57 protein-coding genes and 2 tRNA genes (2 of these 59 running past the window's edge) are annotated in these 57,531 nt (G+C 38.8%); 43 read left to right on the top strand and 16 right to left on the bottom strand.

Annotated features, from left to right (window positions below):
• From J0A69_RS20590 to J0A69_RS20580, 3 genes are all read right to left on the bottom strand, one after another.
• On the bottom strand, positions 1 to 565 hold the 5' portion of the coding sequence (locus J0A69_RS20590; RefSeq protein ID WP_206588516.1) for a gluconate 2-dehydrogenase subunit 3 family protein. It extends 143 nt beyond the left edge of the window; 565 of the gene's 708 nt are visible here — the first part of the coding sequence; the start codon lies at positions 563 to 565; its stop codon lies beyond the left edge, outside the window.
• A 3-nt stretch (positions 566 to 568) separates the two neighbouring features.
• Positions 569 to 2,311: a GMC family oxidoreductase gene (locus tag J0A69_RS20585; protein ID WP_206588515.1), complete on the bottom strand. Its 1,743-nt coding sequence runs from the start codon at positions 2,309 to 2,311 to the stop codon at positions 569 to 571.
• A gap of 129 nt (positions 2,312 to 2,440) precedes the next feature.
• Positions 2,441 to 3,118: an arylesterase gene (locus tag J0A69_RS20580; protein WP_206588514.1), complete on the bottom strand. Its 678-nt coding sequence runs from the start codon at positions 3,116 to 3,118 to the stop codon at positions 2,441 to 2,443.
• A gap of 268 nt (positions 3,119 to 3,386) precedes the next feature.
• Here J0A69_RS20580 and J0A69_RS20575 point away from each other — a divergent pair, with 268 nt between their 5' ends.
• The 3 genes from J0A69_RS20575 to J0A69_RS20565 all read left to right on the top strand — a co-directional run bounded on the left by J0A69_RS20575 (position 3,387) and on the right by J0A69_RS20565 (position 7,457).
• Positions 3,387 to 4,064, top strand: coding sequence for an ABC transporter ATP-binding protein (locus J0A69_RS20575; RefSeq protein WP_206588513.1), 678 nt, complete (start codon positions 3,387 to 3,389; stop codon positions 4,062 to 4,064).
• Positions 4,057 to 6,579: an ABC transporter permease gene (locus tag J0A69_RS20570; RefSeq protein WP_206588512.1), complete on the top strand. Its 2,523-nt coding sequence runs from the start codon at positions 4,057 to 4,059 to the stop codon at positions 6,577 to 6,579. Before J0A69_RS20575 ends, J0A69_RS20570 begins: the two co-directional genes overlap by 8 nt.
• A 137-nt stretch (positions 6,580 to 6,716) precedes the next feature.
• The gene (locus J0A69_RS20565) at positions 6,717 to 7,457 is read left to right on the top strand and encodes a hypothetical protein (protein ID WP_206588511.1); all 741 of its coding nucleotides are present in this window, start codon (positions 6,717 to 6,719) and stop codon (positions 7,455 to 7,457) included.
• A gap of 68 nt (positions 7,458 to 7,525) precedes the next feature.
• On the opposite strand, the gene J0A69_RS20560 is transcribed toward J0A69_RS20565, so the two are convergent.
• The 3 genes from J0A69_RS20560 to J0A69_RS20550 form a co-directional block, all read right to left on the bottom strand.
• Positions 7,526 to 7,607, bottom strand: a tRNA-Leu gene (locus tag J0A69_RS20560).
• Between the two features lie 89 nt (positions 7,608 to 7,696).
• Positions 7,697 to 7,996: a putative quinol monooxygenase gene (locus J0A69_RS20555; RefSeq protein WP_206588510.1), complete on the bottom strand. Its 300-nt coding sequence runs from the start codon at positions 7,994 to 7,996 to the stop codon at positions 7,697 to 7,699.
• Between the two features lie 3 nt (positions 7,997 to 7,999).
• Positions 8,000 to 8,770, bottom strand: coding sequence for an SAM hydrolase/SAM-dependent halogenase family protein (locus J0A69_RS20550; protein WP_206588509.1), 771 nt, complete (start codon positions 8,768 to 8,770; stop codon positions 8,000 to 8,002).
• Positions 8,771 to 8,873: 103 nt separating this feature from the next.
• Here J0A69_RS20550 and J0A69_RS20545 point away from each other — a divergent pair, with 103 nt between their 5' ends.
• From J0A69_RS20545 to J0A69_RS20535, 3 genes are read left to right on the top strand one after another with little or no spacing between them, the layout of a single operon-like run.
• The gene (locus tag J0A69_RS20545; protein WP_206588573.1) at positions 8,874 to 9,863 is read left to right on the top strand and encodes a PhoH family protein; all 990 of its coding nucleotides are present in this window, start codon (positions 8,874 to 8,876) and stop codon (positions 9,861 to 9,863) included.
• A complete protein-coding gene (locus J0A69_RS20540) occupies positions 9,832 to 10,266 on the top strand; it encodes a GNAT family N-acetyltransferase (protein WP_206588508.1) in 435 nt (144 codons plus the stop codon). The genes J0A69_RS20545 and J0A69_RS20540 overlap by 32 nt, the downstream gene beginning before the upstream one ends.
• 30 nt (positions 10,267 to 10,296) lie before the next feature.
• Positions 10,297 to 10,869, top strand: coding sequence for a DUF3575 domain-containing protein (locus J0A69_RS20535; RefSeq protein WP_206588507.1), 573 nt, complete (start codon positions 10,297 to 10,299; stop codon positions 10,867 to 10,869).
• Here the strand turns inward: J0A69_RS20535 and J0A69_RS22635 are convergent.
• Positions 10,847 to 11,110: a hypothetical protein gene (locus J0A69_RS22635; RefSeq protein WP_236033060.1), complete on the bottom strand. Its 264-nt coding sequence runs from the start codon at positions 11,108 to 11,110 to the stop codon at positions 10,847 to 10,849. The two genes, J0A69_RS20535 and J0A69_RS22635, sit on opposite strands and share 23 nt — an antisense overlap.
• Between J0A69_RS22635 and J0A69_RS20530 the strand changes: the two genes are divergently transcribed.
• The 9 genes from J0A69_RS20530 (at position 10,999) to J0A69_RS20490 (ending at position 20,269) form a co-directional block, all read left to right on the top strand.
• Complete coding sequence (locus tag J0A69_RS20530) at positions 10,999 to 12,894, top strand: ComEC/Rec2 family competence protein (protein WP_317194892.1); 1,896 nt, start codon at positions 10,999 to 11,001, stop codon at positions 12,892 to 12,894. The genes J0A69_RS22635 and J0A69_RS20530 overlap by 112 nt on opposite strands.
• A gap of 62 nt (positions 12,895 to 12,956) precedes the next feature.
• The gene (locus tag J0A69_RS20525) at positions 12,957 to 13,733 is read left to right on the top strand and encodes an enoyl-CoA hydratase/isomerase family protein (RefSeq protein WP_206588505.1); all 777 of its coding nucleotides are present in this window, start codon (positions 12,957 to 12,959) and stop codon (positions 13,731 to 13,733) included.
• Complete coding sequence (locus J0A69_RS20520; protein WP_206588504.1) at positions 13,734 to 15,656, top strand: RecQ family ATP-dependent DNA helicase; 1,923 nt, start codon at positions 13,734 to 13,736, stop codon at positions 15,654 to 15,656.
• Positions 15,649 to 16,242: a hypothetical protein gene (locus J0A69_RS20515; protein ID WP_206588503.1), complete on the top strand. Its 594-nt coding sequence runs from the start codon at positions 15,649 to 15,651 to the stop codon at positions 16,240 to 16,242. The genes J0A69_RS20520 and J0A69_RS20515 overlap by 8 nt, the downstream gene beginning before the upstream one ends.
• 1 nt (position 16,243) lies before the next feature.
• Complete coding sequence (locus J0A69_RS20510; protein ID WP_206588502.1) at positions 16,244 to 16,795, top strand: NUDIX hydrolase; 552 nt, start codon at positions 16,244 to 16,246, stop codon at positions 16,793 to 16,795.
• Positions 16,795 to 17,226, top strand: a complete 432-nt coding sequence (locus J0A69_RS20505) for an acyl-CoA thioesterase (RefSeq protein WP_206588501.1) — start codon at positions 16,795 to 16,797, stop codon at positions 17,224 to 17,226. The genes J0A69_RS20510 and J0A69_RS20505 overlap by 1 nt, the downstream gene beginning before the upstream one ends.
• 87 nt (positions 17,227 to 17,313) lie before the next feature.
• Positions 17,314 to 17,982 (top strand): tetratricopeptide repeat protein, encoded by a 669-nt coding sequence (locus J0A69_RS20500; RefSeq protein ID WP_206588572.1) that lies wholly within the window; start codon positions 17,314 to 17,316, stop codon positions 17,980 to 17,982.
• 1 nt (position 17,983) lies between these two features.
• The gene (locus J0A69_RS20495) at positions 17,984 to 18,949 is read left to right on the top strand and encodes an L-threonylcarbamoyladenylate synthase (RefSeq protein WP_206588500.1); all 966 of its coding nucleotides are present in this window, start codon (positions 17,984 to 17,986) and stop codon (positions 18,947 to 18,949) included.
• Between the two features lie 120 nt (positions 18,950 to 19,069).
• Positions 19,070 to 20,269 carry a phosphoglycerate kinase gene (locus tag J0A69_RS20490; RefSeq protein WP_206588499.1) on the top strand — a complete coding sequence of 400 codons (1,200 nt, stop codon included), beginning with the start codon at positions 19,070 to 19,072 and terminating at the stop codon, positions 20,267 to 20,269.
• 53 nt (positions 20,270 to 20,322) lie between these two features.
• On the opposite strand, the gene J0A69_RS20485 is transcribed toward J0A69_RS20490, so the two are convergent.
• The gene (locus tag J0A69_RS20485; RefSeq protein ID WP_206588498.1) at positions 20,323 to 21,174 is read right to left on the bottom strand and encodes an endonuclease/exonuclease/phosphatase family protein; all 852 of its coding nucleotides are present in this window, start codon (positions 21,172 to 21,174) and stop codon (positions 20,323 to 20,325) included.
• Positions 21,175 to 21,236: 62 nt separating this feature from the next.
• Here J0A69_RS20485 and J0A69_RS20480 point away from each other — a divergent pair, with 62 nt between their 5' ends.
• Entirely contained in the window at positions 21,237 to 22,130 is an 894-nt protein-coding gene (locus tag J0A69_RS20480; RefSeq protein WP_206588497.1) for a flavin reductase family protein, read from the top strand.
• A 24-nt stretch (positions 22,131 to 22,154) separates the two neighbouring features.
• Here J0A69_RS20480 and sppA read toward each other — a convergent pair whose 3' ends face one another.
• Positions 22,155 to 23,921 carry a signal peptide peptidase SppA gene (gene sppA / locus J0A69_RS20475; RefSeq protein WP_206588496.1) on the bottom strand — a complete coding sequence of 589 codons (1,767 nt, stop codon included), beginning with the start codon at positions 23,919 to 23,921 and terminating at the stop codon, positions 22,155 to 22,157.
• Positions 23,922 to 23,955: 34 nt separating this feature from the next.
• Here sppA and folK point away from each other — a divergent pair, with 34 nt between their 5' ends.
• Complete coding sequence (gene folK, locus J0A69_RS20470; RefSeq protein WP_236033046.1) at positions 23,956 to 24,477, top strand: 2-amino-4-hydroxy-6-hydroxymethyldihydropteridine diphosphokinase; 522 nt, start codon at positions 23,956 to 23,958, stop codon at positions 24,475 to 24,477.
• A 24-nt stretch (positions 24,478 to 24,501) separates the two neighbouring features.
• Here folK and fabD read toward each other — a convergent pair whose 3' ends face one another.
• From fabD to J0A69_RS20455, 3 genes are read right to left on the bottom strand one after another with little or no spacing between them, the layout of a single operon-like run.
• Positions 24,502 to 25,377 carry an ACP S-malonyltransferase gene (gene fabD / locus J0A69_RS20465; protein ID WP_206588495.1) on the bottom strand — a complete coding sequence of 292 codons (876 nt, stop codon included), beginning with the start codon at positions 25,375 to 25,377 and terminating at the stop codon, positions 24,502 to 24,504.
• Positions 25,378 to 25,430: 53 nt separating this feature from the next.
• Complete coding sequence (locus tag J0A69_RS20460) at positions 25,431 to 25,862, bottom strand: thiol-disulfide oxidoreductase DCC family protein (RefSeq protein ID WP_317194890.1); 432 nt, start codon at positions 25,860 to 25,862, stop codon at positions 25,431 to 25,433.
• 5 nt (positions 25,863 to 25,867) lie between these two features.
• Positions 25,868 to 28,648 carry a T9SS type B sorting domain-containing protein gene (locus J0A69_RS20455; protein ID WP_206588493.1) on the bottom strand — a complete coding sequence of 927 codons (2,781 nt, stop codon included), beginning with the start codon at positions 28,646 to 28,648 and terminating at the stop codon, positions 25,868 to 25,870.
• Between the two features lie 322 nt (positions 28,649 to 28,970).
• Between J0A69_RS20455 and J0A69_RS20450 the strand changes: the two genes are divergently transcribed.
• The 9 genes from J0A69_RS20450 to J0A69_RS20410 all read left to right on the top strand — a co-directional run bounded on the left by J0A69_RS20450 (position 28,971) and on the right by J0A69_RS20410 (position 37,933).
• Entirely contained in the window at positions 28,971 to 29,654 is a 684-nt protein-coding gene (locus tag J0A69_RS20450; protein WP_206588492.1) for a succinate dehydrogenase cytochrome b subunit, read from the top strand.
• Between the two features lie 13 nt (positions 29,655 to 29,667).
• Positions 29,668 to 31,602: a fumarate reductase/succinate dehydrogenase flavoprotein subunit gene (locus J0A69_RS20445; RefSeq protein WP_206588491.1), complete on the top strand. Its 1,935-nt coding sequence runs from the start codon at positions 29,668 to 29,670 to the stop codon at positions 31,600 to 31,602.
• A 25-nt stretch (positions 31,603 to 31,627) separates the two neighbouring features.
• Positions 31,628 to 32,377 carry a succinate dehydrogenase/fumarate reductase iron-sulfur subunit gene (locus J0A69_RS20440; RefSeq protein ID WP_206588490.1) on the top strand — a complete coding sequence of 250 codons (750 nt, stop codon included), beginning with the start codon at positions 31,628 to 31,630 and terminating at the stop codon, positions 32,375 to 32,377.
• A gap of 347 nt (positions 32,378 to 32,724) precedes the next feature.
• Complete coding sequence (locus J0A69_RS20435; protein ID WP_206588489.1) at positions 32,725 to 33,522, top strand: hypothetical protein; 798 nt, start codon at positions 32,725 to 32,727, stop codon at positions 33,520 to 33,522.
• A gap of 203 nt (positions 33,523 to 33,725) precedes the next feature.
• A complete protein-coding gene (locus J0A69_RS20430) occupies positions 33,726 to 34,091 on the top strand; it encodes a hypothetical protein (protein WP_206588488.1) in 366 nt (121 codons plus the stop codon).
• A gap of 208 nt (positions 34,092 to 34,299) precedes the next feature.
• Entirely contained in the window at positions 34,300 to 35,736 is a 1,437-nt protein-coding gene (locus J0A69_RS20425; protein WP_206588487.1) for a sodium:solute symporter family protein, read from the top strand.
• Positions 35,733 to 36,173 (top strand): GNAT family N-acetyltransferase, encoded by a 441-nt coding sequence (locus J0A69_RS20420; RefSeq protein ID WP_206588486.1) that lies wholly within the window; start codon positions 35,733 to 35,735, stop codon positions 36,171 to 36,173. Before J0A69_RS20425 ends, J0A69_RS20420 begins: the two co-directional genes overlap by 4 nt.
• A 1-nt stretch (position 36,174) precedes the next feature.
• A complete protein-coding gene (locus J0A69_RS20415) occupies positions 36,175 to 37,248 on the top strand; it encodes an alanine racemase (RefSeq protein WP_206588485.1) in 1,074 nt (357 codons plus the stop codon).
• 76 nt (positions 37,249 to 37,324) lie between these two features.
• Positions 37,325 to 37,933 carry a porin family protein gene (locus J0A69_RS20410; RefSeq protein WP_206588484.1) on the top strand — a complete coding sequence of 203 codons (609 nt, stop codon included), beginning with the start codon at positions 37,325 to 37,327 and terminating at the stop codon, positions 37,931 to 37,933.
• 50 nt (positions 37,934 to 37,983) lie between these two features.
• Here J0A69_RS20410 and J0A69_RS20405 read toward each other — a convergent pair whose 3' ends face one another.
• The 3 genes from J0A69_RS20405 to J0A69_RS20395 form a co-directional block, all read right to left on the bottom strand.
• Positions 37,984 to 39,087, bottom strand: a complete 1,104-nt coding sequence (locus J0A69_RS20405; RefSeq protein ID WP_236033044.1) for an SO2930 family diheme c-type cytochrome — start codon at positions 39,085 to 39,087, stop codon at positions 37,984 to 37,986.
• 1 nt (position 39,088) lies between these two features.
• Positions 39,089 to 40,384, bottom strand: coding sequence for a parallel beta-helix domain-containing protein (locus tag J0A69_RS20400; protein ID WP_206588483.1), 1,296 nt, complete (start codon positions 40,382 to 40,384; stop codon positions 39,089 to 39,091).
• 80 nt (positions 40,385 to 40,464) lie between these two features.
• Positions 40,465 to 41,028 carry a Crp/Fnr family transcriptional regulator gene (locus tag J0A69_RS20395; RefSeq protein ID WP_206588482.1) on the bottom strand — a complete coding sequence of 188 codons (564 nt, stop codon included), beginning with the start codon at positions 41,026 to 41,028 and terminating at the stop codon, positions 40,465 to 40,467.
• 179 nt (positions 41,029 to 41,207) lie between these two features.
• Between J0A69_RS20395 and J0A69_RS20390 the strand changes: the two genes are divergently transcribed.
• Together J0A69_RS20390 and J0A69_RS20385 are read left to right on the top strand one after the other, a co-directional pair.
• The gene (locus J0A69_RS20390) at positions 41,208 to 41,759 is read left to right on the top strand and encodes a porin family protein (protein ID WP_206588481.1); all 552 of its coding nucleotides are present in this window, start codon (positions 41,208 to 41,210) and stop codon (positions 41,757 to 41,759) included.
• A 139-nt stretch (positions 41,760 to 41,898) separates the two neighbouring features.
• A complete protein-coding gene (locus tag J0A69_RS20385) occupies positions 41,899 to 42,447 on the top strand; it encodes a porin family protein (RefSeq protein ID WP_206588480.1) in 549 nt (182 codons plus the stop codon).
• A gap of 27 nt (positions 42,448 to 42,474) precedes the next feature.
• Here J0A69_RS20385 and ruvC read toward each other — a convergent pair whose 3' ends face one another.
• A complete protein-coding gene (ruvC, locus tag J0A69_RS20380) occupies positions 42,475 to 43,050 on the bottom strand; it encodes a crossover junction endodeoxyribonuclease RuvC (RefSeq protein WP_206588479.1) in 576 nt (191 codons plus the stop codon).
• Positions 43,051 to 43,071: 21 nt separating this feature from the next.
• Between ruvC and J0A69_RS20375 the strand changes: the two genes are divergently transcribed.
• From J0A69_RS20375 to J0A69_RS20305, 15 genes are all read left to right on the top strand, one after another.
• Positions 43,072 to 44,184, top strand: coding sequence for a glycosyltransferase (locus J0A69_RS20375; RefSeq protein ID WP_206588478.1), 1,113 nt, complete (start codon positions 43,072 to 43,074; stop codon positions 44,182 to 44,184).
• Between the two features lie 21 nt (positions 44,185 to 44,205).
• Positions 44,206 to 44,457: a hypothetical protein gene (locus tag J0A69_RS20370; protein ID WP_206588477.1), complete on the top strand. Its 252-nt coding sequence runs from the start codon at positions 44,206 to 44,208 to the stop codon at positions 44,455 to 44,457.
• Positions 44,458 to 44,460: 3 nt separating this feature from the next.
• Positions 44,461 to 45,672 (top strand): PP2C family protein-serine/threonine phosphatase, encoded by a 1,212-nt coding sequence (locus J0A69_RS20365; protein ID WP_206588476.1) that lies wholly within the window; start codon positions 44,461 to 44,463, stop codon positions 45,670 to 45,672.
• A 2-nt stretch (positions 45,673 to 45,674) separates the two neighbouring features.
• Positions 45,675 to 46,301, top strand: coding sequence for a polysaccharide deacetylase family protein (locus J0A69_RS20360; RefSeq protein WP_206588474.1), 627 nt, complete (start codon positions 45,675 to 45,677; stop codon positions 46,299 to 46,301).
• A complete protein-coding gene (locus J0A69_RS20355) occupies positions 46,298 to 47,407 on the top strand; it encodes a glycosyltransferase (protein ID WP_206588473.1) in 1,110 nt (369 codons plus the stop codon). The genes J0A69_RS20360 and J0A69_RS20355 overlap by 4 nt, the downstream gene beginning before the upstream one ends.
• Positions 47,404 to 48,180 (top strand): TatD family hydrolase, encoded by a 777-nt coding sequence (locus J0A69_RS20350; RefSeq protein WP_206588472.1) that lies wholly within the window; start codon positions 47,404 to 47,406, stop codon positions 48,178 to 48,180. Before J0A69_RS20355 ends, J0A69_RS20350 begins: the two co-directional genes overlap by 4 nt.
• Positions 48,177 to 49,244, top strand: coding sequence for an asparaginase (locus J0A69_RS20345; protein WP_206588471.1), 1,068 nt, complete (start codon positions 48,177 to 48,179; stop codon positions 49,242 to 49,244). Before J0A69_RS20350 ends, J0A69_RS20345 begins: the two co-directional genes overlap by 4 nt.
• 95 nt (positions 49,245 to 49,339) lie before the next feature.
• A tRNA-Ser gene (locus J0A69_RS20340) sits at positions 49,340 to 49,427 on the top strand.
• An 858-nt stretch (positions 49,428 to 50,285) separates the two neighbouring features.
• Positions 50,286 to 51,095, top strand: a complete 810-nt coding sequence (locus J0A69_RS20335; protein ID WP_206588470.1) for a MotA/TolQ/ExbB proton channel family protein — start codon at positions 50,286 to 50,288, stop codon at positions 51,093 to 51,095.
• 53 nt (positions 51,096 to 51,148) lie between these two features.
• Positions 51,149 to 51,478: a hypothetical protein gene (locus J0A69_RS20330; protein WP_206588469.1), complete on the top strand. Its 330-nt coding sequence runs from the start codon at positions 51,149 to 51,151 to the stop codon at positions 51,476 to 51,478.
• 1 nt (position 51,479) lies between these two features.
• On the top strand, positions 51,480 to 52,115 hold the full coding sequence (locus tag J0A69_RS20325; protein WP_206588468.1) for an ExbD/TolR family protein: 636 nt from the start codon (positions 51,480 to 51,482) through the stop codon (positions 52,113 to 52,115).
• Between the two features lies 1 nt (position 52,116).
• Positions 52,117 to 52,581 carry an ExbD/TolR family protein gene (locus J0A69_RS20320; protein WP_206588467.1) on the top strand — a complete coding sequence of 155 codons (465 nt, stop codon included), beginning with the start codon at positions 52,117 to 52,119 and terminating at the stop codon, positions 52,579 to 52,581.
• Positions 52,582 to 52,645: 64 nt separating this feature from the next.
• Positions 52,646 to 53,953, top strand: coding sequence for an MFS transporter (locus J0A69_RS20315; RefSeq protein WP_206588466.1), 1,308 nt, complete (start codon positions 52,646 to 52,648; stop codon positions 53,951 to 53,953).
• A 209-nt stretch (positions 53,954 to 54,162) separates the two neighbouring features.
• Positions 54,163 to 55,767 carry a vitamin K epoxide reductase family protein gene (locus tag J0A69_RS20310; protein WP_206588465.1) on the top strand — a complete coding sequence of 535 codons (1,605 nt, stop codon included), beginning with the start codon at positions 54,163 to 54,165 and terminating at the stop codon, positions 55,765 to 55,767.
• A gap of 272 nt (positions 55,768 to 56,039) precedes the next feature.
• Positions 56,040 to 57,531, top strand: partial view of a peptidase domain-containing ABC transporter gene (locus tag J0A69_RS20305; RefSeq protein ID WP_206588464.1) — the 5' portion only. The gene runs 695 nt beyond the window's last position; the window shows 1,492 of its 2,187 coding nt (coding positions 1-1,492); it begins with the start codon at positions 56,040 to 56,042; its stop codon lies beyond the right edge, outside the window.

The following is a 57,531-nucleotide window of genomic DNA, read 5'->3' as shown; positions in this document are numbered from 1 at the left end:
GTTGGTTCCCTTTATAGCCAAGATATTTCCAGCCGGCTTCTGTAGAGAAATAGCCAGAGCAAGTTAGATTTCTCAACATGTTAAACCATCTCACTCCTCCTTCATAAGCTGGATCCGCTTTATCCGGCCAAGCTACCAATTCAACGATTTCTATCACTTGGTCTTTACTCAATTCAAGAAAAGGCTTTCCGAATTTTTCATCTGCTTCATAATCTAGCCACATCAAACCACCTCGCATTGGAGTTTGATAATTCGGCATGTCTTTCATGATGAATTCCATAAAAGCCGGCACCTCTACTTCAGTAGCTGAAGGAGATTCCGAATCCTTTGGCATGATGATATCTACCAAGACATCCAATTTTTTGCGTTCATCTTCCGTAAAGAAAGTTTCAGATAGCAATTCCTGATCTCTTTGTCTTTCTTCATCAGTTCTATACCCTTTGGTGCCTCCAGCAAGAAGTGCGTTTTCTGGCAATGCCTGCTCTTCTGGGGAGCAACCCGCTAGTAATAATCCAGTCCCAACCGATCCGGTAAAGAGTAATTTTAGATTTTCTCTTCTATTCATGGCTTAGATATTTTTCTGTTTTAACTGATCCACAATGTAATCGGAAGTTCTCCAGCTTAGAGCCAAAATAGTCCAAGTTGGATTTTTATCCGCTTGGGAAACAAATGGTCCTGCATCCACTACAAACAAATTGTCGCAATCATGCGCTTGGCAATTAGAGTTCACAACAGAAGTTTTAGGGTTATTTCCCATTCGGGTTGTACCTACTTCGTGGATGATTCTACCTGGTGCATGAAGTCCATATTCAGATTCTGGTCCTGGCTTAGATCCTAAAAGAATCGCACCTGCATTGGTCAAGATCTCTTCAAAGGTATCATGCATATGCTTTGCCTGCTTCAATTCTTCATCACTCCAAGTGTAATTGAATCTTAGTACAGGAATACCATATTTATCAACCGTATTTGGATCTATTTCACAATAGTTGTCATGGCGAGGAATACTCTCTCCTCTACCTGACATACCCAAAGTGGATCCGTAGATTCTTCGAACATCTTTTTTCAATCCTTCTCCATAACCTCCGTTAGGACTTGGACTTCCAAACTCGTCTTTGAGGTATTTTCTCATGGTGTCCATGCCACCGCCAGCTCCATAAGATGGTTGGCCCATACCACCCCAATACTCGATGTGGTATCCTCTGGCAAAGTCAAGTTTTTTATTATCTCCCCACCAAGGAGTATACATGTGCATACCACCAACTCCATCTTCATTGTATCTTTCTCTATCAAATAGATCCGGTAAAATACCCATTCTATCAGCACCAGTTGAATCGTGAAGGTATCTTCCCAAAGCATCCGAATCTCCACCGATTCCATTTGGATGGGATTTGGATTTGGAATTCATCATGATTCTGGCGGATTCACAGGCTGAAGCTCCCAAAACAACTACTCTGGATTTCAGCTTGTATTCTTTCATGTCAATTTTGCTGACGAAAGAGACCCCTGTTGCTTTACCTTCATCATTGGTGGTTACTTTTCTTACCATTGAATGAGTGTAAAGATCAACTTTACCTTTCTTCATGGCTGGATGAACCAAACATGTTCCGGCAGAGAAATCAGCATAAACCTGGCAAGCTCTGTTACATTGGTTACAGAAGAAGCAAACACCACGGTCATTATTGATAGGCCTGGTCAACATGGAAAGTCGACCTGGAATCATAGGAATCCCTGCCTTATCCGCACCTTTTTTCATGAATAGCTCATGCAATCTTGGCTTTGGAGGAGGAAGGAAAAATCCATCCGGTTCATTGTAGATGCCTTCTTTTGAACCAAAGACACCGATTAATTTATCTACTCGATCGTAATAAGGCTTCAGATCATCATAGCCGATTGGCCAATCATCACCCATTCCGTCAATACTTGCTCTTTTAAAATCATTAGGACCGAATCTCAAAGAAATTCTACCCCAGTGGTTCGTTCTTCCTCCGACCATTCTAGACCTAAACCAGTCAAATCTAGTCCCGTTTTTACGGGTATATGGTTCACCTTCGATATCCCATCCACCGATAGCCGCGTCAAAATCTCCAAACGGACGGATTCTGGTTCCTGCACCTCTTCTAGGAGATTCCCATGGTGGACGAAGTTGTGTTCTGTCTTCGTCTTTCGCCGGGTCAAAATCTCCTCCAGCTTCTACTACAGCAACGGAAAGACCGGCTTCAGAAAGGACTTTGGAAGCCATGCCCCCACCTGCTCCGGAACCTACAATTATGACATCATAGGTGTCTCCGGATGATTTTATCTGAAAACTCATTTTTGAAAATTTTTAATGAAGTTTAAAAATTACCCCAATTTTTTCGAAAATGAAATCACAGGCCAAGAATGATTGAGAAATTTTTATTGAACGGTGAATTTGATGGGTTGATCTGAAATTTTACTCGGTTCAGACATCATCTTTTAAATGCTCCCAGACGTTCTCCAAAACAAGCTTATGCCCAGCTTCAGTTGGGTGAATGCCGTCGGGTAAATTGAGTTCCTGAATTCCTCCCACATTTTGTAATAAAAATGGAATCAGTTCCACGTTTTTTTCTGATGCAACGGCAGGGTAAATGGCTTGAAATTCCTGAGTATAGTCAGTTCCCATGTTTGGTGGGATCTGCATTCCGGCAAGAATGATTTTAGTTTCAGGATACTTCGTCCGAACTTTGTCAATAATGGTTTCAAGGTTCTTTTTGGTTTCACTCAATTGAATACCTCTAAGGCCATCATTTCCTCCGAGTTCTAACACAAAAATGGCTGGCTCATCTTCAAGAAACCAGTCTATTCTGCTGACTCCACCAGCAGTCGTTTCTCCGCTCAGGCCTCCATTGATAACTTTATAATCTTTGCCTAAGCTATCCAATCTGTCCTGAACCAATCCAGGAAATGCAAGGTCCTGTTCGATTCCATATCCAGCTGTCAGACTGTTTCCAAAGAATAGAATGATCTTCTTTTCTTCTGTTGGAGTCTCAGTAGTTTCACTTTCTACGATTGTCTCGGTCTTAGTTTCTGGATTTCCGCAGGCATAAAAGCAAAGTAAAAGGAAAGCAGCGGGTATAAACTTGGAGATATATTGATGCATAGGTTAAATTCTTTTCTCTTTAAAAGGAATTTCGAGTGAAATGGTTTCCTAAGGTCAGGAATACTTCAATTTATCTTGAAGCAACAACTCTTTAGAATAGATTTATTATTTTCCTGAGTTGAAACACGTTTTAATTTAAACTGCAAATTCAGAAAACCAGACTTGTTTTTCGATTTTCCCTTTTATTTTCTTCTAAAAATAACCGAATTCCAACAAAGCCTGTTCTCTAACGTAGTACTTTCATTACTTCACCCATTTATTCTTTTCCATGAGCATACTAGCTATCAATAATCTTAGCAAAACCTATCAAAGCGGTTCCAGGAAACTTACTGTCCTGGATGATGTGAATTTCAGCATCGACGCAGGCGAAACAATCTCAATAGTAGGACCATCTGGAAGCGGAAAAACCACACTTCTTGGACTTTGTGCCGGCCTGGATTCGGCTTCAACAGGCCATGTAAGTCTCAATGGTGAAAACCTACAATCTCTAACTGAAGATCAAAGAGCTTCTGTAAGAAATCAACATGTGGGATTCATTTTTCAGAACTTTCAGTTGCTGCCTACCTTGACTGCATTGGAAAATGTGATGGTTCCGCTTGAATTGAAGAAAAGAAAAGATGCAAGACAAAAGGCGCAGGAATTATTGGAAAAAGTTGGCCTAGGGAATCGATCAACACATTACCCAACACAACTTTCAGGTGGAGAACAGCAGCGGGTTTCTATTGCGAGAGCTTTTGCAAATGAACCCAAAATACTTTTTGCTGACGAGCCAACGGGCAATTTGGATACGGAAACTGGAGAGATGATCGAAAAATTGATTTTTGATCTGAACAAAGAGCAGGGCACAACACTGGTTTTGGTTACCCACGATCTAGAGCTTGCTGCGAAAACCCAGCGTATCATACATATCAAAGGAGGAAAAATACAGGAGGATGCAAATGCCTGATTTTAAATGGATTTTTAAAATGGCTTTGCGGGACTTCCGCAAAAACATTTCCCGGCTTTTACTATTTGTTTCCTCTATCGTGGTTGGAATTGCAGCTTTGGTTGCGATCAGTAGTTTCGGTGAAAACCTGACAAAAGATATAGATAGTCAGGCTAAGGAATTGCTTGGTGCTGATTTGGTATTGGAAAACAATCAGCCTCTAGGTGATCAGGCGCTTGATACTATGGCTATTATGAAGGCCAATGAAGTAAACTTTGCTTCCATGGTCGCCTATCCAAAAACTGGTGCCAGCAGATTGACTCAAGTGCGTGCTTTGGAGGGAGACTTCCCTTTTTATGGAACATTGGAAACCATTCCTGTCTCGGGCGATGCAGATTTTAGAAGCGGCGGTAAAAAAGCTTTGGTAGAAAAAACGCTTTTAGCCCAATTCAATGCAGCAGTAGGTGATGAAATAAAAGTGGGAGAGGTGGTTTTTACCGTTGTGGGTGAGCTACAGCAGGTTCCAGGCCAAACGGGAATTACCGCTACAGTAGCACCTGCTGTCTATATTCCAATGGCTTATTTGGAAGAAACTGGATTGGTTCAGTACGGAAGTAGAGTGAATTACAATAATTACTATCAGTTTGAGCCGGGGACCAATGTCGAGGAGCTAATCAAGCCATTTGAAGATCAATGGGAAATAGATCGGGTGGATGCGGATACTGTGGAGGATAGAAAGCGTTCTACTGGTAGATCTTTTGCGAATTTGTCCAACTTCCTAAGTTTGGTAGCATTCATCGCTTTGCTTTTAGGCTGTGTAGGTGTTGCCAGTGCAGTGAATGTGTTTGTGAAAGAAAAGCTGGCTTCAGTCGCTGTGCTCCGATGTCTTGGAGTTTCTTCGAGAGACGTATTATTAATTTATCTGACTGAGATCAAAATCATGGGCTTGGTCGGGGCAATATTAGGAGCGTTTTTAGGTACACTTTTACAGTTTGTTCTTCCTGCAGTTTTTGCTGATTTCCTTCCTGTCGAGGTGAGTTTCGGGATTTCTTGGCTTTCTGTAGGTTTTGGAGTTATTACAGGGCTTTTTGTAGCCGTTCTTTTTGCTTTGTTGCCGCTGTTGAAAGTGAGAAATGTTTCTCCAATGGCTACTCTGAGACCAGAGACTGCAGATTCAACTATGCTAAAGGATCCTTTGCGCTGGTTGGTCATCGTGGGGATTTTGGGCTTTATTTTCGGATTTAGTTTTTACCTGCTGAATCAATGGACCATGGCCTTGGGATTCACTGCTTTTGTGGTTTTTGCTTTTGGAATCCTTTGGGGAGTTGGTCAGCTCATCATGTGGTCGGTCCGCAAATTTCTGCCGATTTCTTTCGAATACACGCTACGACAATCCTTGGCAAATCTGTATCGGCCAAACAACCAAACAGTTTCTCTGATTGCTACGATCGGACTTGGTACAGCCATGATCAGTACTTTGTTCTTTCTTCAAAACCAGCTCCTGCAAGAAGCTAAGTTTGCTGATAAAGAAGACCAGCCAAACATGCTGATGTTTGATATCCAAACAGCCCAGCTGGGAGATGTTAAAGAGAAAATTGAATCGCGTGGACTTCCAATTATGCAGGAGGTGCCAATTGTGACTATGAATCTGAGTGAAATAAATGGGATTGATAAACAAGAGAATGAAGAATTGCCTGATGAAGAGGATTATTCCCGTTGGTTGTACAATCGGGAATTTAGGGTCACTTATCGGGATACTTTAATTTCCTCTGAAACGCTTACAGCAGGAGAGTTGATACCTCTGGGTGCCAGAGGAGATAGTATTTTCGTCTCTTTCGAAAAAGGTTTTGGAGAAGGGAATGGAATTAAAATAGGGGATGAAATCGAGTTTAACGTACAAGGAAGACCGATCAAAACCTATGTAGGGAGTTTCAGAGATGTGAAATTTAACCAGGTTTCTACCAATTTCTTGGTTTTGTTTCCTAATGGGGTTTTGGAGCAGGCACCTAAATTTCATGTGCTGATTACGAAGACAAAAAATGACCGGGAAGCAGCAGATGTTCAGGCAGAAATCGTCCGGACATTTCCGAATATTTCGATAATCAATTTAGGTACTATTGTGGCTACACTGGAAGAGATTCTGGGTAAAATCAGCTTTGTGATTCAGTTTATGGCCTTTTTCAGTATTGCAACCGGCGTATTGGTATTAATCAGTTCCTTGATCATATCTAAATACCAACGAATGCGGGAAAGTATTTTGCTGCGAACCTTGGGGGCCAGCTCATCCATAGTGAGCAAAATCAATACACTGGAATACTTCTTCTTAGGAAGTCTTGCCTCCTTGTCAGGGATAGTTTTGTCCTTTGCTGCCACATACCTTTTGAGCGAGTTTTTGTTTAATATTCCGTTTAGGGGAGCTTGGCTAGAAGCTTTGAGTTTGTATCTGGCGATAACCCTTTTGACAATTGTGTTAGGATGGCTGAATGGACGAAAAATCATCAATCAGCCTCCAATGGAGATTTTAAGAGGAAATTAAAAAGTCAGAAAGCAAAAATGAGAATCCTAAAATAATGGAAGGCCCGCAGGAATGTGGGCCTATTTTATTTGGATTACTAGTTGGTTTATGTATCCGTTTCTATTATTCAAACTTGAAAGAAATGGTTATTTTGAACCATGGAAAAAGAGGTGAAATTGTCTGGCCAGGAAAGATTGTTAAAATCAATCTCCTGGGTTTTATTGGGAATTATCGTTGCAGTTTTTTTAGTTCCAGTTTTTCTTCCTAGTAATTTTTGTTTTGGCTCAATTGATTATGCGATTTATGTTGGTGGTATCGCAGGACCTTTGGCAGCATTGGTGGGCTTTATATATGTATATCTAACTTTTCTTGGTCAGCAGAGACAATTGGATAATCAGAGGGAAAGGCTTGATCGAGACGAAGCATCTAAAGAGTTTTCGGAGTATCTAAACCTTTGGAATGAATTTAGAGCTAAGGTTACTTATACATGGGATAAAAAATCAGGTTCCAAAGCCTTTGATTCATATTGGGCAAATGTTAAAAGCTCAGTAAAAAACGATTCGAAAAATCAAGAGTTTAATATTTCAGACCCAAAAGCTTTCAAGGATTCTTTGAAGGCGCATTTAACGACAAGTTCATTTAACAAGGCGACGGGACAATATGAAACTTTCCTGAGAATGGTTTATCCACTACTAGAAATAGCAGAAAGAGGAAAGCTTGAAAGTAGGCTCAAATACCTTGAAAATCAATTGAGCGAAGGAGAGAAGGCAATCTTGGTCTATTCAGCAACTTTCTTAGATAATAAAGATTTTGCAATCAACCTTTTCAAATCAGGGTTTTGTCAAAGTTTACCCGACGATTTTTTGATTTCTTCGGATCACAGAAAGATGATTTTCTGAAATGTTTGCCAGTGGTTTGCCAAAAAATTCAAAAACCCCTTCAAATTCACATCCGAAGGGGTTTTGTGTACCCAGGGCCGGAGTCGAACCGGCACGCCCGAAGGCATTGGTGTTTGAGACCAACGCGTCTACCGATTCCGCCACCTGGGCATTCGGTAAGTCTGATCTTTCATCTGACTTGGCTCCGTCACTTGCGTAACGGGATGCAAATATGAGTAAAGAATTTTTTTTCTACAAACTCATTTTTGCACTTCCTCTAAAATTTTTGAGCTGAAGGCAATCGGTTTTTCTTCAAACAGTGCTTTTGTAAAAGCCCAGACAGATTTAAAAAGCTCAGAATCACGGTATTGGTTTAGGGCTGTTTCGCTTTTCCAATGACTGTAAGTGGTGAAAATATTTTTTTGATTTTCGTCTTGCCAGAGCTCTAAATGCTCACAGCCAGGAAAATTTCGGATGGATTTCTTATGATTTTCAAAGTTGGCTAGAAAAGCTGCTACTTTTTCTTCCCGAAATGTCATCCTCACGATCCTGATTAACATGGCTTAGGGATTGAAGTTTACAAAAACCACTGAGTCATATTTCAATCCCAATAGATTCGCTCCATGTCCATGATTGATTCCAATTTCCATCAAATCCATGCTATTGAAAAAAGCAAAACAGTCACCCGGCTCGACCTGGTCATAACCTAAATCAAGTTTGTCGACCATTTCTCTTCCAAATTCGATGGTAAACTTGCCGGGATTCAATTTTTCAAAAACATCCCTTCGGATATTGGTGATCAAATTGCCGTAGCGATCTACACGAACTACATGCCCTAAAATCTGTTCACGGGTGGCTTTCGCCTGTCTTGACATCAGTTTCCTGAAGTTGGTCAACGGCCCGCCGAAATCATGGATAGCTGCTCCACTTGCAACTTTGGCAGCGATAGGAGCCAAAATGTCTTTGGCAGGGAAGGTGGTGTCTTTCAAATGAATATCTGCAAACTGCACCATGATTCCTGGATCATGATCGGCCAATAAGCTCAAAATGCCATTGTTTGGGCCAAGGAAAATATGTTCTTCGAGTTTGATACCGATGTATCCCTGTGTCAAAGCGCCAGTGGTATTGATTGCAACCAAATGAACGGTTCCTTTTGGGAATTCCCTAAAAGTTGATCTCAAAATAAAAGCCGCGTGCGCGATGTCAAACGTATCAATCGAATGAGAAATATCAATGATGTTTAGCTGCGGGTTGACCGCAAGCATTTTTGCTTTTACAGCAGGTACGTAATAATCTTTGTCCCCAAAATCTGAGAGGAATGTCACCAAAGCCATAGGAGCATGTCAATTAAAATTGTGTACTTTTGTTAGAGGAGCTGCGGACAAAAATAGAAATTTATTTGTTCGTCTTCAGGATAATCTAAGCAAAGAAAACAGATTGGTAGAAAAAGTAATCACTTTAGAAAATGTTCCTTTGGCTGAATTTTTAGGTACAGCCAATGAAAACATCAAGCAAATAGCACGCGCTTTTCCGCAAAGCAAAATTGTTTCCCGAGGGAATGAAATCAGGATTCAAGGCAGTGCGCCAGAGATTCTCAGAATCAACGACGTTTTGAATCTACTGTTGGAGCATTTAGAGCGTTTTGGTCATCTCACACCCGAAAATGTAAAAGATTACCTGGATGTGGAAGGGATTCCTTTCGAAGAAGCCAGTAGAGATCAAGTTATTGTTTTCGGTAACAAAGGCCTTGTAATCAAGCCTAAATCCCCTAATCAACGCAAGTTGGTGGAGGCAGCAATGAAAAATGACCTAGTTTTTGCTTTGGGTCCCGCAGGTACCGGTAAAACTTATATTGCTGTTGCTTTGGCAGTAAGAGCTCTGAAAAACAGGGAAGTAAAGAGAATCATCATTACCAGACCTGCTGTGGAGGCCGGTGAGAATTTAGGTTTCCTTCCAGGTGACCTTCAGGAAAAATTAGATCCTTATTTACGTCCTATCTATGATGCATTGGCGGATATGGTTCCTCCAGAAAAACTGAAATTCTATCAGGAAACAAGAGTTATCGAAATCGCGCCTTTGGCATACATGAGAGGAAGAACCCTCCATGACGCTTTTGTTTTGCTTGATGAGGCTCAAAACACCACTTCCGAGCAGATTAAAATGTTTTTGACCCGAATGGGCCCAAATTCGAAAGTCATCATCACAGGAGACCAAACTCAAGTGGATTTGCCGGTAAGGCAAAAGTCAGGACTCTCTGAGGCTTTGAAAATTTTGAACAATGTGAAGGGAATCGGAATTGTTACATTGAGTGGCAAAGATGTGATTCGTCATAAATTGGTCAAAGCAATTATCGAAGCTTACGAAAAGGATCAAGTAGAAAAGGATCGTTCTAAAAATGAATTTACGAGTAGAAAAAATAGCAACTGAGTCTGAAAAGAAGCATGCTTTCTCCATTCGGGAAAAAGTCTTTGTAGTGGAGCAAAAAGTGGATGCAAAAGATGAGTACGATGAATTTGAGGAAATTTCTACTCATTTTTTAGCAATTCTTGACGATATTCCCGTAGGAACAGCCCGCTGGAGATTTACTGACAAAGGAATCAAACTTGAGCGCTTTGCCGTATTACAAGAGGCAAGAGGAAAAGGAGTTGGACAGGCTTTGGTTCGAGAAGTTCTTAATGATATCAACTCAGTTTCAGCTTCTAAAGGAAAAATGAAGTACCTGCATGCACAATTGACAGCGGTTCCTTTATACAGTAAATTTGGTTTTGAGAAAGTAGGGGAGATTTTTGAAGAGTGTAATATTCAGCATTATAAAATGAGCTTGGCTTAAGGATTGTACTTTAAACTTGAAAAAATAATTATGAAAAAAGCGATTTTTACTCTAGCACTAGTCCTAAGCATGCTTGGGTCAGTTGCCGCCCAAGATGTAATTTCCAGTAGCAATGGCAAGAGTTCTGTAGGGGATTTCAACAATGAAGTAAAGGTGAATTTTTTGAACCTGATTCTTTATGGAACATTTGAAGTGGGATACGAGCGATATTTAAGTTATGATCATTCCTTAGAGTTCAAAGGTTTTATCAACGATCGATTTGGCTTCAATTCAGAAGGGAAAGGCAAAAAGTATAAAACTAATTCTGTCCAGGCTTCCATGAATTTTTATTTTGGAGAAAATGAAAGCGGAAGGTTCTATTTGTTCCCTTTAGCAAAAATCAGATTCGGAGATTTTGAAGAGCCAGATGATAATGGAGGTATTATGACTACTGATATGACCGCATTTATCTTGGGAGCAGGAGCAGGTTACAAATGGGAATTGTCAAAGAATTTTGCATTCGGGCCTTATGCCAGTGTTGGCAGAAACTTCAGCGATGAGGTTACAGATCGATTTACAGGGATAGAATTCAACGCCGGATTTAATCTAGGCTATCGTTTTTAAGACAAAAAAGAATTTTTGAGAGCTCTTCCAAGAGCTCTTTTTTTTGCTCTTTTTTCGGTAACTTAAGTTTTAATTTTTTTAAACATGAAGTTTTCCGAATATCCATTTTTACGATATCTACCTTTCTTAATCGGAGGGATTTTATTAGGAAAGAGTTTTCAACTATCATTAAGCCTGCTAGTTGGCTTACTATTACTTTTTTGGCTAGCATATTTTTCAGTTCTGAAGTTTTCCAAATCATCTAAAAGAATTCCAATGACGAGCATTCTTGCTTATGTCATGCTTGTACTTTTTGGGATGTGTCTTATTTCTAAAGATCAACAAGCTGAAGATAAGAGCTCATCTAAAGATGTAGACAAAGCAGAAGCGTATGTTGGTGAGGTGCTACAGTTCGATTTAAAGAAGCCCAATTCTTTTGAAAATATTATTGAGATAAAAGCTGTCAAAAAAGCAGGGGAATGGACAAAGGCAAATGGAAAAGTGATCGTTTATCATCAGTTGGATTCAACTTTTTCACCCGGAATGGAAGTTTATATTTCAGAACCTCCCGGCATAGTTGCTGGGCCTCTCAATCCCTTTGAGTTTAATTATGCTGAATTTTTAAAAAGAGAGGGAATACAATACAGACAATTTCTAGGGAAGAAAGTTCATGTCTTGGGCAAGAGCAAGGTAAATTCACTCAGTCATTTTCTTGTCAGATTCAAAAGTCGGATTAGTCAGCAGCTGAAAAGTAAGATTCCTAATCCATCTTCCAATCAAGTTGCTCAGGCACTTTTGCTGGGTCAAAAGCAATACTTAGATAAGGATACCCGAAAAGCTTATTCAGAATCAGGTGTCATGCATATTTTGGCTGTCTCAGGTTTGCATGTGGGGATTATTTATGCCTTGCTTCTTTTTTTAATCAAACCACTGAAGCTTTCTTCTAAGGCAAGAAAGACTTACTTATTTCTGGTGATTCTATTGATCTGGTTTTATGCATTGATTACAGGGATGTCTCCATCAGTTCTGAGAGCGTCTACCATGTTTTCACTGATTTCACTTGGTCAGATGAGGGAAAGAAAACCTTCCATCTTCAATGTTTTGGCCTTTTCAGCCATGTTGATGATGTGCTTTGCCCCTCTTGTGATTTTCGAAGTGGGCTTTCAGTTATCCTACTTGGCTGTTTTGGGGATAGTTATGATCCAGCCATTGATTTTAAGGTTTTGGTATCCCCCAAATAAATGGTTGGAGTATGTCTGGCAATTAGTTGTAGTGAGTTTGGCAGCACAATTATCGACTTTTCCTCTGACGCTTTTTTATTTCCATGCTTTCCCCACCTATTTCTTGCTTGGCAATTTGTTGATTATCCCATTGACATTTTTAATCATGCAGATAGGGATTCCCCTAATTCTACTAAGTTGGATTCCTTATCTAAGTGACTTTTTGGGTTGGGTAGTTAATTTTCTGATCCAGTTTCAGAATTTCCTGATTGGCCAGATTCAGCAGCTTCCATACAATCAATTAGATCGACTGACTATTTCTGTTGCCACCATGCTTTTGATTTGGGGGATTTTATTGATTTGGAAAGCTTGGGAAGAAGTAAGTAGGAGAAAATTAGCTTGGGGAGCTTTGGTTATGTTGTTTATTTGGGCTGGTTTCCGGTTTAAGGAAAGTGTTAATACTCCCTCAGAGTTGCTTGTTTTCTATCAGACCGATAAAGGAATGTTGATGGATTATTCCTTTCACCATCAGACTAGAAGTTGGAATTCTAGAGTCAAGGTTTCCGATATCAGCTTTAAAATTGATCCCAATCGGGTGCAAAACCAATGGGTCATTAATCCAAAAACGCTTTTTGCTATTCCCCGTCAGGATAGTACTTTTTATTTCCCAGTGCTTCAGATGAATTGGGATTCAAATACGAATCAAATTTCATTTCAAGGTAAAACCCCAAAAGCTGTGGAATTTTGGAAGGATGGGAAGTGGTATCAATCTAATAATTCAGAGAGAATAGCACTCGAAGAAAGCCCCATTCGAATAGTTTTTTAAATGCTTTTTGGGATTGGTTATTTATGAAAGTAAATTGATTCTTTACTAACCAACGAGACTTCATGACTGATGCTGTATTAACCCGAGTGGAAGGGAGAATTGGATTTATTAAGCTCAATAGACCAGAAAAAAGGAATGCTTTGAGTCCTGAATTAATAACCGGGCTTCATGAAGCATTTGTGGGTATGAACCAAAATGAGTCTGTAAAAGTGATCATTTTGGAGGCTGAAGGAAAAGCTTTTTGTGCAGGAGCGGACCTTGCCTATCTCCAGCAGCTTCAAAACTATTCATATGTCGAGAATCTGGAGGATAGCACTCATTTGAAAAACCTATTCACTTTAATTTATACACTTCCCAAAGTCGTTATTGCGCAGGTTCAAGGGCATGCTTTAGCTGGAGGTTGTGGTTTGGCAACAGTTTGTGATTTTGCTTTTTCTGTGCCAAATGCACTTTTTGGATACACTGAAGTAAGAATCGGGTTTGTACCGGCTTTGGTAGCCGTGTTCCTGATGGAACAGATCGGCGGAGCAAAAACTCAGGAATTATTGCTCTCAGGAGAATTGATTTCAGCAGCAAAAGCAGCAGAATTGGGAATGATTACCGAGGTTTGTCACGATGAATTCCTGCAAAAGACAGTGCTAGATTTTGCTAATAAATTGATTTCCCAAAACTCTGGATTTTCTATGGCTACCACCAAAACACTCTTACGGTCCCTACGTCAGGATCAACGGGAAAAAGCCTTGGCTCATGCCGCAGAAATCAATGCAAAAGCAAGGTCACACGAGGATTGCGTCAAAGGAATTTCTTCCTTTCTGAACAAGACTAACCCAGATTGGTAATTGGAATCCCGCGCAAAAGAAATACTTCAGCAGGTTTTTGGTTTTGCTGAGTTCAGACCGGCACAGGAGCGAGTAATTGCTTCAGTTTTGGCTGAAAAAGACACCTTGGCTTTACTTCCAACAGGTGGAGGTAAGTCTTTGTGCTTTCAGATTCCAGCCTTGACAAAAAACGGTATTTGCTTGGTAGTGAGTCCTCTGATCGCTTTGATGAAAGATCAGGTGGATGCTCTAAAAAGCAAAGGGATCAAAGCTGCTGCGATTTATTCAGGAATGAGCTATCGGGAAATTGATACGACCCTGGATAACTGTATTTATGGAGATTTCAAATTTCTCTATGTTTCTCCAGAGCGTCTGAAAGTTGATCTTTTTATCGAGCGATTTAAGCAGATGCCAGTCAATCTGATTGCAGTGGATGAAGCGCATTGTATTTCCCAATGGGGTTATGATTTTCGTCCCCAGTATTTAGAGATCGCTCAAATCCGACAATATCACCCTTCAGTTCCGATTTTGGCTTTGACAGCTTCCGCCACACCAAAAGTCTGCGAGGATATTCTGGATAAATTACTGATGAAAAATCCTGTGGAATTTCGTCAGAGTTTTGCTAGGGAAAATCTCAGTTTTAGCGTCCGGCTTGTTGAAAATAAGTTTGAAAAAGGGGTGGAGGTTTTGTCAAGAATTCCCGGAACTGCAATCTGGTATGTTCGAAACAGGCAGGGCTCCCAGCAAATTGCCAAATCACTGAATAAACTTGGAATTTCTGCATCTGCCTATCATGCGGGGATGTCCATGGCTGATAGAAATGCTGCCCAAGAAGCCTGGAAATCCAACAAAATCCGTGTTATCGTCAGTACAAATGCCTTTGGGATGGGGATAGATAAACCCGATGTCAGAGTTGTTCTCCATAGCGATCTTCCGGAAAATCTGGAGAATTATTACCAAGAAGCAGGAAGAGCCGGACGAGATGGGAAAAAGGCCTATGCTGTCTTAATGAGTAATGAGCAGGATTTTGAAATGGTTATGGAAAGGGCCGCTTTAGTTTATCCACCCCTTGACTTTATCAAGCGAGTCTATCAATGCCTCGCCAATTTTTACAAGCTCGCAGTGGGAAGTAATAATTTCAGCAGCTTTGATTTTGAATACAGTGAGTTTGCAAGGAATTATGACCTTGGGGTTTTAGAGACTTTCTATGCTTTAAAAGTTTTGGAGGAAGAAGGCTTGATTGCCTTAAATGAAAGTTTCTATGCGCCTTCCAGAGCTCATTTTTTAGTAGATCCTGCAAGGCTTTATGAGGTGCAGATAGCCTATGCAAAGTTGGACCCGGTTGTGAAAATCCTTTTGAGAACTTATGGAGGAAATTTATTCTCAGAATATCTATCAATTCAGGAAGCCAAATTGGCAAAGACCCTTGAGATTCCAGAATCTGAATTGATTCAACGGCTCCGGAAACTTGCTGAGCTGGAGGTAATGGATTACGATCAGCGGAAAGATAAACCTCAGTTGACTTTTTTGACTCCACGATATGATGCCGGTAAACTGCCTCTAAACTTCAAAAGAATTGAAGTCAGAAGAGAATTGACATTGGATCATGCCAAAAGCATGGTGGCATATGCGAATGAGAAATCCATATGCAGAATGCAATTCATTCAGGAATACTTCGGAGAAAAATCAGATCAAAACTGCGGAATCTGCGATTGGTGCCTAGAATCAAAGAAAATGAAAGATCTGGAGCAAGAAGAAAAAGACTTTGAAAAATCACTCTTAGAAACTTTGGCCACCCATGGGGAGTTATCAGAAAGGGAGCTTTTACTTGCCATGCGGCTTTCGGCTAGTGACAAAGTTTTTTCCATGATCAGAAAAATTGAAGATTCAGGGAAAATTAAATCACTTTCCAACGGTAATTACCTACTTTCAAACCATGAGTAATTTCTTTGATGATTTGTTTAAAAAGGTTTTTAAACCAGATTTGGATACACCTCTGAATCACAAAGAGAACTATACCCTGAAAGAAGAGACGATTGCCGATGCGGTGGATTGGGCCAAAACTGAGGAGGGGAAAAAGATGCTTGAATTGATTTATAAGAATTATCATTTCAAAAAATCTCAAATCAATGAACGTCCTCAGGTTCATCTCTTTCAGTCTCCGTATGCCAATGGCTTTGCGATTTCTTATGAATTTCCCTTTGATGAAAAATCTTTTTCCCAGCTTTTCTTGGCATTTAGCCAACGAGTTCTAGATTTGGGTTATCGTCAGGTAAGTTTGGACAGGAAACTGGAAGAAATCAACGATCAGGTGAAACTCACTGAGAAGTTTTATTTCAAGCCCCCCATTCAAGCCCCAAAAAGTGGAGAATTAATTTCGCAGCTTTATGGTAATGTGACCTTAGAAAAGGTTAGTATTGACAATAATCCAGGCTATATCAAATTCCTGGTGACCGTATACTCTGATAGACTTTACAAAGACCCAAAACCTTTTGACCAATTAATGGATTTACTATTTGAAGTAAACTAGGATGGATAGAACAATTTTACGTAGTCAGTTAGAAAAATACAGAACTCCTTATGAGGAAGAATCTGCATTCATTGACTCCTTTATTGAATTGACAGAAGATCCGTTGGCGTATAAAAGAGAGAGGTTGGAGGGGCATTTTACGGCTTCAGCTTGGATTGTCAATAGACGGCGAACGCACACCTTACTCACTTTGCACCGGAAATTAGGTCGATGGTTACAATTAGGTGGTCATGCGGATGGGGATGAAAACCTGTTGAATGTAGCATTGAAGGAAGCTAGAGAGGAAAGTGGTTTGAAATCTCTGGAATTGGTAGATTCTACCATTTTCGACCTGGATAAGCATATTATTCCTGAGCGCCCACATGTTCCTGAACATTTTCATTATGATGTTCGCTACATTTTGGAAGCAGATATCAATGAGCCACTTCATATCAGTGACGAAAGTATTTCATTGGCTTGGATCACTTTTGATTCTGTGGTAGATATGATTGGTTATAATCCTTCTATCCTGAGAATGCTGGAGAAAACCAGTAAATCAGAAATTTTACTCTAATGCCAAAAATCAGTTCCTCAGAGATTAAGGAGGATTTCAATTTTTCAATCCCAATCCAAATTCGATTTTCTGATATTGATGGCTATCAGCATGTCAACAATGGGATTTATTTCAATTATTTCGAACATTCCAGAGCCGCATACTTATTAGATTATTGCGGTTGGGATCTGATGGAAACAGGTTCCGTGGTAGCCCATGTTGGGATCGATTATTTCAGACCCATTCATCTCAATGATACCTTGCAGGCATATGTCAAATGTGTCAAAATCGGGAATACTTCCTTTGATTTGGAGCAATATATTGTAGGCCAGACAGCAGAAAATGAAGAAGTGGTTTTTTCGAAATGCCATTGCACCCTAGTGGCTGTGGATATGAAAACCATGAAACCGGTAAGCATCCCTGCTGTATTCCGAAGTAAACTTGAGAGCTAAGAAGCTTTCCAAAAAGAGAATCCCTATCTTTGCCGAAAATTTAAACCAGTGAAAAGACTTTTGATCATTTGCCTTTTGGGCTTTGGAATGGCTGCTTGCAGCCCAAGTGAAGAGGAATTGCTACAGGCAGGAATCGAGAAAATGGACCAGCAGAGTTGGGACGAAGCCATTACTTATTTCGATAGAGCTTTGGAGGCAAACCCTTCCAATGCAACTGCATTAAATGCCAAAGGTGTTGCCTTGTTTCAGCAAGAGAAGTTTCAAGAATCAATTCCGGTTTTTACAGCGGCAATTAGTGCGGATAGTTCATTTTATAAGCCTTGGTTCAATAGAGCCAATGCTAGTTTTGAACTTGGTAAATACAAAGAATCACTGGCTGATTACAACATGGCCAATGGATTAGATCCTTCCCAAACAGATATTTATTACAATCGCGGACTAGCCTTATTAGGCATGGAGCAATACGAGGATGCATTGTTGGACTTTGATGCAGCACTTCAGGTTAACCCGAATCAGGCTTTGGTTTATTTCAACAAAGCAAAAGCTCAGATTGGGAATAACGATCCTGCAGGTGCTTTGGAATCATTGACCAATACGGTGAATCTGGACAAGAGAAATGGCGCGGCTTTTTATTTATTGGGTGTGACTCGTATGAGTGCAACCGGAGAAAAGAGTGAAGGATGTGCAGATTTGAAGATTGCCTTAAACTTGGGCTATACTGAGGCAAAAACCTGGATAGACGAATTTTGTCAGTAAAATGGCTGAGATAGGTCAAAACATACAGAAAGCCAAAGAGATTTTAGAATCGGGACAGCTGGTTGCGATCCCCACTGAAACTGTTTATGGATTAGGTGGAAATGCGCTAAATCCGCTTGCTGTAGCATCGATTTTTGAGACAAAGAATCGTCCTAGTTTTGACCCTTTGATTATCCATACTTCGTCTTTTGATCGCGTAAAAGATTTTGCTAGGGAAATTCCTGAGCCTTTAGAAAAGCTAGCCAAGAAATTTTGGCCAGGACCCTTGACCTTGCTCTTACCTCGGAAAGAAATCATACCTGATTTAGTCACTTCAGGACTGGATCGTGTAGCGGTAAGGGTTCCTTCGCATCCTTTGACTCAAGAACTTTTAGAATCGCTGTATTTTCCATTAGCTGCTCCAAGTGCCAATCCATTTGGGTATATCAGTCCAACTGCTCCAGCACATGTCGATGCACAGCTTGGGACTAAGATTCCTTATATTTTGGATGGAGGGGCCTGTAAAGTCGGCTTGGAAAGTACGATCGTGGGCATTGAAGAAGGTCAAGTGGTGATCTATCGATTGGGAGGCTTGGAGATTTCAATGATTGAAAATGTGGTAGGAAAAGTCGTGGTCAAAGATCATAGCAGTTCAAATCCTCAGGCTCCAGGTTTGTTGGAAAGCCATTATGCTCCAAGAAAGCCTTTTATTTTGGGAGACTTGGATCAATTGATTTCAAAATATACAGCAGAGAATGTTGACTTTGGAATACTGAGCTTTTCAAAGACATTTCCAGAAATCCAGAAAGACCATCAAGTGGTTTTAAGCCCTTCGGGAGATTTGAAAGAAGCAGCTCAGCATCTTTTTGCAGGCATGCGTCTTCTGGATCAGCAAGCGGTCTCCGTGATTTTGGCAGAAAGAATGCCTGCTGAGGGATTGGGGAATGCTATTAATGATCGACTGAAAAGAGCAGCAGCCCAAGCATAATTGCACTTTTTCTTCTCAGAAATTAAATTGATCTGCCCGAAGGTCGATTTTTGAGCTAATCTTTGATAAATTCACCTTCTTTTTGAAAGTAAGCGAATACCTTAAATCTATATCCCTACTATGAATCCTAGAATCAAAAATGTAGATAACCTCAGCTTTGAGGGGAAAAAAGCCCTTGTCCGTGTCGATTTTAACGTTCCTTTGGATGACAACTTCAATGTAACCGACGATACTAGAATTCAAGCAGCTATCCCTACCATCAATAAAATTTTGAATGATGGAGGTGCTGCCATATTAATGTCCCATTTGGGACGTCCAAAAACTGGCCCAGAAGACAGATTTTCATTAAAGCATATTGTTTTGGATCTGGAGAAAGCTTTGGATCGACCTGTCAAGTTTGCTACTGATTGCATCGGTCGTGATGCTGAAATGATTGCTGAATCTTTGAAACCAGGAGAAGTACTTTTGTTGGAAAATCTTAGATTTTACAAAGAAGAGGAAAAAGGAGATGAAGAATTTGCAAAAAAGCTGGCAAAACTAGGCGATATCTATGTGAATGATGCATTTGGAACAGCTCACAGAGCCCATGCTTCGACCTCCATCATCGCTCAATATTTTAATGATAAAGTTTGCGGCTATTTGATGCTTTCCGAGTTGAAGAATGCAGATAAAGTGCTTGGCAATCCAGAAAGACCATACACCGCCATCATGGGTGGAGCAAAAATCAGCGATAAGATTTTGATCATTGAGCAATTGCTAGAGAAGGTTGATAATCTTATCATAGGTGGAGGAATGTCTTACACATTTGCAAAAGCGCAAGGTGGTAACATCGGAGATTCGCTTCAAGAGCCAGATAAAATGGATTTTGTTCTTGAACTGATGGATAAAGCAAAAAAGAAAGGTGTGAAGCTTTTGTTGCCACTTGACAATGTGATTTCTAAAGCTTTTGCAAATGATGCTGAGCAAGGTCTGGCCGAAAGCGGAGAGATCCCTGATGGCTGGATGGGTTTGGATATCGGACCTAAAACCAGAGAGACTTTTTCAGAAGTGATTTTGAAATCAAAAACAATCCTTTGGAATGGTCCAATGGGTGTTTTCGAAATGGATTCATTTGACAAAGGAACAAAAGCCATTGCAGAAGCTGTGGTAGAAGCTACGAAAGGTGGCGCTTATTCCTTGATAGGTGGAGGCGATTCAGCAGCAGCTGTCAACAAGTTCGGCTTCGGTGAAGCTGTTTCATTCGTGTCTACTGGAGGTGGCGCTTTGCTAGAACATATGGAAGGTAAAGTTCTTCCTGGTGTTGCGGCATTGGAGCCTTAAAAAAATATAATGAAAGAAGGGCAGTCAATTCGTTTTGGCTGCCCTTTTTTATTTTACTTCGAAAATGATATTTCCGCTAGGATTGGAAAATGATCTGAAGGATATTTTTTGCCATAATTATCAGTCAAAATTCCATGTCGAATCACGTGAATATTTCCTTTGACGAAAATATGATCGATTATTCCATCAGGCATTTTCTCCCAATCAAATCCTGTAAAAGTACCAGCTGGACCATAGCTTGGGATTTCTGATATCAACCTTGTATCAGACCAATCTGGATTGGAAGTAATAGTGCTGTAAGCTGTATCTGCCGGTGTAACATTGAAATCTCCCATCAGGATTGCAGGAGCATTTTCTTTGTTGATTTTCTCCACCATTGACATTACTAACTTGCTACTTTCTTCACGTGCTTGCTTCCCGATATGGTCATAGTGAATGTTGAAGACATAAAAGACCTGATCGGATTTGTCTTTAAACTTCCCCCAAGTACAAATTCTATTTAGAGCAGCATCCCAGCCTTTGCTTGGTTTTTCGGGAGTAGGAGACAGCCAGAAGGTCCCATGATCCAGTACTTCAAATAAATCAGAATCGTATAAGATGGCAGCAAATTCGCCTTTTTCGGTTCCGTCATCTCTGCCCACTCCAATGAATTTATAGCCAAGTTGCGTGCTTAAATCAGTGAGTTGATGATGAAGCGCTTCTTGGACGCCAACCAGTTCCACTTGATGAAACTTGATCAGATCAGCCACATGTGGGAGCCTATCCTGCCAGAGATTTCCAACGTCATTCTGATTCGCATAGCGAATATTGAAAGTGGCAAAATTGTGGGTTTGTGATTGGGAGTTAAAATTAATTCCTCCCAAGAAAAGAGCGAAAAGCAAGATTTTAAACAGGGTAGATTTCATAAAAGATGAACTTAATCGTGTAAAAGTAATTAAGTATTAAAATTGCATTCTAATTTCAGAATATGAAAACCTTTTATCCCAAAGACCTAGCCCCAGTTGATTTTCATGCTTTATTGCAAGGAAGTATTGCCCCACGACCCATCGCATTTGTCAGTACAGTGGATTTGCAAGGAAATGTCAATCTGAGTCCTTTCAGTTTTTTTAATCTTTTCAGCACCAATCCCCCGATTTTGATTTTCTCGCCTTCCAGGAGGGTTCGGGATAATACCACCAAACATACCCTAGAGAATGTGAAAGAAGTGCCTGAGGTGGTCATTCATGTGGTTGGATTCAATTTGGTAGAGCAAATGTCTCTGGCAAGTACAGAATACGACAAAGGTGTGAATGAATTCGTCAAAGCTGGCCTTACTTCCGTGCCATCTGTTTCAGTCAAACCTCCTCGAGTGAAAGAATCTCCTATTGCCTTTGAATGCAAGGTGAATGAGGTAAAACCATTGGGAGAAGTTGGAGGCTCCGGTAATTTGGTGATTTGTGAAGTGCTGGTTGCACATGTCTCAGAGACAGTCTTAGATGAGTTTGGAAAAATTGATCCTTATAAATTAGATGCTGTAGCTAGATTAGGAGGCAATTGGTATAGTCGCGCAAGTGGAGATTCCTTGTTTCAGATCCCGAAACCTTTGCGAACGAAAGGAATTGGAGTGGACCAAATGCCGGAACATGTTAGAAACAGCACGATTTTGACAGGAAATAATTTGGGAAGGCTAGGGAATGTAGAACAACTTCCAAGTGAAGAAGAGATTCTAGACTTTTCAACAAGCGAAGTGATCCAAGAAATGAAAATACGGTTTCAATACGATTTGGACTCTTGGTTAGATCATTTGCATTTATTGGCAAAGGAAGCTTTGGAAGAGGGAGAACTCGAAAAGGCTTGGCTAATACTGATGCAGAAACAATAAAAAAAGCGGCTTTTGCCGCTTCTTTTATTTGATGATATATTCCTGAGGCATCCGTACTTGAATCCCCTGGTATTTTTTAAGACTTTGAATTTGCTTGTAGAATTGGAAGTTGTCTCCAAGTTCTGACTGAAGGAATTTGATTTTGACATTGTTTTCAAAATCATTCATAATCGTTTCAAACCAAGGTTTCTGAGAAGGGTAGTAGATAACACGGTAATCGTCTCCGGCATTGATTCTCTGTGCTGCCAGTTCGATTGTATCATCTAAGCTTCCTAATACATCCACTAATCCTATTTCCAAGGCTTGATTTCCAGTCCAAACTCGACCAGAAGCTACTTCTTTAACAGCGTCTGGACTTATTCCTCTGCCTTCTGATACTCTTGAGATGAAGGTTTCATATCCTTTTTCCACTGACTTTTGAATAATGGATCTTTCCACATCAGTAAGTTGCTCTGTAGGATTCATAAAATCAGAAAACTCACCTGTTTCTACAGCATCGGTGGTTATTCCTAGCTTTTCATTCAGCAAGTTCTCGGTATTAAACCAAAGGCCGAAAATCCCAATAGATCCCGTGATTGTATTTGGTTGAGCAACAATGGTATCTGCTGGTGCAGAGATGTAATAGCCACCTGAAGCGGCAACTTCACCCATTGATACAAAAAGAGGTTTTGCCTTCTTTGCTTCTGTCATTTCTCTCCAGATTACCTCTGAAGCTAAAACAGATCCTCCTGGGGAATTTACCCGTAACACAATCGCTTTGATATTATCATCTTTTCTGGCTTTTCGGATTTCTTTAGCGAATTTTTCTGAGCTGATGACTCCATCTGCATTTCCATCCACTATCTCACCTTCTGCCAAAATCACCGCAATGCGATTAGAGGTGGCGATATTTTTTGTTTTGGCAACAGAAGCCAATTTTGTGGCATTGATGGTCTGAATCTCATCATCTTCACCCAATCCAAGTTTCTCTCTAAGTTTAGCATGGATTTCATCTTCGTAAGCTAAAGCAGTAATTAGATTATAAGTGACAGCATCTTCGGGTTCACGAACGAGCATCTTATTATTCGTTTGTGTCAACGTATCCACATTGATACCTCTAGACTCAGCAATATCACTCAAAGCATACTGATTCATATCTGAAAGGAAAGCTTGTGTTTGAAGCCTGTTTTCCTCTGACATCTGAGTCAGAATAAATGGCTCAACGGCACTTTTGAATTCACCCACGCGGAAAACTTCAGGTTTTACCCCAATTTTTTCAAATAGACCAGTGAAGAAAAGGATGTTGGAGGCGAAGCCATTAAACTCGATTCCACCCATTGGATTCAAGTAAATCTCATCTGCAATAGATGCTAAATAATAGCCTCCTTCAGAATAGGCTTCGTCATAAGCCAAAATGAATTTGCCTGAAGTTTTAAAATCCTCTAAAGCCTCCCTCAATTCCAATAAATTGGCCTGACCCGCCATGATCAAGCCTGTATTTAAGTATATTCCTTTTATACTCTCATTGTTTTTAGCCTCTTCAATCGCTTTTTTCAGGTTAACAAGGCCAGCGGCATTGGATTGACCAAAAGCAGCTCCGAAAATCGGAATATCCAGGTCGTCCTCATTCGTTCTTTCTACAATTGTTCGACCGTTAAGGTTTAAATGTAATATTGTGTTTTCAGCCACAGACACCTCTTCCTGTCCAGATGTAGCGATCATTCCGATAATCCCGAAGGAAACCAAAATACTTATCACAGTGAAAATGATCAGACCCACGATGACAGCGAGCACATTACCTAAGAATCTCATATTCGATTAATTTAAGATGCGAAAATAACTTATTTTGGCATATGATTATAAGTCAAGTCTTACGAATGACATGTTGTCAAAGGTTACATTAATATTAGGAGGGAATAAAGGCGATCGGGAAAGATTACTGAAATCTGCGGTAGATAAAGTTTTACTACAGGGAAATCTGATCAAAGCCTCTTTGGTCTATGAAACGGAGGCTTGGGGTGGAATAGCTAAAGGCCCCTTTTTGAACCAGGTTATGCAGGTGGAAACGGAGAAAAATCCATTGGAATTTTTGGTTTTCATTCAATCAATAGAAACTGAATTAGGTAGAAAGAGAGATGATCACTGGGGCGATCGAACGATGGATATTGATATCCTTTTTTGGGGTGAAATGGTAATAGACGCTCCTCAGCTAAAGATTCCTCACCCTTTTATTCAGGATCGTAAATTTGTATTGATTCCTTTAAATGAGATTTGCTCTGAATTTTATCATCCTGTAATAAGAAAATCCATTCATGAGTTATTGATAGAATGTCAGGATCCTTCGGAAGTAATCCCTTATAAAAAATAAACCCGCCGAAGCGGGTTTTAATTTTTAAAGACCTGAAACTTCCGCCTCGGGATGAATTTTCTTTACCAAGCCTTGAAGGACTTTTCCAGGGCCGCATTCCACAAAATGAGTTGCTCCATCTTGTGCCATATGCTGCACAGATTGAGTCCATTTTACAGGAGCGGTAAGTTGGGCAATTAGATTTGCCTTGATTTCTGCAACATCACTGACTGCTGTGGTGCTGACATTTTGATAGACCGGACAGATTGGAGTTGAGAAATTAGTTTCCTCAATCGCTTTTTGGAGCTTTTCTCTAGCTGGCTCCATTAGCGGAGAATGGAATGCACCGCCAACAGGCAATGGCAAAGCTCTTTTTGCTCCGGCTGCTTTCATTTTTTCACACGCGATTTCAATTCCTTTATTGGAACCTGAAATCACCAATTGACCTGGACAATTGTAATTGGCTGGGACAACGATCTCATCTGTGAACTCGGAACAAATCTCTTCTACCTTTTCATCTGGCAATCCAAGAATTGCAGCCATGGTGGAAGGGTTGATTTCACAGGCTTCCTGCATTGCTAAGGCTCTTTGATAAACCAGCTTTAAACCATCCTCAAATGCTAGTGTGCCATTTGCTACCAATGCAGAAAACTCTCCCAACGAATGTCCAGCAACCATGTCTGGGCTGAAATAAGGAGTAGTCTTTGCCAAGATTACTGAATGAAGAAAAATGGCTGGCTGCGTCACTTTTGTCTGCTGCAATTCCTCAGCAGTACCATCAAACATGATATCGGTGATTCTAAAACCAAGAATTTCATTGGCTTGCTCAAATAATTCTTTCGCTTGTGGGTTTTCCTCATAAAGGGCTTTTCCCATTCCCGGGAATTGGGCTCCTTGGCCCGGAAACACAAATGCTTTCATTCAATTGGATTTTGTTGTGGGGCAAATATAAAGGTTTTCCCCAAGTGGATTGATTAGACTGCTGCAGGAATGGCAGTATGCATGTTTTCCTTGGATAGGAATTTGGCTTTTTCTTCAGGACTAGGCAATCGACAAGTGGATTTTTTGCCAAACCAACGGTAACGGTTTCTCGCAATCCAATCATAGACCGGATCTCGGAGCCATTTAGGTAGATAAATCAAAGGATATAATGCTGGCCAAAGTCCAGAAAGGTTTTTGGAGATTTTCAAAGCAGCAGTACTTCGATAAAAAATCTCTCCTGATTCCAATAGAACCAAGGAGTCTAGATAGTTCTTGTCAACTTCGAATTCATCCAGAATTTCTCTGCTGAGCTCATCCTGCAATGCTCCTACCAGGAAAGTATCATCAGAATCTCTCTGAATGATAAAATCGATAGAAGCATTGCATAGATTACAAACTCCATCAAAGAAAATGATGGATTTCATTTCGCTCATCTCAATATTTGAATAGTTCCTTTCAGGCTTTCCTGCTGCTGGCTTGGATCAAGCACATCATATGATACTGTTCCGGAATAGAAATATGTGCCAGCTGGAAGATCATTTCCGTTTTTGTCTTTTCCATCCCAACGGATGTAAATATCGTTTTCGTTGGATTCAAGGCTGTTGTAGGAGTATACCTCCGCACCCCATCTGTTTACAATGAAGATTTCCACTCCAACAACAAATCTTGGACATTCAGAGAATGGATTGTCAAAGGCCATGAAAGTCTCATTGATTCCATCACCATTTGGTGTAAAGGCATTTGGTAGATTATAGGAAGGACAGTTTTCAACACAAACGATATTGCTTGGTTCACTTTCATTCCCTGATCTATCTACTGCTGTGATGTAATAACATCCTCTGTAGGTTGTCAATTGACTCACTCGAGTCTGCATTTCCAAAGCAGGAATTTCTTTGATCATGGTAAACTCACTATCCTCACCATTGGAAGTATAATACAATCTATATCCGCTCAATTCATCATCACATTCGCCGCTGAAATCAGGTGTCCAGCTTAGATCATGGTAGAAAGTTGAAGTATTGCATGGTTGCTCAGCAAGGTATTCCTCACAAAGAGGTCCTTCGAAAGTCAATACAGGAGGACATGGAAGTCTGTTGTCATCAGGTTTTGCACAGACGATTTGGGATTTGTTTTCCAAAGGATAAACCAAGCCATCTACGTTATAAGATCCTTTTGTGATCACATAATAGCAATATTCGATTTCCTTCACCAATGGAACCCCATTGAAGCTTCCATCATCGAGATATGTAAACCCTTCTTGCGTTACATCTACTTCTGCGATTTTTACAAATGTATCCTCGTCGGCAGAGGCAGCATCGGTTCGGTTTCTGTAAACTTCGTGCTTATACTGTTGTACCGCATTATTCCATGGAACCTGGAATTCCCAATTCAGTTCGATTGCTTCGTTGATAATCGTCGGTTGCAACCAAACGGATGAGGCCTTGGAGGAGGTGTCAATTTTGGTGTTTCTGTCCAGCAAAATCACCTCGTAATTGTAAACAAGCCCCTCTGTATTCAAGCCGGTATCAGTAAATAATGTGTCTGAAGTAACTCCTAAAGAAACCTGTCCCTGATCTCCCGTAAATCCTGTATTTCGAAGTAGCTCATAGGTAAATGGTCCTGGATAAACCGTTCTATCAATATCATAAGGCGGAGTCCATTTTACGAAAATTTCACCTGCTGCCGCGTCTGTCGCCTCTACGCTGACATTGGTGATGATAGGAACATCCACATCGACGGTGATACAAATTTCCTCTGAAACTACACTAAGTCCTGCTCTAGGATCAGGGTAGGCTGCTACTAATCGATAGCAATAAGTATTTCCTGGATCTAGACCTTCTCCACCATTGATGTCTGTGAAGCTGAATGTCTGCATGTCCGTAATTCCAACGAGTTCATATCCTGCACGGATTCCAGTTTCACAACTATCTGGCTCGTATGGATCCGAATTGATTCTTCTCCAAACCTGCATCTCAGAAGCTGAGTTGGAGCAGGAGTAAGGATCCCATGTGATTTCTGCGGTTCGGCCGGCTTGCTGCTCGATTTGGTCAAAAACAGGTGGCGGACCAATGACTTTAATTCTCCAAGTTTGAATATCCACTAGGCTAGGTCCTGATGCTGGTTGATCCGAAATTCGAACTCTTACATCATATTCTCTTGCTCTGACATGGTTACAGACAGTTTGCCAATTGAAATTAACGATTCCTGGGCTAGACTGGAATTCGTCGTCATCTGGAGAGAATGTCGCTGGGGAAGTAGTTATTGAGATTGGCTCACCATAGATTTCAATCTTTATTGGATCACCATCCGGGTCTGATCCTTGGATGATTTCTTCAATCAAAGTTCCGGCTTCCACACAGAGGTCTGGTGGTAAAATCAGTTCCGGCCTTCGATTATTGGAGTTTTCGATAATGATTTGCATATCCCTCACCACATAGCCGATTTGCGTCCAGACTCCATCGAGCTTTCGATATTCTTTGATCCGAAATGCGACGTTAAATTGCCCAGCGGTACCAGGGGCATCCCATATTAAATCACCAAAAATTGGATCCAAAGTCAGAAATGCAGGGGTACTTCCGTCTTGCTGATTGAAACTGAATTCTGAAGAAGCAGGGCTTCTATAATTGTTAACAGGTCTTTGGAAGGCTTGCTTAGGAATATCCATTTCGTAAGCCAAACTATCTCCATCAGGATCATAAGCTCCAGGATTATGGATGTAGCGCGAATTGACTGCTCCGTTATCTACCGGAGGGATTGTTAGTACAGGAGAATTATTTACCCCGATAAAAGGGTCAATAGTGATTTGTGTTTCTACGTAAAAAGGTGTGTCCACGGAATTGTCCATGTTCAGGGTCAGATCATTTCTGTTGAATTCCTGAAAACGGATCGTGTACACACCAGGTCCTTGATACACATGTCTGATAACAAATGTGTTTTTTTCAATTTGGTTTCCGACATCTTCGACCAAGCTAAAGGCACTTTCTGTATTTAATTGATCTTCTCTACCGTCGCCAAAATTGATCGTTCCCGGTCCAAAAACCACACTGGAACGTGTATCTGTGTATCCAACGACGATAATCCTATATTCAAGCGTTTGGACAGATATTCTTTCTGCGATGATTTCCCCTGCTCTGATGTGTGTTGCCCAGGCATTGGACAGACCCATTAGAAAGAACAATAAAAAAAATCCTAAGGAATGTTTCAGCTTCATGTTGGTCAAATTATTCAGAACACTTTAGTAGATACGTGAAATCTACAAAAAGTGGTTCGTTAGTATATCAATAACTCTTGATTTTCTACCTATACGAAATAAATGGAAGTAAGTAGAAATTCTGCTTAAAATCAAACAATAAAAATCAACAGAGTGTTGACAGGATAAAGAAAATAAAATTTACACTTAAAATTCAATGGTTATTTAGAACGGTTTAAAATAAGCAATCCTTTTTTAGTTGGATTGTTTACTATGACATCCAAACGTAAATTTGGCTCCAATAATTACAAAGAATTCGTTCTAATCTAATCGCACTATCTGTATGAGCTGGGTTACCAAAACCTTAAGTAGCACACTAGGCAGGAAATTGATCATGGCTTTGACCGGACTTTTCCTCATCCTGTTTTTGACAGGCCACGTTTCCGGGAATTTACTTCTATTCAAAGGTGATGGTGGAGAGGCATTTAACATCTATGCCAAATTCATGACTACCAATCCTGCGGTAAAGTTGTTGTCTTATCTGACATACATCTCGATTATCGGTCACGTGATATATTCTATCATTCTTTCTTTAAAGAACAAATCAGCTAGACCAGTTGGTTACTCCGTTTCCAAAGCAGGCACTAATTCAAGCGCTGCTTCCAGAAACATGGGAGTTTTGGGTACGATCATTTTGATCTTTATCGTAGTCCACATGCAGAGCTTCTGGGCTCAGATGCATTGGGGATCTATCCCGACTGTCACTTATGGAGGAGAAGAATATAAAGATTTGTATTCCATCGTGTATGCTGCTTTCCAAGTAGAATGGATGGTTGCTCTTTATGTGATCGCCATGATTTTCTTAGGAGTGCACCTGTCACATGGTTTTGCCAGTGCCTTCCAGACATTGGGTCTCAACCATAAAAAATACACGCCAGCCATCGAAGGTCTTGGCAAATTATATTGCATCGTGGTACCTGCGCTTTTTGCCAGCATGCCATTGTACATCTATTTTACACAGAGCTAATCCATAGTCCCGTATGATACTAGATTCAAAATCACCTGCAGGCCCATTAGCCGAAAAGTGGACCAAGCATAAATTTACCAGTAAGCTGGTAAATCCCGCAAACAAGAGAAAATACGAAGTTATCGTCGTTGGTACAGGATTGGCAGGAGCCTCTGCCGCTGCCTCTTTAGCTGAGTTGGGATACAATGTGAAAGCATTTTGTTTCCAGGACAGCCCAAGAAGAGCACACTCAATTGCAGCACAAGGAGGTATCAATGCCGCAAAAAACTATCAAAATGATGGTGACTCTGTTTTCAGATTATTCTACGATACCATTAAAGGTGGAGACTACAGAGCAAGAGAGTCCAATGTGTACAGACTTGCAGAAGTTTCCGTCAATATCATTGACCAATGTGTGGCTCAAGGGGTTCCTTTCGCCAGAGAGTATGGAGGTTTGCTAGCTAACCGATCTTTTGGTGGAGCTCAAGTTTCCAGAACTTTTTACGCAAGAGGTCAAACCGGACAGCAATTGCTTTTGGGAGCTTATTCTGCATTGAGCAGACAAGTTGCCAATGGTAAAGTGAAGCTTTATCCTCGAACTGAAATGATGGACCTTGTGACCATCGATGGAGAGGCAAGAGGAATTGTGACAAGAAATCTGATCACAGGTGCAATAGAAACTCATGCTGCTCATGCAGTATTGCTTTGCACTGGTGGATATGGTAATGTGTTTTTCCTTTCTACCAATGCAATGGGATCGAATGTGACCGCCGCATGGAGAGCACATAAAAAAGGAGCTTTCTTCGCAAACCCTTGCTACACGCAAATCCACCCAACTTGTATTCCAGTTTCTGGGGATCATCAATCCAAGTTGACATTGATGTCTGAATCCCTTAGAAATGACGGTAGAGTTTGGGTACCGAAAACTGTGGAAATGGCTGAGAAGCTAAGAAAAGGTCAGATCAAACCTTCTGAAATCAAGGACGAAGACAGAGATTATTACCTAGAAAGAAAATACCCAAGCTTTGGTAACCTGGTTCCACGTGACGTGGCTTCTAGAAATGCCAAGTATGTTTGTGATGAAGGTAGAGGCGTAAATGAAACAGGTGAGGCGGTATTCTTGGATTTCAGAGATGCAATCAAACGAGACGGTGAAGATTCGATCCGTGCGAGATACGGCAACCTGTTTGACATGTATCAGCAGATCACCGGTGAAAACCCTTACCAGACACCAATGATGATTTACCCTGCGGTTCACTATACAATGGGTGGACTTTGGGTAGACTATAATTTGATGACTACTGTTCCTGGGTTGTATGCTTTGGGAGAAGCTAATTTCTCAGATCACGGAGCAAATAGATTGGGAGCATCTGCTTTGATGCAGGGTCTTGCCGACGGTTATTTCGTGATTCCTTACACTTTGGGAGATTACCTGGCTCAAAACCTGGCTACCAAAGTAGATCCGAACCATCCTGAATTCACCAAAGCCGCAGACGAAGTAAAAGCTAAAATCCAGAAATTACTTTCCATCAATGGTTCTAAAACTGTGGATCATTTCCATAAGCGTTTGGGTAAAATCATGTGGAATGAGTGCGGAATGGCTAGAACTGCAGAAGGTTTGACTAAAGCGAAAGCTGATATCAAAGCTTTGAAAGCAGAATTCTGGAAGGACGTGAAAGTCCTAGGGACAAATGAAGAACTGAATCAGTCTTTGGAAAAAGCACATCGAGTAGCAGATTTCATTGAATTGGGAGAACTGATGATCGATGATGCGCTGAACAGAAATGAATCTTGTGGAGGTCACTTCAGAGAAGAATACCAGACTCCGGAAGGAGAGGCATTGCGTGATGATGAAAACTATGCATACGTTGCTGCCTGGAAATACATGGGTGAAGGACAGGAAGAGGAGCTGAATAAAGAGCCGCTTGTGTTTGAAAACGTGAAGTTGACCCAGAGATCTTACAAATAATCGCTAGACAAAAATTCATAGCTATATGAAATTGACATTGAAAGTATGGAGACAAAAGAATGCTTCTGATCAAGGAGGATTCGTCACCTATCCATTGGATGGAATTTCCAAGGATATGTCCTTTTTGGAAATGTTGGATGTACTAAATGAGGAGCTTGCCGAAAAAGGAGAAGATCCGGTACATTTTGACCACGATTGCCGAGAAGGCATTTGCGGAATGTGTTCTTTGTACATCAACGGAAAACCTCATGGACCACAGCAGACGACTACTTGCCAGCTTCACATGAGATCTTTCTCAGATGGAGATACCATTACGATAGAGCCATGGAGAGCTGCAGCTTTCCCTGTGGTGAAAGATTTGGTCGTAAACAGATCTGCCTTTGACAGAATCATTCAGGCTGGAGGATATGTATCTGTAAATACAGGTGGTGTTCCTGATGCCAACGAAATTCCGATTCCAAAAGTAATCGCTGATGAGGCTTTTGATGCGGCAACTTGTATCGGTTGTGGTGCTTGCGTAGCTGCATGTAAAAATGCTTCTGCTATGCTATTTACCTCTGCAAAAATCTCTCAGTTGGCTATGCTGCCACAGGGACAGGTAGAGCGTAAAAACAGAGCTGAGAAAATGATCGCCCAAATGGACGCAGAAGGTTTCGGTGCTTGTACCAATACAGGTGCTTGTGCTGCAGAATGTCCAAAAGGGATCAGCTTGACTAATATTGCTAGAATGAACAGAGAATATTTCTCTGCGGTATTAAGCAGTGACAATGTTTAAGTAAAAGATAAAGTTTAGAGTAAAAGCCGGCGAAAGTCGGCTTTTTTGTTTTGGCGAGATTTCACTAAGTGAGGTAGGAGTTTCGCATATCTTCCATTTTTAGGAGATATGCGAAACTCTTGCGCTTTTGGCGAGATTGGGTTAATCTGTACAGATTTTTCCGAATTTTTTAGTGGAACTTGATTGAAAGCTGGGATTTATGTGATTTTTAGAAAAGATTATTTCCTATTTTGAAAGGCTGAATGGATGTTGGATGGGAAAAAACTGAGCCCTATACCCATTCAGCTAAATGAAATATATGCGAAACTAGTTCCGTATACACAATTGTTATGTGGCATTGAAATAATATGAGGCACCTATTCCTAATTTTCTTACTAATCTCATTTGATGCTTATTCACAGGACGAGCAGAATTTTTATATAGATGAATTACCTGAGAGAATTCAATATGTAAATAATCCTAATTCAAATGACACTCTCTGCATTTCTGAAATAGAAAGAGCTAAAAAGAATATAGAAAATGGAAGGATTGTATTCACCCAAACTATAGGGTTTCTTTTCGGAGAAATTCGATATGAAAATGAGTTAAGGAAACTTTGCAAACAATATGGATTGGTATTCGATTTTGACTTAATAAGTGATGTAATTTATGAAGGTCAAACACAGGGTTGTTATGGGGATTTCATGGATAAAGTAATTATTGAAAAATATGGAATAGGTTTCAAAGAAAAACTTCATGAAAAAGCTGATAGTCTTTTCTTATTTCGAACTCAATCAGAAGATATACTTGTGAAATACTGGGATTCTGATGAAAGACCAAGACTACCAAAAGAAATAGAAAGAACCGGAGATTATTTAACAACTATAAAAGTAAATAATATCAACGTTGTGAAAAATAAATCTGAATTCGGAGGTTGGCCCTTTCTTGACCTAGGTTTTATAGTAGAAAAAGACAGCACAATCTCAGACTTTTACATAAATAATTTTGTCCCTCAAATGGAAGAGAATGAGAAATATCGAGATGATTTATTCAAAATTGCAGTAAGGGAACTAAAAACTAGTTATTCTAGATGGATACCAGGGACAATCAAAGGTATTCCGGTTAAAACCGATAATATTGTTAGGATATTTTTTGAGAAAGAATAATAAACACCACATAACATCACATATAGCTTATGGCGGGTGAACGGCTGCCAGCAAGGTTTTCGCTTCGTTGTTAGCTTTGGTCTCGGTGGACAGGAAAGTGCTTCGAAACCGCCACAAGCCAAATGCAAAACGTTCCCTTTATAAAATCTTTTGATAACTATTGTGTCTATACCGACAAAACGCGGAATTTTAAACTCAAAGAAATGAAATACGGAATAGTAATTATTTTGGTACTGGCTTTATTGAGTTGTACAGACGATTCAGAAATTGTTGATGTGAAAGAGTTGAGAGGAAGTTGGGTTAATGTAGAAAATGGAACAGATACATTGGCTTTCGAAACTCTTTTTGAAGGCAAGGAATTCATGCTATTAAAAAGGGCTGAACTTTACCGTACCGGACCTTATGAATACAAGCTTTTACCCAATAATAATATTTCGATCCATTGGTCATTGGCAAGTACAATGACATTTGAAGACTATTATTTTAAAGTTACAAGCGACAAATTGACTATAGGAAATTTTTATGACTCTCCATCAGGAGAATTACTGACTTTCAAAAAAACAAACTAAAAACGGCGACTAGACTAGGCCTCAATAAAAAGAAAATCTAGTTTTTAGTATTTTCTCAATTTTTCAAAAATTTAATTATTGCAATTAATTTTTGTACTATAAGATAAAATTCAATATTAAAAAGATCGAAATTCGCTTAATTAAGCATAAAAGCCTAACTTTGAAAAGTTATAATTTAAAATGAATTTATTACAAATCAAAGTAAGGTATGAGTTTTATAGATCTGGGGATCTTTTTGGCCTACATGCTGGCAATGCTAGGTGTGGGATTTTTTTACATGAAAAAGAACACAGGTCAGGAGGATTATTATGTTGGCGGCAGGAATATAGGTAGTTGGCATATTGGACTTTCTGTCGTAGCTACTGATGTAGGTGGCGGCTTCTCCATTGGACTCGGCGGATTGGGATTTGCCATGGGAATTTCAGGTTCCTGGATGCTTTTCACTGGTTTATTAGGGGCTTGGCTGGCAGCAGTTTTATTGATTCCAAGAGTAAAATCAGATCCGGCTTTTGCTAAATTTTTCACCTTCCCTCAAATTATCGGGCACCTTTATAATTCCACAGCGGCCAGGGTTGCGGCTATCATTTGCTTTTTGGGCTATTTGGGATTTACATCTTCCCAGCTCCTTGCCGGAGCAAAATTGGCTTCTGGGACATTCGAAGCACTTGATTTACACCTGGCATTATTGATAATGGGAGGTATTGCTGTGGTTTATACTGTCATGGGTGGACTCAAGGCTGTGATTTATACCGATACCATTCAGTGGATTATTTTAATGCTTGGGTTGATGTTAATAGGAGTACCCATGGCCTATAATTTCGTTGGAGGTTGGGAAGGTATTTCTAGCACTTTGCCTGACGAATTTTTCTCCTTTGCCAATTTAAGTTGGCAAGATTTGGCCAACTGGGGAATTACTATCATCCCAATTTGGTTTGTAGGTATGACGCTTTATCAGCGGATTTTCGCGGCCCGAGATGTCAAATCCGCCAAAAAAGCCTGGTTTATCGCAGGTTTATTCGAATGGCCTATAATGGCGTTTTTGGGTGTTTCCTTGGGGTTATTATCCCGGGTGGCGGTAGAGCAAGGAGCATTGGAAGGCTTTGGATTGGGAATGGATCCTGAAATGGGACTTCCTGTTCTATTAAGTCAGATTTTGCCTGCTGGGATTTTAGGATTGATGATGTCAGCCTATTTCTCAGCAGTATTGTCCACTGCAGATTCCTGTTTGATGGCTGCTTCAGGCAATTTGACAACGGATTTACTAGGCAGGTTTCTGAAAGGGAAATCCTTGAAAGCAGAGATGCGAGTCAGCCAGGTTTTGACCCTTTTGATAGGAGGGGTTGCAATTTTAATCGCTTGGCAAATGACCGAAGTACTCAGCTTAATGCTATATAGTTACGCCTTTATGGTGTCGGGATTATTGGTTCCTGTCATCGGTGGATTGTTCTTTAACCAAAACAACGGGCAGGCGGCTGTTGTTTCTATGATACTTGGCGGAGGCGTAACCGCAGGATTGACCATTGCGGAGGTTGCGCTACCATTTGGATTGGATGCCAATTTATTTGGTTTGACAGTCTCCCTACTGGCATTTGCCTCAGTAGTTTACATTCAAAAATTTAACGACTCTAAGATAAAATCTATATGATCAAACTTGAAACACTCTCAGCAATTGACTCGGCTACATTCCTACAGAAAAATGAAATTGCTGACTTTCTTTTCCAGCATCTAGGTAAATATGGGGATCCAAAAGATGACATCATGAAGTGCCTGGATTATGCATTGGACCAAGGTCTTCATGCTGGAGGATTTGTGGTGATGGCAAGAGAAAAAGGACAAATTGTAGGGGCTTTGGTGATGAACAAAACCGGGATGTCTGGGTATATTCCAGAAAATATTTTGGTTTACATCGCTGTGGATGCCGCGCAAAGAGGAAATGGAATCGGTGGGAAAATCATGGAAATGGCAATAAAAATGGCAAATGGAGCTATTGCATTGCATGTGGAACCAGATAATCCTGCTAGAAAACTTTATGAAAGATTAGGCTTTACCAACAAATATCTCGAAATGAGATTGATAAAATAAAATGGCTTACCTGACATTAAATAAGACCAAACTCAAAGAGAATTTTGAATTTCTGAAGAAACGCTTTGAGGATATGGATATTTCCTGGGGCGTTGTTTCAAAGCTACTTTGCGGAAACCGCTTGTTTTTGCAGGAGCTAATCAACTTGGGTGTCAAAGAAGTTCATGACAGCAGGATCAGTAATCTGGCAATGGTCAAAAAGATCAATCCGGATGTGCAAACTGTCTACATCAAGCCTGTTTCCAAGAGAAATGTGGGGAAAATGGTAGAGTTTGCGGATGTCAGTCTAAACAGTGAACTCAACACCATTCATTGGATTAGTGAAGAGGCGGTCCTGCAAAATAAAAAGCACAAGATCATCATCATGGTGGAGACCGGAGACCTCCGGGAAGGTGTCATGGGAGAACACTTAGTGGAATTTTATTCCCAAATCTTCCAGTTACCGAATATTGAAATCATAGGTCTTGGCACAAATCTTAACTGTCTGAACGGCGTCATGCCCTCTACGGATAAGTTGATTCAGCTGTCACTTTACAAACAGATTATTGAGCTCAAATTCAACAAGGAAATTCCATGGGTTTCGGCGGGTACATCTGTTACTATTCCTTTGATGTTGACTCATCAATTGCCCAAAGGAATCAATCATTTCAGAGTAGGGGAAACCTTATATTTTGGCTTGGATCTTTTCGAGGAAAAGCTGATTGAAGGAATGAATGGGGATGTATTTGAACTGCACGCAGAAATCATAGAAATGCAGGAAAAACCCCTCTTACCCGTTGGAAACCTGGCTGCTAACCCTCAAGGTGAACTCGCGGAAATCGACGAAGGGCTTTATGGACAGAGTTCATTTCGGGCAATACTGGACATTGGACTTTTGGATGTGGATCCAAAATACCTGATTCCAAAAGATCAGAACTTCGAGATTCTCGGAGCAAGCTCAGATATGATCATCATCAATCTTTTTAAGAACCCTCAAAATTATAAGGTAGGAGATACTTTAAATTTTGAACTGAAATACATGGGTGCTTTAGGTATTCTCAACTCTGATTATGTAGACAAGAAAGTAATAAAATAGCGTTTGACTTTTTGGTGCGAAAATTTTTTGGCATCAAGATGGGATTGATAGGAGGACAAACCAACTATTAAAACAAATGAAAAAGTTATTGTTATTGCTTGCCTTTGGAGTTTTTGCTTCAGGTCTCACCCAAGCGCAGACAGTCGTTACTACCAATCATGAATACCTTGGTGGATTCGGTATCCGTGGAGGAGCCAGTTTATATAATTTTGGAGGGTCTGACGTTTCGGAAAATGATTATACCAATCGAGTTGGCTATCATGCAGGTATTTATACTATGTTGTTTGCTACAGATAGATTCGCTATCGAGCCAGGTATTTATTACTCTGTAAAAGGAACTCAAAATGATGATGCGATTGACAGCAGAGCTATTTTGAACTATGTAGAAATACCAGTTTTATTCAGAATCTATCCAACAGACGGTTTTAATTTCTTTGCAGGACCTCAGATTTCCTTTCTTTCTAAGTCAAAATTTGAAGGAGATTTCTTCGGTTCTACTGTATCATTCGACAGTGACAATATCAAAGAAACTGATTTGGGGATTGTCTTTGGTTTAGGGTATAACCTACCAAAAGGATTTAATGTCCAAGGATCTTATGATTACGGAATGACTCCGATTTTCAAAAATTCTGATGCAGATGTTTATAACAGAGGTTTTAAAGTATCCCTTGGATATACTTTCTAAGCATCCAACTAAACCACAAAAAAGGGTTTCGACATTTCGAAACCCTTTTTTTATTTTTTCATTTCATCGATCCAGGCTCGGATCAGTTCAACTCCCTCTTTGTGAATAGTCGATCTCCCAAGCTCTGGCATTGCTGTTCCCACTTCTGTGGAATTCATTCGGTGAACCAAAATTGACTCATCCGCTTTCCCCGGGAAAATATCAAAGTCAAAGGAGCCAGCTCCATTTCCAGCAGCTACGGGTATTTTCATAATGCCTAATTTCATTGGGTCTTTTTGGTCAAAAGTCAGAAACAAACCTGAAGTACTAGCTGGACCTTCCTGACTATGGCAATGAGAGCAATTGATATCTAAATAAGCCATAGCTCGATCTGCCAAAACCTGATCCGAATCGTTGTAGTCGATCATGGCTGGGTAATTTTCTTTCCCTTCAAATCCTTCCAAAATCCCCAATTCCTGCCAGTGAGCCAATTGATTGCTTTTTGTATCCACCCAATCTATTTCAAAGTTTAGATGTTTGATTTTAACTCCTATTGGTTGTAAGGATTCAGATTTGTTATGACAGGTTTTACATTGGTTTTTATTTGGAATCAAATAATTGATGACCTGATCTTCTCCATTGACATCCCGGAACCGAACTTCTCTTTCCCCTCCGACTACCTTAAGAACGGCATTAGTTTGCTCTTCATTCCAGATATAAGGATAAGCTTCCCAGCCACCCTCTTCCTGAATCAGCAATCTTGTTTCTATGATTTTTTTTTCACTCTCTGGATTTTGAAAGTTGCTTGGATAGTAAAAATTCTTGATCAAAATGGTGCCAACTGGGAAATTCAATTCTCCATCTTCAATAGTGATTTTTTGACTGTCTGGCACAGAAATAAAACGGCTTTTCTGGGCATAGTCTGTGAAAAGTGAGGATGCAGGACGATACAGAACAACCTGCTCATTTGGTTTCAGATCAGCTAAATCACCTTCGAAAAAACCATAAGTAGATAACCATTTGTATGGAAATCTTCCATCGGCCATTTCAGTTTGATCTGGTTCTTCAGTAATTGGACTCTTTACCTCTGGAGCTGGTTTATTACAGCTTGTCAGTTGAAATGCCAGACAAGCCAAAGAAAGGTAAAGGATGGTTTTGACAGCAATGTTTTTCATTTTAAAGCGAAGCCAAAGAAGAAACATTCGTAGAAACACTGACCTGACAATTCTGGAAATTGTTGTAATCCTTGAATGACTTAATATTATCCTCGCCATCCATTAAAAAGAATCGAGTGAAGTGTAATTTCTCAATGCCTTTTTCTTGAATGCATATTTTCATCGGGTTCGTTTCAATCGTCTTAGAGATTTCCTCATCCCAAATACCATCGTAAACGATGTCTTGGGTCTTTGCTTTGCCATAAGCATTATAAACAGAGATCAATTGCCCCAATTCTCTGCTTAAATCAGGGATTTTAAGCGTACGCTCGTAGGTATTATCATGCACGAAAATTTCTGAAGTATAAGGGGACCAATTTGGCGCTTCCGCAGGGAAACCTGTGATCTGATAGCTGGCGATGGCAAGACCAGTCGTTTTATTTCTCAGGATCTTATTGTTGAAAATCTCAACTTTTTTTGCTGCCAAAAGAATGATTCCAGAGCCTGGAGGGATCATCGTTACGGTGTTGCCATTTGGATCTTCACCAATAGCCACAGCAAAATTTTCATGGTTATTATCGATGATCTCATTGTTATAAATCTTGGTGGAATGTCCATCAGATTTTGGTAAACCCGGCAAATTGAATACTAAAATCCCACCTGAATTATCTCTGGCAACATTGTTAAAGACTTCCGCATTGTCACAGTTTTCGATTTCAATTCCTGCTACATTTCCAAAAGCCAGTGAATTCTTGACGATGATGTTTTCGGATTGACCTACATAGATTCCTGCATCTTTGGAATGCGAAGCAATGCAGGCATCAACAACTACATTTTTACATTGGACTGGATAGATAGCATAGGTTCCATTTTTGGACTTGTCCCCATTGGTCCAAGTGACATTCAGCTTTCTAAAGGTAATTCCATCCGTGTGTTGGGCTTTGATCCCATCTCCTGGAGCATCTTCTACACTGAAATCTTCCAAAACAATATTTTCCCCAACGATTTTCACTCCCTCTCCACCAGTCTTTAAGTTTCTAAAGGATAGAACAGTTGACTCCATTCCGGCTCCTTTGATTTGGATGTTTTTCTTGTTGTCGAGAATCAGCTGTGTGCGCAGATCATAAAAATAGGGTTCGATCGTAATCGTACCTCCATCTTCGACCATGATGAAATCTTCGACCAGCTTTTCAATCTGTTCTTCAGATGCTCTCGGAAGTTTTGAGGAATCAAAAGTTTGCTCGTTTGAGCTGCTGTTACATCCTGCTATAATCAGAAAAAAAGCAGGTAGGATTAGAAGTTGAAAATGTTTTTTCATGGCATTTGGGCATTTATTCATAATTAATTGCCAAAGATTGCCCAGCTATACAAAAAATACTATTGACGAAAATCAATAAATCAGATTTTTGCTCTGATCCGGCTGAGAGTTTCGATACTCATGTCAAGGTAGGAAGCAATATGGCCTACTGAAGCTTTTTGAATGACTTTGGGACGGTATTCCATTAATTCAAGATACCGTTCTCTTGCAGATTTGAATTTGGCAAAAATCTGTTGCTCCTCTAATACGATATAATATTCCTCCAGAATCATTCGATAGGCACGTTCTGTTTCTGGGAAATTTTCAAACATGTTGAGCAGGGTATCATGGGAAATTCTATAAGCCTTGCTCTTTTCCAAGGTCTCAATATTTTCGTAGGATGGCTTTCTTGAAATAAAAGAGTGCATTGCTGTGACAAACTCGCCTTCAAGCGTAAAAGAAACAGTGATGTCCCGATTGTTTCTTCTGTAATAACTCCGAGCTGCACCTTCCAAAAAGTAATACAGATATTGGCTGACTTTACCTTCTTCCTCTAATAATTCCCCTTTTTCAAATTTCACTTCTTCCAGATTGCTAAGAAAGCCGGTTTTTGAGCTGTCGCTCAGAAAAGGGAATTTATCGAATATGCCCAGGATCTTTTCCATTTTGATTATTTGCCAAAAAAATGAAGTTGTGTCATCTTAAACCAAAAGCTTCTGCTAGATTTATTAAGTAAATTAAAAAATCTAGTTTAGATGAAGGCCTATTTCTATTAAAAACATTAAAATATCTTCATTTTGCGGAGTAAAATTCTTTTAAAACCATACCATCCAACAAATTAACTATGCGGCTTTTTTTGATATGCATTTTCTCAATAGGATTATTAAGCTGGGCAAATGCACAACCGGGAGTCCGGGCAGGTCTAAGTTCCGGTAATCTTACGGATACGAATTACAATGCAATTTTGGGGATTCATGGAGGGCTTTACTATAATTTGAATTTAGGCTTTATCGGAGTCGAGCCGGGAATTCAATTTGCTCAAAAGGGCTATAGAGGGAACGATAGAAATACAGGCAAAGTCTCCCATGAGCGATTGAATTATGTGGATGTTCCGCTTTTGCTCCGCTTTAATTTTTTGCCGGAGGTAAACCTTTTCGTAGGACCACAAGTTTCGTTTCTGATGTCCAGGAAATATGAGCTTGATGGATTTGTGGATACCAGTACAGAGGCTTTTACCAAAAATGAATTTGGAGGTGTTGGAGGAATTGGGGTGAATTTTCCCTATGGGGTGAATTTTCAGGTAAGCTTTGATATTGCTAAGACAGACCTAGGAGATAACTATGTCAATAAGCATAACAAGGTTTTCAAGATGTCCCTGGGCTTTGATTTCTTTTAATTGAGTAATTATAAAATTTCCGAATCGTTTTGGAAACATATTTGTAACATCAATCAAAGCTGGCTTGTTGCCTTGCTAAAAACAAAGCAGTTATTATTATTTTCTTAGAATCGATTTAAAATTCAAATTTAACCCAACCATGAAAAAATTTCTTCTTTTAATCTTTTCGATCGGCCTCATCTCCACTGCTCAGGCCCAATTCGGTATCCGTGCTGGACTGAATTCCACCACCTTTTCAGATACCAACTTTGACTCGAGATTAGGATTCCATGTTGGTGGATATTACAAGCTCAAAGCTGGACTAGTAGCCATCGAACCAGGGATTCAGTTTTCTCAAAAAGGCTATAAAGGAACTGATGTACAGTCAGGAGATGATGTCAATGAGCGATTAAATTACATAGATATTCCTGTGCTTGTAAGAGTGAATATTATACCGGCAGTGAATATTTTTGCAGGCCCTCAAGGATCTCTTTTGATATCCAGAAATTACGAATTAGGAAATTCGAGCTCTACGAGCACGGAAGTAGTAAAAGGCTATGATATCGGGGCAGTATTAGGTGTGGGAGTCAATTTGCCACTCGGATTTAACATACAAGGCAGTTACGACCTCGGAATTTCGGACTTGAATTATTTTGACACTGATGTGAAAAACAGGGGCTTTAAGCTTTCAATAGGAAAAGACTTTTAATACAAATAAACCCGGCTTTCACCGGGTTTATTTTTTTATCCTATCTGGATTTTCCTGGACAAAGGATTTCCATCCCTCACTTCTCCCACGGGTCTGAACTCTTCCCTCATGAAAATGATGGCAAAGCGCCACAGCCAAAGCATCTGTAGCATCTAGCATTTTAGGGATTTCCGTCAAATTAAAAAGAGTCTGAAGCATGGCAGCAACCTGTTCTTTGGAAGCATTGCCATTTCCAGTGACGGACTGCTTTACTTTTTTTGGAGAATATTCTGTAATAGGGATTTCCCTTGCCAAAGCTGCCGCCATAGCTACACCCTGTGCTCTTCCCAATTTGAGCATGGATTGTACATTTGCTCCATAAAATGGGGCTTCCAGGGCCACTGAGTCTGGGATAAACTCTTCTAAGATTCCAGTTATTCTCTCAAATATTTTCTTGAGCTTCAATTCATGAGTTCCATATTTCTTTAAATGGATTACACCATATTGAAGTAACTCATACTTTTTTCCTTCGGTTTTGATCAAACCGTATCCCATGACCGTAGTACCCGGGTCAATGCCTAAAATGATTTTTTCCTTCAGGGGATTTTTTACTTCTTTACTCACTGCTGCAAGTTAGCCGAAAAGATGCTAAGTTTTTACCTGATCTGGTCACTCTCTTATTTTCTCCTGCTTTGGTGGATGTCATCTTATTGGAAAGAAGAGGCTGTTGAATTTAGCAAACACGAGTATTATCCCTCTCTTACTTTGCTGATTCCTCTTCGAAATGAGCAAGAAAATATACCGCGGCTCATTTCCCAAATCCAGCAAATTGCCTATCCTGATTTTCAAGTAATACTAATAGACGATCATAGTGAGGACCGAACTTATGAATTGCTAAAGACACTAAATGATGTGTCACCCAAAATTCATATTGTTATAAATAATGGAGTTGGAAAAAAAGCAGCAATCGAAACGGGGATAAAGAATGCCAAGAATGAATTGATTCTCTGCACGGATGCGGATTGTACTTGGGGTTCAAATTGGCTAAATCAGATGGTCAAACCATTTCAAGATCCGAAAATCCAGCTAATAGCTGGTCCGGTCATCAGTAAGACAAAACAGGGTTTTCTCGAAAGCTTTCAGCAGTTGGAATGGATCAGCATCTTGATGGTTTCCAATTTTGCTATAAAAAAAAGCAACCCCATCATGTGTAGTGCAGCAAACCTTTGTTACAGAAAAAGCGCATTTGAAAAAGTAAATGGGTATGCTGGAAATGAACATTTAGCTTCGGGAGACGATGAGTTTCTACTCAAAAAAATAAACACATCTTTTGGTCCGGAAGCCATTACTTATCTGACTGGGAAGGAAAGCCTCATCCTGACAGAACCAGAAAATAAGTGGAAAAAACTCTTTGCTCAGAGAGTTCGCTGGGCAGGAAAGTGGAAAGCCCATGGTTCATTTATACACGCCGCCATTGCTCTGATCCCTGTGCTGGTTCAAATCATTTGGATTTCTACAGTAAGTTTATTTATTCTTGGAACTGCTGGTTTTTTTGTCTTCTTGGTTTGCTGGGTAGCTAAAATATTGTCAGAAGGCCGTTCCTTTGGAAGAATTTTAAGAAGTTTGGGGTATCCTTTACCTAAAAGGATGTTACTAATGACTTCCTTTTTTCATCCAGTTTATGTTCTCTGGGTTTCATTTGGGACTCTCAAGGGAAATTTTGTTTGGAAAGGTAGAGTGAATGGAAGATCTCTTTAATTTAGCTTTTAAGAAAAAGGCATGACAGATCAGGAATTTGAAGTGATGGATGAGTTGTATTTTGTGCAACCATTCGAATATTTGGCAACTGCACTCGGATGGGAGGAGCAGACGATTTTGGCAACTCTGGCGGGACTTTATGAAAATGGCCTGATCAAGTGCCTAAAAACTCCTGATGAGGAATGTTTTCATCAGGTTGATGTGAAAAAAGAGGGGAAAACCATGTTTTTCCTAGCTACCAAAAAAGGCTTAATGGCCCATAATACCTTGTAATCATTGGATACAGAAACTTTTAAATATCAACGGAAAGAACTAGAGCTCAAAGCACTGCTTGAGATCACTCAGGCTATTAATGAAAATCAGTCTGAAGTGGTGCTGGGTAATATTTTCAAATTCACCTGTTTGGTACATTTGAACATCAAGTCCCTGGTGCTCTATGTAGCCAAAGAAGGTGCCTTTGAGATGATGATCGCTCACGGCGTCAAATCCAAAGTGCCTACATTAATTCCTGTTGATGATATTAAAGAAGAGAAATCAACCGGTCAATTGAGATTGGAGTTGATGGATGGGTATTCTTTTCAGGAATTGGAAACCTACCTTCCGGTCTATCATAAGGATAAAATGCTAGCTATCCTTTTCCTCAGGAGGAAAGATATGGATCAGGATTTGGACCTGGATTTCACTCAAGCTTTGACCAATATTTTGGTAGTGGCTTTGGAAAACAAACGTTTTGCAAGGAAACAATTACAGCAGGAGGTATTAAACAGGGAGATTGCAATCGCCAGCCAAGTGCAGCAAATGTTATTTCCTTCAGAGCTTCCTGATACCAAAGCCTTGAAAGCCAAAGTAACCTACTTCCCTCATAGCATGGTGGGAGGAGATTATTATGATTTGATTCAGCGGTCCAAAGATGAGGTGTTTTTCTGTATAGCTGATGTTTCTGGAAAAGGTTTTTCAGCAGCACTACTGATGTCAAATTTTCAAGCCACACTAAGAACTCTTCTTAGAAGTGATGCAGATTTGAAAATGATAGTCAACCAGTTGAATTATACCCTTTACGAAAACACCAAGGGAGAGCGGTTTATTACATTTTTCTTGGGCTATTATAATTCCAAAACCAAAACACTCAAATACGTCAATGCTGGTCATAATGCGCCGATTCTTTGCTGGGAAAGTCAGGAATCTCGTGAATTGCTAAAGGCTGGGACGACTATTTTGGGAGCTTTTGACGAGTTGCCATTTTTGGAAATTGGAGAAAGAAAGGATTTGAATCAATTTACGATTCACTTATACACCGATGGCTTAACAGAGGCAATCAATCAAAGTGAGGAAGAGTTTGGAGAGGAGCGATTGGATCAATTTGTTGAAAAACATCTTTGCATGGATCCTGATGACTTCCATAGGGAGTTTTTCAAAAAAATGGAGGATTTCTCACAAGATGTACCGCTGAGAGATGATTTGACTTTATTGAGTCTTAGATTCCAATAGCCATGGTTTTTCATACCGTTCCAAAAATCGTTCAACAGTTTTTTCCGGATCGGGTTTGGGAAATGGAACAGGATTTAGATTCTATTTATTTGACTTTTGATGATGGACCAGTGCCTGGTGTGACTGATTTTGTGTTGGAAGAATTGTCAAAAAGAAATATGAATGCCACATTTTTTATGGTGGGTGATAATGTGAGAAAGTATTCCCATTTGGCAAGGACAGTATTAAGTCAAGGAAATACCATTGGCAATCATACTTTTCATCATTTGAATGGTTGGAGAACTACAAAGCAGGCTTATCTCGATGATTTTTTTGACTGCGATGAAATCATTAATGATGTCTTGGGCGTTCAACCCAAAATTTTCAGGCCTCCTTATGGCTTAATGACAGGTGCTCAAGCAAAAGAAATTATGAAGACACATCAAATAATAATGTGGACTATGCTAAGCGGGGATTATGATTTAGGGCTCTCTCCTTCCAAGATCCTTCGAAAGTCATTAGCAAAAACCAAAGCCGGAGCCATCTCTCTGTTTCATGATCAAGAGAAGACCAGGGATATTTTACCGAAAATTTTGCCAACTTACCTAGACGCTATTCAAGAGAGAGGGTGGAAAACAGCAATTTTTTGATAGAAATTATCTGTATTGCAATCGCAGGGATTGTCGTGATTCAATATTTCATTCTTATCATCCGCGTTGCCTTTTTTTGGAAGAATCATTCAAAAAGTTCTCAATCTGATCCTCCCTTTGTTTCTATTTTGGTAGCAGCAAGAAATGAAGAGCAAGACCTTCCTAGGTTACTTGCTTCTTTTGAGAAGCTAGATTTCCCAAAGGATAAAATCGAATTTTTGATCGCTGATGATCAAAGTGAGGACGGTACGCTTTCAGTTTTAAAGAACTGGTGTGAAAATCAATCGAATCGGAAGTTTTTCTCTTTGAAACCTGAGGTTTCTAATCAATTTCATGGAAATGGAAAAGCAAACGCTTTAGCTTATTTGAGCAAATATGCTCAGGGCGACTTTTTTTTCTTTACAGATGCCGATTGCCGTGTAGGGCCTAATTGGATCAGAGAAGGTCTCGCAAGTTTTAGTCCTAGAGTTGGGATTTTAAATGGAGTTACGGAGGTTCAAGCTACCTCGCCCTTTAGCCATTTTCAGCAAATAGACTGGTGGAATACATTAGGAATAACCAAAGTTGTTTCGGATTGGGGAGCACATACCACTGGCTTGGGAAATAACATGGTCATTAGTAGAGAGGCTTATGAGAAATCAGGGGGATTTGAAAAAATCCCATTTTCTTTGACCGAGGATCTTGAAATATCCAGACTCATAAAAAATGCAGGTTTCAAAACCCAGCAGCAGGTAAGTTCTGCAATGCTACTATTTACAAAAGCAGAAAAAAATTGGGAAGCCTTATTGAAACAGCGAAAAAGATGGGTGAAAGGAGCAGTAACTTTGCCTTGGATTTGGATCATTTGCCTGAGCTTTCAAGTATTGTTTTTTCCGGCTATTTTTTATCTGATTAGTCAAAACTTAGCAATAGGATTAGGGATTTGGCTTTTAAAAATATTGCTTCAAGCTTTGTTTCTGAGGTTCATTTCTTCCAAAGCTGAGCGGAGGCTTTCTTGGATTTGGTTGAGTTTATACGATTTTTATTACCTGCTTTCCTCGTCGCTGACGATTCTTTATTATTTTTGGCCTTCCAAAATCACCTGGAAGTCCAGACAATACCCATGAACCTGATAGAAACCCACGCACATATTTATTCTTCTAAGTTTGATTCTGACAGGGATCAGGTTATGGATGATATCCGGAATGCAGGTATTGAGCGGGTATATATGCCAAATGTGGATGTTGAGACCATTGATGCCATGTTGGCCTGTGAGCAGAAATATCCTGGGCTCTGTATACCGATGATGGGATTACATCCTTGTGATGTAAAGGAAGATTTCCAAAGTCAGCTATATATCATGGAAGAATGGTTGAATAAAAGACCATTTGCCGCGGTAGGAGAAATTGGACTGGATCTTTATTGGGATAAATCTTTTTTTGAACAGCAAAAGGAGGCTTTGGGTATCCAGATTAATTGGGCGAAGGATAAGGATTTGCCAATTGTGCTGCATTGCAGAGAATCCATGGATGAAACAATTGAGATTATCAAAGATGCACAAGATGGAAGTCTGAAAGGGATCTTCCATTGTTTCACCGGAACTATAGATCAGGCTAGACAAATTATAGAACTTGGTTTCTTGCTTGGTATTGGAGGAGTTTCCACTTTTAAAAATGGGGGATTGGATCAGGTTATTCCCGAAATTGGGTTAGATAGTTTAGTTTTAGAGACAGATGCACCATATCTGGCACCAGTACCTTTTAGAGGGAAAAGAAATTCTCCAGCCTATTTGCCTATAATAGCAGAGAAAATTGGAGACTATTTGGCTGTTTCAAAAGAAGAAGTGGCAAATAAAACTAAAATGAATGCATTGGATTTGTTCAGGGAGTTTCAACCATGAATTATAAGATAGTAAGGTTAAATACGGGGTTAAGAACGAGCAAGACATCTTCTGTATTGATCATTTATACAGGAGGTACGCTGGGTATGGCCTATGATGAGTCAGGATCTTTGGTGCCTTTCAATTTTGGGCAGATTCTTGAGAAGATTCCGATTTTGTCGAATATGAACATAGCCATTACGGTTATTTCATTTCCTGAACCGATAGATTCATCCAACGTTTCCATGAAGCATTGGACAGACATGGCCTATATCGTATATGAAAATTACGATAGCTATGATGGTTTTGTCGTGTTGCATGGTACCGATACCATGGCATATTCAGCATCTATGATGAGCTACATGCTTCAGGGGTTGAATAAACCGGTTATTTTCACTGGGGCTCAGTTGCCTATTTCGGCTATGCGGTCGGATGCAAGGGAAAACCTAATGACTTCATTGGAGATTGCAACTGCAAAAATCAATGGTAATCCTATAGTCCCAGAGGTTTGCGTGTTTTTTAATCACATGCTTTTAAGAGGTAACCGCTCAAAGAAAGTCCAGTCTGTACATTTTGATGCATTTGAATCTGAAAACTTCCCTTCATTGGCTGAAGCGGGCATCGTTATAGATTATAATACTGCGGCAATTAGACCATATGAACCAAGCAAAAAACTAGTTTATAAAAATAGACTAGATAATCGAGTGATGGTATTGAAGCTTTTTCCAGGAATTACATCCAAAATCATGGATGCCTGCTTTGATATTGAAGGCTTACGAGGAGTTGTGCTTGAAACCTATGGATCGGGTAATTCGCCAAGTGAGGAGTGGTTTATGAAATCTTTGGAACGTGCTGTTAAAAAAGGTCTGATTATTTTAAACGTTTCCCAATGTAATGGAGGTAGAGTAATTCAAGGCAGGTATGAAACCAGCAAAGAGCTCTTGAACGTGGGAGTGGTAAGTGGTGCAGACATTACTACAGAGGCTGCTGTGACCAAATTGATGTTCTTGCTCGGTCAGTATACTTCGGCGGAAGAAGTAAAGAAATACCTGACCATTCCACTTGCAGGAGAAATGACCACCTAAGGAAAATCAGGATATTTTAGATATTGATTTGGAAACGGCTTGAATAATATTTTTCTTTGCACTCCGATTTGCAAAGGCAAGTCCAAAATACATACAGAGAGGTGTCCGAGTGGTTGAAGGAGCACGCCTGGAAAGCGTGTATACCCCTAAAGGGTATCGAGGGTTCGAATCCCTTCCTCTCTGCATAATTAGAAACCAGCTTTAGCAATGAAGCTGGTTTTTTGTTTTTAGATGAACTTCAAAAGGGATGAGAACCCTCGATCAATTATAATGGGTTCGAAATCGACCGAAGGGAGATTCGCGAGGGGCAGTGCAGTGTGGCTGCGGGTACGATCAACCCCTTCCTCTCTGCATAATTAGAAACCAGCTTTAGCAATGAAGCTGGTTTTTTGTTTTTAGAAGAATTCCAAAAGGGATGAGAACCCTCGATATATAGTAATGGGTTCGAAATCGACCGAAGGAAGATTCGCGAGGGGGAAGTGCAGAATAATTGCGGCTATGAGCAATCCCTTTGACTAGTTATAATGGTTAGGATCTAAGAATTAAATTGTTGTAGTTTCGGCTTTATAACGGATTTTCAGTAATCCTTATTAAATTTTCAGCTAACTCTTAAGATTTTTTAAAAATAATTAATGTTAAAAGATTTTAGGAAAGTAGGGTAGAAGAGAGGATAGAAAATCATTTTTTGTAACTTAGTTGCGAAATCGGGTTAAGTTTGATTATTCAAAAAATATTTAAAGAGTTTATTGTTCTTTCTTTATCTACTTGAAACAAAGGGCTTAATGAGGTTTTTTGGGATAAAATATAAATTGTGTGAGGAGTTAATTGACCTTTGTAGGCTGATTTAAAAGCCTTTTACAGTACAAAGGAATATTTTCCGCTCGTGTAATAATTGCCCTAATTCCGCTCTAAAAGCAGGATTTTTCCAAAAAATCTAAAAGAGTTCATTGTTTTTTGAATTTAAAAAATGATAACTTTAAAACTCGATTTTAGTGTAGAAACCATTTAACCTTTATCAAAAGTCTATTTAAAAATCAAATTATGAGAAAGTTAATCGCTTTGTTCATGCTTGCAGGTATCATGTTTGTTCCTGTTTTCGCAAACGCACAAGAAGCAGCAGCTGATACTGCAGCTCAAGAAGAAATGGCTCCTGTGGTAGAAGAACCTGCCGCATCACCAACAATCATCGATGACGAGATCATCGAGGAGGAGCAAAGCTTCCACCAAGTAGTAAAGGAGAAGTTTATCGAAGGTGATCCTTTGTTTATGACTCCAGTATTGATCTGTTTGATTTTAGGTCTTGCTGTAGCTCTTGAAAGAATCATCACTTTGAACCTTTCTACTACCAACACTAAGAAATTGTTGGCTAAAGTAGAAGACGCTCTTTCTTCAGGTGGAGTAGAAGCAGCTAAGGATGTTACTAAAAACACCAAAGGCCCTGTAGCTTCTATCTTTACTCAAGGTTTAATGAGATATTCAGAAGGTATCGAAATGGTAGAGAAGTCTATTGTTGCGTATGGTTCTGTAGAAATGGGTAGATTGGAAAAAGGTCTTGTTTGGATCTCTTTGTTTATCTCTCTAGCTCCAATGTTGGGTTTCATGGGTACTGTAATCGGTATGATCGGTGCATTTGACTCTATTGAGGCTGCTGGTGATATCTCTCCATCTCTTGTGGCGAATGGTATCAAAATCGCCCTTTTGACTACAGTTGCTGGTTTGATCGTTGCGATCATCCTTCAGTTGTTCTACAACTATTGTGTTGCTAAAATTGACTCTTTGGTTAACGACATGGAAGATGCTTCTATCACTTTGGTAGACATCTTGGTGAAGCACAAATTGACTGGTAAGTAATCCGTCAAAGCTGCGTTTCAATTATTTAAGTTAACCCCAAAGAAAGCTACATTATGGATACTTATGACATTTTATTATACGGTAGTTACTTACTAATTGCACTTGGAGCTTTCGTCTCTATTGTAATGCCTTTGATCAAGTCTTTGGATAATCCAAAAAGCTTGCTTAAGACAGTAGTAGGTATCGTAGGTATTGCGGTGTTGTTCTTTATTGCTTATTCAATTTCTAGTGATGAAGTACTTCCTAAATTTACAACAGAACAGATTAATATGACCGCAGAAAAATCCAAATCTATTGGAGGCATGTTAATCATGACTTATATTCTTTCAATTTTAGCTATTGGAGGAATTGTTTTCACTGAATTTAATAAAGCGATAAAGTAATATGGCTAGAAAGAAAAATAGAATGAGTACGGAGGTCAATGCAGGTTCTATGGCTGACATAGCTTTCTTGCTCCTGATCTTCTTTCTCGTCACTACTACCATTGCATCGGATAAGGGTATTTTGAACGTACTCCCTCCTAAGCAAGATCCAAACGTTCCGCCTCCAGACATTAAAAAGAATGAGCGTAATATTTACACCATTCTTGTCAATGCGAACGATGATCTTCTAGTAGAAGGTGAGTATAGAGATAATGCCGATGGTCTAGATAAGGATGTAAAAGCTTTCGTTTTGAATTTCGGTGCTCCGGATGAAGAAGCTGCAGCTCTTTACAATTCTCTTCCTGCTTCTCTTCAAGCTGAAGCGAAAAGAGATCCAGCATCTTCTGACCATCCTGCTGAAGCAGTTGTTTCCATCAAAACAAACAGAGGTACCAGCTATGAAAAGTACCTTGAAGTTCTTGATTTGGTGAAAAAAGCATACTTTGATATCTATGCGACAAGAGCAAACTTGACTACTGATGAGTACAGAGCTCTTGCTGGTAAAGATGACGCGGAACAAGCGCTAATAGACAAAGGGAAAGAAGGCATTGCAATGCAGATTTCCATCGCAGAACCAGATAAAATAGGAGGTAATTGATATGGGAAAGTTTGGAAATAAACAAAAGGCAGAAGTAAGTATTCCTACATCTGCGCTACCTGATATTATCTTCATGCTTCTTTTCTTCTTCATGGTAACTACCGTGTTGAGAGAGCAGGAGTTATTGGTTGAGCAAAAAATTCCTCAAGCTACTCAGCTTCAGAAGCTTCAGAAGAAAACATTGATATCCTATTTATTTATTGGAAAACCAAAAAACACATCATTGTATGGGACTGAACCTCGAATTCAAGCTAATGATGTCTTGGTCACTACAAATGAGATTGTCCAGTGGGTAAATCAGGAAAGAGATGCTTTGCCTGAAGCAGATCGTGGAGGAATTACAATTTCAATGAAAGTAGATAAAGACGTTAAAATGGGTCCAATCTCTGATGTTCAGACTGAGCTCAGAGAAGCAGATGCCAGAAGAGTTCTTTATGCTTCTGTTGGTAAAGTTGTAAAAGACTAAATAGAAACATTTCAGTATATTTAAAGCTATCCCAAGTCAGGGATAGCTTTTTTTGTTTATTACCATGCAAGTAACCCTAAAGAATAAAAAGAAAGTCCAAAATGGATGGGCAATGTATGATTGGGCCAATTCAGTCTATAGTCTTGTTATTACATCCACAATTTTTCCTGTTTACTACAACAGCGTAACCAAAGCAGCTGATGGAGGAGATCTGGTTAACTTTTTTGGGTTTGAGATGATCAATACGGTGCTTTATTCCTATTCCATTTCATTTTCCTTTTTGATTATTGCCTTGATTTCCCCTTTGCTCTCAGGGATTGCAGATTCAACCGGGAAGAAACTCTCGTTTATGAAGTTCTTTGCCTATTTAGGTTCGATTTCATGTATCGGTTTGTATTTTTTTGACGGTGGTAATCTTGAGTTCGGAATCATAGCCAGTGTCTTGGCCAGTATAGGTTATGCGGGAAGTATAGTATTTTATAATGCCTACCTACCTGAAATTTCTGAAGAAAGTGAATACGACTTTTTAAGTGCCAAAGGCTTTGCTTTAGGGTACATTGGTTCAGTAATATTATTGGTGCTTAATCTATTAATGATTCAATTCCCCTCTGTTTTCATGCTTCCAGATGATGGTGTAGCTGCAAGATTATCTTTCTTGATTACTGGTGTTTGGTGGGCTGGGTTTGCGCAATTGACATTCCGTGTTCTACCAAAAAACCCTTTTGGTAAAAATGTGACAAAAGAGATTTTGGCAAAGGGCTATATGGAAATCAGAAAGGTCTTTTTGGAAGTGAGAAAGATAGATGTGATGAATAAGTTTCTTGCTTCCTTCTTTTTCTATTCTATGGGAGTCCAAACTGTCATGTATTTAGCTGCAAGTTTTGGAGATAAGGAACTGGGCCTCCCAGGAGATCAATTGATCTTAACGATTCTGATCATCCAATTCGTAGCGATTGGCGGAAGTTATTTATTTGCTTTTATATCCAAGAAATTCGGGAATAAGCTGAGTTTGGTAATCATGGTTATTATCTGGGTTTTTATCTGCGGGGCAGCTTATTATGTATACGATGTATACGAATTCTTCGCTTTGGCTTTTGTTGTGGGTTTGGTTATGGGAGGAATCCAATCGCTTTCTAGATCCACATATTCCAAACTTATCCCTCGGAATACGACAGATCATGCTTCTTATTTTAGTTTTTATGATGTCACCGAAAAGTTAGCGATCGTTTTAGGGACTTTTTCTTATGGAATTATCGAGCAATTGACTGGCAGCATGAGAAATAGCTCTTTATCATTAGGGATCTTCTTTTTGGTTGGACTCGGATTTTTACTACTTGTTTCGATTGATAAAAATCAATTATTAAAAAAATAAATAAACACATATTTAGTTGTAAAAATCTTAAAGTATTAACTTAATATTTAATAAAAAGACAATAATTGTTATGAAAAAATGAGTAATTATTATAAATGAATATTACCCTCTTAAAATTATTCTAATTTTTATCAGAATAATTTACATTTAAATTTTTTTAATTTGAAAAATAGTTTTTACATTAAGATCTAAGTTTTAGATTATTTCTTATGGATGCTAGAAGTACTTTTATTCATTCAAAAATTATAAATGATTTTGGAATGAGAATATCACAAAATACATTTTTTGATGTTTATTATTCAACTCAAAGTGTATATGGAATTAATCGCTATTTTAAACTTTTTAAAATATTAGGAATTGAAACTGTTTTTTGCAAAGTTGATAATGCTTTGGAGCTAGAGGGGCAATTTTTCATGTTTGGTTTCAATAATGATTTTGAAAAGATTTGTAAAGTTTCTGTAAAAAATGGGTATTTTTTCATTTATGAAGAGTCTGGGAATTTTTCAAGAATTTCTGTGAATGAATTTGATCAATTAAATAAAGAAATCTCTTTTGTTTTTGTTTTTTTAAACGAGGAAAATTTATCTTTTTCTGAAAAAAGTTTAGCAAGAATTTATTCTTTAAATAAAATTGCGATAATAGTACCTTTTATTTTAGGAAGTGTTTTTTGTGCATTTAATTTATTTTTAAATACCTGGCAAAGCTTTATATTATTTGTTCCTCTATTATCGGGTTTTTTGATTTCTGCTATTTTATTTTTTGATTCTGAAAAGGCAGAGGTTACGAATAAACTTGATCACTGTAAAACAAGTGAAGAATTTGATTGTGCTGCAGTCATATCTTCTGATTATTCAAAAATATTAAATTTTAAACTTACTCATTTGGCTGTTAGTTATTTTTTAACGTTAATTTTTTCTTTTCTTATTCATTTTAATTATAATATTATTTTGTATCTCTTATCTCTTGCTATTCCAGTTGTTATTTATTCTGTTATAGTTCAAAAATTCATATTAAATATTTTTTGTAAATTTTGTTTATGGATTTCACTTGTGATTTTAATCAATTTTTCAATATTTCTAATTTTGAATGATTTTTCCTTTTTGAAAATTAATTTTATTCAAGAATCCTTTTTATATCTTTTAGTTTTTTTAGTTTTACTTACTTTGGTTACTTTTTCTTCTAGAGTATATAAATCTTATTTGGAATTAATAAAACATAAATTTGAATATTTAGGAATTAGAAGAAATTTTGATATATTTTATTCTAAAATAAAATCTACTTTAAGGCTTTCCCCCTTTATCTCTGAGAATAGAATTTTTCTTTCAGGTAAAGAAGAAGATAAACTTATCAATATTGTACTTGTAAGTAATCCCACTTGCAAAGCTTGTTCGGAGGCGTTTGAAAATTTACTTTTTAAAATTGAGCCATTTTTAGAACAGGTTAATTTAGAGATTCGATTTTTTAGTGGCAATAAGAATAATGATGCTAAGGGATTAGTTATTAAGTTGTTGAATTATATTTATTCAAAATATGGTTTGGAAAAGTTTATTTCTGCTTACAGAAGTTGGGTTAAATTAAAAGATGTAGATGCATGGATTAAAATATGGTCTTCTGATGGTCAAATTAATGATTTTATTTTTAATGATAACTTTGATTGGTTTCTTGAAAATAATATTTATTTAACCCCTTCATTGATTATTAATAATAAAGCTATTCCCTCTTATTACAAATATGATGATATATTATATTTTATAGACGATTTTGAAAATAGAATAAAGGAGGAATTTTCTGTTGAGTTGACCGGCAACTATTAATATATGTTTAATTATTTAATTTAAAAACCATGTTTAGTAAGATTAAAAACAATCCGAATGTTCAGTTATTGTCTGAATCTGATTTGAAATCTGTATCTGGAGGAAGTAATTTAAGTGCTTTCGACTACTGTGGCTATTGCCTAGGTAAAAATTGCAATGTTGATCCTCGAAACAATTTTAATTGTTTTTGTGTGAATAATTCTTCTAGATTAGATTGTTAGAAAGGTATTAGGTTGCTATTATAGCAACCTAATTTATTTTATTTTAATTTAATGAGATTTCCATTTTATAAGCAAATTGACAATAATGATTGTGGTGTTACTTGTTTTCAAAGTATTTCAGATTATTATTCCATTTCAATAGATTTTGATATTTTAAGAATAGAATTCTCTTCAAGTTATAATGGTTTGAATTTGAATTCTCTAAAAAAGATTGGAGAACAGATAGGTTTCAAATGTAATTGGTATAAATTAGACCTTTCTTCTTTTATACAAAATTTTTCAATCCCTGTAATTGTTAATTTAAAGGGTAATCATTATGTTATAGTTTATAAAGTTAACTCAAATAAAGTCTTTGTTTGTGATCCTGCTTTTGGATTGATTGATTATGATTTGAATGAATTTTCGGATCTTTGGCTTTGGGACCATTCTTCTTTTGGTTTTTGTTTAGAATGTATACCAGATGAAAATGTCCTCTCAATTAAAAAATCTTATTCTAGATTTAAATTTGATTTTTCTCATTTTTCAATTTTCACTTATCTATATAGTGAAATAAAAGCTTTTAAAAAAGATTTTTTATTATTATTTATATTTATTTTAATCACATCTTTATTGCAATTTGTTTTTCCGATTTTTTCACAGAAAATAGTTGATAGTGGAATTCAAAATAAAAATTATAATATTGTACTACTTTTTGCTTCAGGATATTTTTTTATTTTTCTAGGAAGAAGAATCTTTGAATTTTTAAGATCTTTTTATCTTAATAGGTTAATGTTGAAATTTAATTTTTCTCTTGTTAGTAAATTTATGAGTAAACTAATTAGCATGCCATTTTCTTTTTTTCAAAACAATGAATATTCTAGTTTAATTATTAAACTACGTGATATTAATAGAATTCAAAAATTAGCTACACAATCTTCAATAGATTCTTTTTTTTCTTTTATTACCATTACTGTTTTTAGTTTATACGCCCTTTATTACAGTTTAGAAATTTTTATATTGATATGTATTTTTTATATTCTTTATTTTTTATGGATTTTTAGATATTTTAAAAAGAGAAAGCTGAATGATTATTTGAATTTTTCTGATTCTTCCAATGAACAAAAAGTTATAAATGATATATTGTTAGGTATTAAGGATATCAAAATTACGAATGCAACTGATTTTTTTGAATCTAATTGGAATAGGATTCAATTTAATGTTGTTAAAAATGGTATGGCCAAATTTAAAATTGAGGAGAGTCAAGATTTTGGATCATCAGTAATTAAGGAGTTTTTTTTTAGTATTATTACTATTGTTGCTGCTTTTTTTGTTATTGATGGAAAATTTTCAATTGGTGTTTACTTTTCTGTCCAGTATGTTCTTGGTAATCTAAGTGCACCTATTTTTCAAATTTTAAATCTAACCACTTCTTTTCAAGATTCTAAAATTTCTTATGATAGAGTTAAATATATAAATGATTTTGAGGAAAAAGGCGGTTTAGAGCTTATTAAAAATGACAATACTAAGTATTTAGCTACAATATCTAATTTGTCTTTCAAATATT

Origin of the sequence: Algoriphagus pacificus (assembly GCF_017254845.1) — a bacterium.
Taxonomy (GTDB): Bacteria; Bacteroidota; Bacteroidia; order Cytophagales; family Cyclobacteriaceae; genus Algoriphagus; species Algoriphagus pacificus.
The sequence above is the reverse complement of the archived record's forward strand: the minus strand, read 5'-3'. Positions and strand labels throughout refer to the sequence as shown.

Excerpts from the sequence above, each read along its gene's own strand:
- J0A69_RS20585 (WP_206588515.1), bottom strand. The coding sequence starts at position 2,311 with ATGAGTTTTCAGATAAAATCATCCGGAGACACCTATGATGTCATAATT.
- J0A69_RS20580 (WP_206588514.1), bottom strand. The coding sequence starts at position 3,118 with ATGCATCAATATATCTCCAAGTTTATACCCGCTGCTTTCCTTTTACTT.
- J0A69_RS20575 (WP_206588513.1), top strand. The coding sequence starts at position 3,387 with ATGAGCATACTAGCTATCAATAATCTTAGCAAAACCTATCAAAGCGGT.
- J0A69_RS20570 (WP_206588512.1), top strand. The coding sequence starts at position 4,057 with ATGCCTGATTTTAAATGGATTTTTAAAATGGCTTTGCGGGACTTCCGC.
- J0A69_RS20565 (WP_206588511.1), top strand. The coding sequence starts at position 6,717 with ATGGAAAAAGAGGTGAAATTGTCTGGCCAGGAAAGATTGTTAAAATCA.
- J0A69_RS20555 (WP_206588510.1), bottom strand. The coding sequence starts at position 7,996 with ATGTTAATCAGGATCGTGAGGATGACATTTCGGGAAGAAAAAGTAGCA.
- J0A69_RS20550 (WP_206588509.1), bottom strand. The coding sequence starts at position 8,770 with ATGGCTTTGGTGACATTCCTCTCAGATTTTGGGGACAAAGATTATTAC.
- J0A69_RS20540 (WP_206588508.1), top strand. The coding sequence starts at position 9,832 with ATGAATTTACGAGTAGAAAAAATAGCAACTGAGTCTGAAAAGAAGCAT.
- J0A69_RS20535 (WP_206588507.1), top strand. The coding sequence starts at position 10,297 with ATGAAAAAAGCGATTTTTACTCTAGCACTAGTCCTAAGCATGCTTGGG.
- J0A69_RS22635 (WP_236033060.1), bottom strand. The coding sequence starts at position 11,110 with ATGATTTGGAAAACTTCAGAACTGAAAAATATGCTAGCCAAAAAAGTA.
- J0A69_RS20525 (WP_206588505.1), top strand. The coding sequence starts at position 12,957 with ATGACTGATGCTGTATTAACCCGAGTGGAAGGGAGAATTGGATTTATT.
- J0A69_RS20515 (WP_206588503.1), top strand. The coding sequence starts at position 15,649 with ATGAGTAATTTCTTTGATGATTTGTTTAAAAAGGTTTTTAAACCAGAT.
- J0A69_RS20510 (WP_206588502.1), top strand. The coding sequence starts at position 16,244 with ATGGATAGAACAATTTTACGTAGTCAGTTAGAAAAATACAGAACTCCT.
- J0A69_RS20505 (WP_206588501.1), top strand. The coding sequence starts at position 16,795 with ATGCCAAAAATCAGTTCCTCAGAGATTAAGGAGGATTTCAATTTTTCA.
- J0A69_RS20500 (WP_206588572.1), top strand. The coding sequence starts at position 17,314 with ATGGCTGCTTGCAGCCCAAGTGAAGAGGAATTGCTACAGGCAGGAATC.
- J0A69_RS20495 (WP_206588500.1), top strand. The coding sequence starts at position 17,984 with ATGGCTGAGATAGGTCAAAACATACAGAAAGCCAAAGAGATTTTAGAA.
- J0A69_RS20490 (WP_206588499.1), top strand. The coding sequence starts at position 19,070 with ATGAATCCTAGAATCAAAAATGTAGATAACCTCAGCTTTGAGGGGAAA.
- J0A69_RS20485 (WP_206588498.1), bottom strand. The coding sequence starts at position 21,174 with ATGAAATCTACCCTGTTTAAAATCTTGCTTTTCGCTCTTTTCTTGGGA.
- J0A69_RS20480 (WP_206588497.1), top strand. The coding sequence starts at position 21,237 with ATGAAAACCTTTTATCCCAAAGACCTAGCCCCAGTTGATTTTCATGCT.
- sppA (WP_206588496.1), bottom strand. The coding sequence starts at position 23,921 with ATGAGATTCTTAGGTAATGTGCTCGCTGTCATCGTGGGTCTGATCATT.
- fabD (WP_206588495.1), bottom strand. The coding sequence starts at position 25,377 with ATGAAAGCATTTGTGTTTCCGGGCCAAGGAGCCCAATTCCCGGGAATG.
- J0A69_RS20460 (WP_317194890.1), bottom strand. The coding sequence starts at position 25,862 with ATGAAATCCATCATTTTCTTTGATGGAGTTTGTAATCTATGCAATGCT.
- J0A69_RS20455 (WP_206588493.1), bottom strand. The coding sequence starts at position 28,648 with ATGAAGCTGAAACATTCCTTAGGATTTTTTTTATTGTTCTTTCTAATG.
- J0A69_RS20450 (WP_206588492.1), top strand. The coding sequence starts at position 28,971 with ATGAGCTGGGTTACCAAAACCTTAAGTAGCACACTAGGCAGGAAATTG.
- J0A69_RS20445 (WP_206588491.1), top strand. The coding sequence starts at position 29,668 with ATGATACTAGATTCAAAATCACCTGCAGGCCCATTAGCCGAAAAGTGG.
- J0A69_RS20440 (WP_206588490.1), top strand. The coding sequence starts at position 31,628 with ATGAAATTGACATTGAAAGTATGGAGACAAAAGAATGCTTCTGATCAA.
- J0A69_RS20435 (WP_206588489.1), top strand. The coding sequence starts at position 32,725 with ATGAGGCACCTATTCCTAATTTTCTTACTAATCTCATTTGATGCTTAT.
- J0A69_RS20430 (WP_206588488.1), top strand. The coding sequence starts at position 33,726 with ATGAAATACGGAATAGTAATTATTTTGGTACTGGCTTTATTGAGTTGT.
- J0A69_RS20425 (WP_206588487.1), top strand. The coding sequence starts at position 34,300 with ATGAGTTTTATAGATCTGGGGATCTTTTTGGCCTACATGCTGGCAATG.
- J0A69_RS20420 (WP_206588486.1), top strand. The coding sequence starts at position 35,733 with ATGATCAAACTTGAAACACTCTCAGCAATTGACTCGGCTACATTCCTA.
- J0A69_RS20415 (WP_206588485.1), top strand. The coding sequence starts at position 36,175 with ATGGCTTACCTGACATTAAATAAGACCAAACTCAAAGAGAATTTTGAA.
- J0A69_RS20410 (WP_206588484.1), top strand. The coding sequence starts at position 37,325 with ATGAAAAAGTTATTGTTATTGCTTGCCTTTGGAGTTTTTGCTTCAGGT.
- J0A69_RS20405 (WP_236033044.1), bottom strand. The coding sequence starts at position 39,087 with ATGAAAAACATTGCTGTCAAAACCATCCTTTACCTTTCTTTGGCTTGT.
- J0A69_RS20400 (WP_206588483.1), bottom strand. The coding sequence starts at position 40,384 with ATGAAAAAACATTTTCAACTTCTAATCCTACCTGCTTTTTTTCTGATT.
- J0A69_RS20395 (WP_206588482.1), bottom strand. The coding sequence starts at position 41,028 with ATGGAAAAGATCCTGGGCATATTCGATAAATTCCCTTTTCTGAGCGAC.
- J0A69_RS20390 (WP_206588481.1), top strand. The coding sequence starts at position 41,208 with ATGCGGCTTTTTTTGATATGCATTTTCTCAATAGGATTATTAAGCTGG.
- J0A69_RS20385 (WP_206588480.1), top strand. The coding sequence starts at position 41,899 with ATGAAAAAATTTCTTCTTTTAATCTTTTCGATCGGCCTCATCTCCACT.
- J0A69_RS20375 (WP_206588478.1), top strand. The coding sequence starts at position 43,072 with ATGCTAAGTTTTTACCTGATCTGGTCACTCTCTTATTTTCTCCTGCTT.
- J0A69_RS20370 (WP_206588477.1), top strand. The coding sequence starts at position 44,206 with ATGACAGATCAGGAATTTGAAGTGATGGATGAGTTGTATTTTGTGCAA.
- J0A69_RS20360 (WP_206588474.1), top strand. The coding sequence starts at position 45,675 with ATGGTTTTTCATACCGTTCCAAAAATCGTTCAACAGTTTTTTCCGGAT.
- J0A69_RS20350 (WP_206588472.1), top strand. The coding sequence starts at position 47,404 with ATGAACCTGATAGAAACCCACGCACATATTTATTCTTCTAAGTTTGAT.
- J0A69_RS20345 (WP_206588471.1), top strand. The coding sequence starts at position 48,177 with ATGAATTATAAGATAGTAAGGTTAAATACGGGGTTAAGAACGAGCAAG.
- J0A69_RS20335 (WP_206588470.1), top strand. The coding sequence starts at position 50,286 with ATGAGAAAGTTAATCGCTTTGTTCATGCTTGCAGGTATCATGTTTGTT.
- J0A69_RS20330 (WP_206588469.1), top strand. The coding sequence starts at position 51,149 with ATGGATACTTATGACATTTTATTATACGGTAGTTACTTACTAATTGCA.
- J0A69_RS20325 (WP_206588468.1), top strand. The coding sequence starts at position 51,480 with ATGGCTAGAAAGAAAAATAGAATGAGTACGGAGGTCAATGCAGGTTCT.
- J0A69_RS20320 (WP_206588467.1), top strand. The coding sequence starts at position 52,117 with ATGGGAAAGTTTGGAAATAAACAAAAGGCAGAAGTAAGTATTCCTACA.
- J0A69_RS20315 (WP_206588466.1), top strand. The coding sequence starts at position 52,646 with ATGCAAGTAACCCTAAAGAATAAAAAGAAAGTCCAAAATGGATGGGCA.
- J0A69_RS20310 (WP_206588465.1), top strand. The coding sequence starts at position 54,163 with ATGGATGCTAGAAGTACTTTTATTCATTCAAAAATTATAAATGATTTT.